At 64.9% G+C, this 55065-nt stretch carries 56 protein-coding genes (2 of these 56 cut by a window edge); 40 read left to right on the forward strand and 16 right to left on the reverse strand.

What is annotated here, in order from left to right:
• The 4 genes from CHB77_RS11170 to CHB77_RS11185 form a co-directional block, all read left to right on the forward strand.
• On the forward strand, window positions 1-6 hold the 3' portion of the coding sequence (locus CHB77_RS11170; protein WP_089388301.1) for a DUF3553 domain-containing protein. The gene continues 174 nt to the left of window position 1, outside the view; 6 of the gene's 180 nt are visible here — the last part of the coding sequence; its start codon lies beyond the left edge, outside the window; the stop codon is at window positions 4-6.
• A 127-nt stretch (window positions 7-133) separates the two neighbouring features.
• The gene (olsB, locus tag CHB77_RS11175) at window positions 134-943 is read left to right on the forward strand and encodes an L-ornithine N(alpha)-acyltransferase (protein WP_423212895.1); all 810 of its coding nucleotides are present in this window, start codon (window positions 134-136) and stop codon (window positions 941-943) included.
• A complete protein-coding gene (gene olsA, locus CHB77_RS11180) occupies window positions 940-1791 on the forward strand; it encodes a lyso-ornithine lipid O-acyltransferase (RefSeq protein WP_089388303.1) in 852 nt (283 codons plus the stop codon). The genes olsB and olsA overlap by 4 nt, the downstream gene beginning before the upstream one ends.
• Window positions 1792-1853: 62 nt before the next feature.
• The gene (locus CHB77_RS11185) at window positions 1854-4118 is read left to right on the forward strand and encodes an adenosylcobalamin-dependent ribonucleoside-diphosphate reductase (RefSeq protein WP_089388304.1); all 2265 of its coding nucleotides are present in this window, start codon (window positions 1854-1856) and stop codon (window positions 4116-4118) included.
• Window positions 4119-4122: 4 nt separating this feature from the next.
• Here CHB77_RS11185 and CHB77_RS11190 read toward each other — a convergent pair whose 3' ends face one another.
• Complete coding sequence (locus CHB77_RS11190) at window positions 4123-4863, reverse strand: N-formylglutamate amidohydrolase (protein ID WP_089388305.1); 741 nt, start codon at window positions 4861-4863, stop codon at window positions 4123-4125.
• Between the two features lie 112 nt (window positions 4864-4975).
• Between CHB77_RS11190 and pyk the strand changes: the two genes are divergently transcribed.
• From pyk to CHB77_RS18065, 8 genes are all read left to right on the forward strand, one after another.
• Complete coding sequence (gene pyk / locus CHB77_RS11195) at window positions 4976-6421, forward strand: pyruvate kinase (RefSeq protein ID WP_089388306.1); 1446 nt, start codon at window positions 4976-4978, stop codon at window positions 6419-6421.
• A gap of 33 nt (window positions 6422-6454) precedes the next feature.
• Window positions 6455-6679 carry a hypothetical protein gene (locus tag CHB77_RS11200; protein ID WP_089388307.1) on the forward strand — a complete coding sequence of 75 codons (225 nt, stop codon included), beginning with the start codon at window positions 6455-6457 and terminating at the stop codon, window positions 6677-6679.
• Window positions 6680-6787: 108 nt separating this feature from the next.
• The gene (gene rpmI, locus CHB77_RS11205; protein ID WP_089388308.1) at window positions 6788-6988 is read left to right on the forward strand and encodes a 50S ribosomal protein L35; all 201 of its coding nucleotides are present in this window, start codon (window positions 6788-6790) and stop codon (window positions 6986-6988) included.
• Between the two features lie 16 nt (window positions 6989-7004).
• Window positions 7005-7364 (forward strand): 50S ribosomal protein L20, encoded by a 360-nt coding sequence (rplT, locus tag CHB77_RS11210; protein ID WP_089388309.1) that lies wholly within the window; start codon window positions 7005-7007, stop codon window positions 7362-7364.
• Window positions 7365-7572: 208 nt separating this feature from the next.
• Window positions 7573-8199 (forward strand): VPLPA-CTERM sorting domain-containing protein, encoded by a 627-nt coding sequence (locus CHB77_RS11215; protein ID WP_089388310.1) that lies wholly within the window; start codon window positions 7573-7575, stop codon window positions 8197-8199.
• Window positions 8200-8345: 146 nt separating this feature from the next.
• Complete coding sequence (locus tag CHB77_RS11220) at window positions 8346-9686, forward strand: cytochrome P450 (RefSeq protein ID WP_089388311.1); 1341 nt, start codon at window positions 8346-8348, stop codon at window positions 9684-9686.
• A 59-nt stretch (window positions 9687-9745) separates the two neighbouring features.
• A complete protein-coding gene (pheS, locus tag CHB77_RS11225) occupies window positions 9746-10828 on the forward strand; it encodes a phenylalanine--tRNA ligase subunit alpha (protein ID WP_089388312.1) in 1083 nt (360 codons plus the stop codon).
• A gap of 88 nt (window positions 10829-10916) precedes the next feature.
• The gene (locus tag CHB77_RS18065; RefSeq protein ID WP_131023354.1) at window positions 10917-11501 is read left to right on the forward strand and encodes a hypothetical protein; all 585 of its coding nucleotides are present in this window, start codon (window positions 10917-10919) and stop codon (window positions 11499-11501) included.
• A 62-nt stretch (window positions 11502-11563) separates the two neighbouring features.
• Here CHB77_RS18065 and CHB77_RS11230 read toward each other — a convergent pair whose 3' ends face one another.
• Entirely contained in the window at window positions 11564-12055 is a 492-nt protein-coding gene (locus tag CHB77_RS11230; protein ID WP_089388313.1) for a hypothetical protein, read from the reverse strand.
• Window positions 12056-12164: 109 nt separating this feature from the next.
• On the opposite strand from CHB77_RS11230, the gene CHB77_RS11235 reads away from it, so the two are divergent.
• Window positions 12165-12575 (forward strand): SufE family protein, encoded by a 411-nt coding sequence (locus CHB77_RS11235; protein ID WP_089388314.1) that lies wholly within the window; start codon window positions 12165-12167, stop codon window positions 12573-12575.
• On the opposite strand, the gene mnmA is transcribed toward CHB77_RS11235, so the two are convergent.
• Complete coding sequence (gene mnmA, locus CHB77_RS11240) at window positions 12547-13701, reverse strand: tRNA 2-thiouridine(34) synthase MnmA (protein ID WP_089388315.1); 1155 nt, start codon at window positions 13699-13701, stop codon at window positions 12547-12549. The two genes, CHB77_RS11235 and mnmA, sit on opposite strands and share 29 nt — an antisense overlap.
• 144 nt (window positions 13702-13845) lie before the next feature.
• Between mnmA and sciP the strand changes: the two genes are divergently transcribed.
• The 4 genes from sciP to recG all read left to right on the forward strand — a co-directional run bounded on the left by sciP (window position 13846) and on the right by recG (window position 19301).
• A complete protein-coding gene (sciP, locus tag CHB77_RS11245) occupies window positions 13846-14121 on the forward strand; it encodes a CtrA inhibitor SciP (RefSeq protein WP_089388316.1) in 276 nt (91 codons plus the stop codon).
• 95 nt (window positions 14122-14216) lie between these two features.
• Window positions 14217-14924 carry a response regulator transcription factor CtrA gene (gene ctrA / locus CHB77_RS11250; protein ID WP_089388317.1) on the forward strand — a complete coding sequence of 236 codons (708 nt, stop codon included), beginning with the start codon at window positions 14217-14219 and terminating at the stop codon, window positions 14922-14924.
• A 94-nt stretch (window positions 14925-15018) separates the two neighbouring features.
• A complete protein-coding gene (gene ligA / locus CHB77_RS11255) occupies window positions 15019-17208 on the forward strand; it encodes an NAD-dependent DNA ligase LigA (RefSeq protein WP_089388318.1) in 2190 nt (729 codons plus the stop codon).
• Window positions 17205-19301, forward strand: coding sequence for an ATP-dependent DNA helicase RecG (gene recG / locus CHB77_RS11260; protein WP_089388319.1), 2097 nt, complete (start codon window positions 17205-17207; stop codon window positions 19299-19301). The genes ligA and recG overlap by 4 nt, the downstream gene beginning before the upstream one ends.
• Before the next feature lie 259 nt (window positions 19302-19560).
• Here recG and CHB77_RS11265 read toward each other — a convergent pair whose 3' ends face one another.
• Window positions 19561-19998 (reverse strand): iron-sulfur cluster assembly scaffold protein, encoded by a 438-nt coding sequence (locus CHB77_RS11265; RefSeq protein ID WP_089388320.1) that lies wholly within the window; start codon window positions 19996-19998, stop codon window positions 19561-19563.
• Between the two features lie 61 nt (window positions 19999-20059).
• On the opposite strand from CHB77_RS11265, the gene hisI reads away from it, so the two are divergent.
• Window positions 20060-20416, forward strand: coding sequence for a phosphoribosyl-AMP cyclohydrolase (gene hisI / locus CHB77_RS11270; protein ID WP_089388321.1), 357 nt, complete (start codon window positions 20060-20062; stop codon window positions 20414-20416).
• On the opposite strand, the gene gluQRS is transcribed toward hisI, so the two are convergent.
• The 5 genes from gluQRS to CHB77_RS11295 form a co-directional block, all read right to left on the reverse strand.
• Entirely contained in the window at window positions 20413-21264 is an 852-nt protein-coding gene (gene gluQRS, locus CHB77_RS11275; protein ID WP_089388322.1) for a tRNA glutamyl-Q(34) synthetase GluQRS, read from the reverse strand. The two genes, hisI and gluQRS, sit on opposite strands and share 4 nt — an antisense overlap.
• Complete coding sequence (gene trmFO, locus CHB77_RS11280; RefSeq protein WP_089388323.1) at window positions 21246-22583, reverse strand: methylenetetrahydrofolate--tRNA-(uracil(54)-C(5))-methyltransferase (FADH(2)-oxidizing) TrmFO; 1338 nt, start codon at window positions 22581-22583, stop codon at window positions 21246-21248. Before trmFO ends, gluQRS begins: the two co-directional genes overlap by 19 nt.
• A gap of 94 nt (window positions 22584-22677) precedes the next feature.
• Window positions 22678-23301, reverse strand: coding sequence for a 50S ribosomal protein L25/general stress protein Ctc (locus CHB77_RS11285; protein WP_089388324.1), 624 nt, complete (start codon window positions 23299-23301; stop codon window positions 22678-22680).
• Between the two features lie 65 nt (window positions 23302-23366).
• Window positions 23367-24575, reverse strand: coding sequence for an alpha-hydroxy acid oxidase (locus tag CHB77_RS11290; RefSeq protein ID WP_089388325.1), 1209 nt, complete (start codon window positions 24573-24575; stop codon window positions 23367-23369).
• Between the two features lie 55 nt (window positions 24576-24630).
• The gene (locus tag CHB77_RS11295) at window positions 24631-24894 is read right to left on the reverse strand and encodes a hypothetical protein (protein ID WP_089388326.1); all 264 of its coding nucleotides are present in this window, start codon (window positions 24892-24894) and stop codon (window positions 24631-24633) included.
• A 75-nt stretch (window positions 24895-24969) separates the two neighbouring features.
• Here CHB77_RS11295 and CHB77_RS11300 point away from each other — a divergent pair, with 75 nt between their 5' ends.
• The 7 genes from CHB77_RS11300 to ribD all read left to right on the forward strand — a co-directional run bounded on the left by CHB77_RS11300 (window position 24970) and on the right by ribD (window position 33284).
• On the forward strand, window positions 24970-25554 hold the full coding sequence (locus tag CHB77_RS11300) for a TetR/AcrR family transcriptional regulator (protein ID WP_089388327.1): 585 nt from the start codon (window positions 24970-24972) through the stop codon (window positions 25552-25554).
• Between the two features lie 32 nt (window positions 25555-25586).
• Complete coding sequence (gene dnaG / locus CHB77_RS11305) at window positions 25587-27482, forward strand: DNA primase (protein WP_089388328.1); 1896 nt, start codon at window positions 25587-25589, stop codon at window positions 27480-27482.
• Between the two features lie 139 nt (window positions 27483-27621).
• The gene (gene rpoD, locus CHB77_RS11310; protein WP_089388329.1) at window positions 27622-29595 is read left to right on the forward strand and encodes an RNA polymerase sigma factor RpoD; all 1974 of its coding nucleotides are present in this window, start codon (window positions 27622-27624) and stop codon (window positions 29593-29595) included.
• Window positions 29596-29728: 133 nt separating this feature from the next.
• Window positions 29729-31267 carry a DNA recombination protein RmuC gene (locus CHB77_RS11315; RefSeq protein WP_242626638.1) on the forward strand — a complete coding sequence of 513 codons (1539 nt, stop codon included), beginning with the start codon at window positions 29729-29731 and terminating at the stop codon, window positions 31265-31267.
• Window positions 31264-31689, forward strand: a complete 426-nt coding sequence (locus tag CHB77_RS11320; protein ID WP_089388330.1) for a secondary thiamine-phosphate synthase enzyme YjbQ — start codon at window positions 31264-31266, stop codon at window positions 31687-31689. Before CHB77_RS11315 ends, CHB77_RS11320 begins: the two co-directional genes overlap by 4 nt.
• 118 nt (window positions 31690-31807) lie before the next feature.
• A complete protein-coding gene (nrdR, locus tag CHB77_RS11325) occupies window positions 31808-32272 on the forward strand; it encodes a transcriptional regulator NrdR (RefSeq protein WP_089388383.1) in 465 nt (154 codons plus the stop codon).
• Window positions 32273-32300: 28 nt separating this feature from the next.
• Window positions 32301-33284, forward strand: coding sequence for a bifunctional diaminohydroxyphosphoribosylaminopyrimidine deaminase/5-amino-6-(5-phosphoribosylamino)uracil reductase RibD (gene ribD, locus CHB77_RS11330; RefSeq protein ID WP_089388384.1), 984 nt, complete (start codon window positions 32301-32303; stop codon window positions 33282-33284).
• On the opposite strand, the gene CHB77_RS11335 is transcribed toward ribD, so the two are convergent.
• Complete coding sequence (locus CHB77_RS11335; RefSeq protein ID WP_089388331.1) at window positions 33281-35704, reverse strand: penicillin acylase family protein; 2424 nt, start codon at window positions 35702-35704, stop codon at window positions 33281-33283. The genes ribD and CHB77_RS11335 overlap by 4 nt on opposite strands.
• Before the next feature lie 154 nt (window positions 35705-35858).
• Between CHB77_RS11335 and CHB77_RS11340 the strand changes: the two genes are divergently transcribed.
• Entirely contained in the window at window positions 35859-36722 is an 864-nt protein-coding gene (locus CHB77_RS11340) for an NAD(P)-dependent oxidoreductase (RefSeq protein ID WP_089388332.1), read from the forward strand.
• Here CHB77_RS11340 and CHB77_RS11345 read toward each other — a convergent pair.
• From CHB77_RS11345 to CHB77_RS11355, 3 genes are read right to left on the reverse strand one after another with little or no spacing between them, the layout of a single operon-like run.
• Window positions 36719-37489, reverse strand: a complete 771-nt coding sequence (locus CHB77_RS11345; RefSeq protein ID WP_089388333.1) for a hypothetical protein — start codon at window positions 37487-37489, stop codon at window positions 36719-36721. The genes CHB77_RS11340 and CHB77_RS11345 overlap by 4 nt on opposite strands.
• Window positions 37489-38889, reverse strand: coding sequence for a dihydrolipoyl dehydrogenase (locus CHB77_RS11350; RefSeq protein ID WP_089388334.1), 1401 nt, complete (start codon window positions 38887-38889; stop codon window positions 37489-37491). Before CHB77_RS11350 ends, CHB77_RS11345 begins: the two co-directional genes overlap by 1 nt.
• Window positions 38890-38946: 57 nt before the next feature.
• The gene (locus tag CHB77_RS11355; protein WP_089388335.1) at window positions 38947-39774 is read right to left on the reverse strand and encodes a 2-dehydro-3-deoxygalactonokinase; all 828 of its coding nucleotides are present in this window, start codon (window positions 39772-39774) and stop codon (window positions 38947-38949) included.
• A 99-nt stretch (window positions 39775-39873) separates the two neighbouring features.
• On the opposite strand from CHB77_RS11355, the gene CHB77_RS11360 reads away from it, so the two are divergent.
• The 5 genes from CHB77_RS11360 (at window position 39874) to CHB77_RS11380 (ending at window position 45009) form a co-directional block, all read left to right on the forward strand.
• A complete protein-coding gene (locus CHB77_RS11360; protein ID WP_089388336.1) occupies window positions 39874-40692 on the forward strand; it encodes a TIGR00282 family metallophosphoesterase in 819 nt (272 codons plus the stop codon).
• Window positions 40693-40780: 88 nt separating this feature from the next.
• Window positions 40781-42559 (forward strand): SLC13 family permease, encoded by a 1779-nt coding sequence (locus tag CHB77_RS11365; RefSeq protein WP_089388385.1) that lies wholly within the window; start codon window positions 40781-40783, stop codon window positions 42557-42559.
• 87 nt (window positions 42560-42646) lie between these two features.
• Window positions 42647-43390: a YebC/PmpR family DNA-binding transcriptional regulator gene (locus CHB77_RS11370; protein WP_089388337.1), complete on the forward strand. Its 744-nt coding sequence runs from the start codon at window positions 42647-42649 to the stop codon at window positions 43388-43390.
• An 86-nt stretch (window positions 43391-43476) separates the two neighbouring features.
• A complete protein-coding gene (locus CHB77_RS11375; protein ID WP_176430337.1) occupies window positions 43477-44070 on the forward strand; it encodes a LysE/ArgO family amino acid transporter in 594 nt (197 codons plus the stop codon).
• A gap of 39 nt (window positions 44071-44109) precedes the next feature.
• Complete coding sequence (locus CHB77_RS11380) at window positions 44110-45009, forward strand: DMT family transporter (protein ID WP_278185020.1); 900 nt, start codon at window positions 44110-44112, stop codon at window positions 45007-45009.
• 48 nt (window positions 45010-45057) lie between these two features.
• On the opposite strand, the gene glyA is transcribed toward CHB77_RS11380, so the two are convergent.
• Window positions 45058-46353, reverse strand: coding sequence for a serine hydroxymethyltransferase (glyA, locus tag CHB77_RS11385; RefSeq protein WP_089388339.1), 1296 nt, complete (start codon window positions 46351-46353; stop codon window positions 45058-45060).
• Between the two features lie 169 nt (window positions 46354-46522).
• On the opposite strand from glyA, the gene CHB77_RS11390 reads away from it, so the two are divergent.
• From CHB77_RS11390 to CHB77_RS11420, 7 genes are all read left to right on the forward strand, one after another.
• Entirely contained in the window at window positions 46523-47284 is a 762-nt protein-coding gene (locus CHB77_RS11390; protein ID WP_089388340.1) for an NAD kinase, read from the forward strand.
• 63 nt (window positions 47285-47347) lie between these two features.
• Window positions 47348-48364 (forward strand): alanine racemase, encoded by a 1017-nt coding sequence (gene alr / locus CHB77_RS11395; protein WP_089388341.1) that lies wholly within the window; start codon window positions 47348-47350, stop codon window positions 48362-48364.
• Entirely contained in the window at window positions 48361-49125 is a 765-nt protein-coding gene (locus tag CHB77_RS11400) for an MlaE family ABC transporter permease (RefSeq protein ID WP_089388342.1), read from the forward strand. The genes alr and CHB77_RS11400 overlap by 4 nt, the downstream gene beginning before the upstream one ends.
• Entirely contained in the window at window positions 49122-49835 is a 714-nt protein-coding gene (locus tag CHB77_RS11405) for an ABC transporter ATP-binding protein (protein ID WP_089388343.1), read from the forward strand. The genes CHB77_RS11400 and CHB77_RS11405 overlap by 4 nt, the downstream gene beginning before the upstream one ends.
• A gap of 60 nt (window positions 49836-49895) precedes the next feature.
• Window positions 49896-50972 carry a PhoH family protein gene (locus CHB77_RS11410; RefSeq protein WP_089388344.1) on the forward strand — a complete coding sequence of 359 codons (1077 nt, stop codon included), beginning with the start codon at window positions 49896-49898 and terminating at the stop codon, window positions 50970-50972.
• The gene (ybeY, locus tag CHB77_RS11415; RefSeq protein WP_089388345.1) at window positions 50965-51447 is read left to right on the forward strand and encodes an rRNA maturation RNase YbeY; all 483 of its coding nucleotides are present in this window, start codon (window positions 50965-50967) and stop codon (window positions 51445-51447) included. Before CHB77_RS11410 ends, ybeY begins: the two co-directional genes overlap by 8 nt.
• Before the next feature lie 29 nt (window positions 51448-51476).
• Entirely contained in the window at window positions 51477-52430 is a 954-nt protein-coding gene (locus tag CHB77_RS11420) for a CBS domain-containing protein (RefSeq protein WP_089388346.1), read from the forward strand.
• On the opposite strand, the gene CHB77_RS11425 is transcribed toward CHB77_RS11420, so the two are convergent.
• Window positions 52427-53386 (reverse strand): alpha/beta fold hydrolase, encoded by a 960-nt coding sequence (locus tag CHB77_RS11425; protein WP_089388347.1) that lies wholly within the window; start codon window positions 53384-53386, stop codon window positions 52427-52429. The genes CHB77_RS11420 and CHB77_RS11425 overlap by 4 nt on opposite strands.
• A gap of 5 nt (window positions 53387-53391) precedes the next feature.
• Window positions 53392-53676 (reverse strand): SCP2 sterol-binding domain-containing protein, encoded by a 285-nt coding sequence (locus CHB77_RS11430; RefSeq protein WP_089388348.1) that lies wholly within the window; start codon window positions 53674-53676, stop codon window positions 53392-53394.
• A 188-nt stretch (window positions 53677-53864) separates the two neighbouring features.
• Here CHB77_RS11430 and CHB77_RS11435 point away from each other — a divergent pair, with 188 nt between their 5' ends.
• Window positions 53865-54332 (forward strand): tetratricopeptide repeat protein, encoded by a 468-nt coding sequence (locus CHB77_RS11435; RefSeq protein ID WP_242626637.1) that lies wholly within the window; start codon window positions 53865-53867, stop codon window positions 54330-54332.
• A gap of 3 nt (window positions 54333-54335) precedes the next feature.
• Window positions 54336-55065 carry the 5' portion of a helicase-related protein gene (locus tag CHB77_RS11440; protein WP_242626636.1) on the forward strand. It continues 2210 nt past the right edge of the window, so the window shows 730 of its 2940 coding nt (coding positions 1-730); it begins with the start codon at window positions 54336-54338; its stop codon lies beyond the right edge, outside the window.

Raw genomic sequence — 55065 nt, forward strand, 5'->3', positions numbered from 1 at the left:
GGCTAGGGCGTTCATGCCGACACATTTGCAACCAATGATTGTTTCATGCAAGATGTGACGCATGGTCATCTGCGCCAAACCCCTGTGGCTGCGGCGCTGTTGCAATGGCGTCCTCGGCCCCCTAGAGAGACGCATGATGCCCCGATCCGCCGCTGCCCGCATGACGACCGACCCGTCCCTTTTCGACATTCGCCTGGCGACGTCGGACCAGGATCTGTTGGCCGCCCAACGCCTGCGCTATCGCGTCTTTGTCGAGGAATTGGGCGGCGACGGTCCTCTGGTGGATCATGATCTGCGTCTGGAACGCGATGAATTCGACGCGGTGGTCGATCATCTGTGCCTGATCGACAATCGTCGGTTTCCGGGCGATCTGGATCATGTTGTCGGCGTCTATCGCCTGTTGCGCGGGGATCGTGCCGCGGACTTCGGCAGGTTCTATTGCGATGCCGAATACGATCTTGAACCCATGCGCCGGTGCGGCAGGCCGGTTCTGGAACTGGGGCGGTCCTGTGTCGATCCCGCGCTTCGCGGCGGGTCCGGGATGTTCCTGTTGTGGAATGCGCTGGCCGATTACGTCTTGGACCACGGGATCGAGATCCTGTTCGGCGTGGCCAGTTTCCACGGCACCGATCCAGCGATGCTGGCGCCGTCGCTGTCCTGGCTGCATCATCACCATCTGGCACCCGACGGCCTGCGGCCCACGGCCTTGCCCGCAGGCTATCAGCGCATGGACCTGATCCCCGCCGACCGGCTGGACCGGCGCGAGGCCTTGATCGGGATGCCCGCGCTGATAAAGGCCTATCTGAGGCTGGGCGGCATGGTGGGCGACGGGGCCTTCATCGACCGCGCCTTCAACACCACGGACGTCTTTTTGCTGATGGACACGGCCGCGATGTCGGATAAGCACCGCCAGTTCTATGAAAGCCGCTGGCAACCGCAATGACCCGTTCCGATCCGGGACGTGCCGAGGCGACCTGGCGCGGCGGGGTTCCGCCCCCGATCGTCCGTCCGGCGGGGTTGCGCGCCTGGTTGCGCGTCCTGCGCCGCGGGGGTGCGGCCGCGCTTGTGCTGTTGATGGGCGTCCTGCTGATCCTGCCGTTGCGCGGGGTCGAACGTGCGATCCACGCCCGGCGGCGCCCATGGACGGGGCCTCATGTGCAGATTGTTTGCCGCCTGATCCTGGCGTGTATGGGCATCCGCTGGCAGCAGCAGGGCGATCCCATGCAGGGCCCCGGCGGCGTTGTCGCCAACCATTCAAGCTGGCTGGACATCCTGGTTTTGAACGCCGCCATGCCGGTGTTCTTCGTCAGCAAGTCCGAAGTCGCGGGCTGGCCCGGCATCAACATCCTGACCCGCGTGACCGATACCCATTTCGTGGTCCGCGATCCCCGGCTGGCACAGGCGCAGGCCGCCGAATTTGCCGCGCGCGTCAAGGCCGGGCACAGGCTGTTGTTCTTTCCCGAAGGCACATCGACCGATGGCCGCCAGGTGTTGCCCTTCAAGCGGACGCTGTTCCAGGGCTTTCTGGACCCGGATCTGCCGCGGGGGCTGGCGATCCAGCCGATCAGCGTTGTGTACCATGCGCCGCCTGGGACCGATCCCCGGTTTTACGGCTGGTGGGGTGACATGGATCTTGGCCCGCATCTGCTGGCGGTTCTGGCGGTTCGGCGGCAGGGACATGTGACGGCAAGGCTGCATCAGCCGATCCCCGTGGCCGGTCAGACGCGGAAAACCGTCTCGCAGGCCTGCGAGGATGCCGTTCGCCGCGGGGTAAGCTGTCAGCTCGCTTGATCGACCGGCGGTATTTCCCATATCTTGTGGCATGCCTATTCCGCTGCCCCAAGGGAACCGCCATGACCCGTTTCGCCGTGCCGATCGCCGAACAGATTTGGGACATGAAATACCGCCTGAAGGACGCTGAAGGCCGCGTCCTGGACGCCACCGTAGAGGATAGCTGGCGCCGCGTCGCCCGCGATCTGGCGCAGGTCGAGACGGATCCCCGACTGTGGGAAGACCGCTTCTATGCCGCGCTCGAGGATTTCCGGTTCCTGCCCGCCGGGCGCATCTTGGCGGGCGCAGGCACCGGGCGGTCCGTGACGCTGTTCAACTGCTTCGTGATGGGCACCATCGCCGACAGCATGGAGGGCATCTTCGACGCATTGAAGGAAGCCGCCCTGACGATGCAGCAAGGGGGCGGCATCGGCTATGATTTCAGCACCATCCGCCCCAGGGGGGCCGAGGTGCGGGGGGTGGCCGCGGACGCCTCGGGGCCGCTGTCGTTCATGGACGTGTGGGATTCGATGTGTCGGACGATCATGTCGGCCGGATCGCGCCGCGGCGCCATGATGGCCACGCTGCGCTGCGACCACCCCGACATCGAGGATTTCATTTCCGCCAAGCAGGACAGCGCCCGGCTGCGCATGTTCAACCTGTCGGTGCTGGTGACGGATGCGTTCATGCAGGCGGTCATGGCCGACGGGCCGTGGGATCTGGTGTTCGGCGGCAAGGTCTATCGCACGCTTCAGGCACGCGACCTGTGGAACCGGATCATGCGCGCGACCTATGATTATGCCGAACCGGGCGTGATCTTCATCGACCGGATCAACCGGCAGAACAACCTTCATTACGCGGAAACCATCGCGGCCACCAACCCGTGCGGCGAGCAGCCCCTGCCACCCTATGGCGCCTGCCTGCTGGGATCGGTGAACCTGGCGCGGCTGGTCAGCGATCCGTTCACGCCGCAGGCGCGGCTGGACATGGCGGCGCTTGACAATCTGGTCCGCGTCGCCGTGCGGATGATGGATAACGTGGTCGATGCGTCGCGCTTTCCCCTGCCGCAGCAGGCGGCCGAGGCGCAGGCCAAGCGCCGCATCGGTCTGGGCGTGACGGGTCTGGCGGACGCGCTGCTGATGCTGGGGCTGCGGTATGGCGCGCCGGACGCCGTGGACCGGACGCGCGTCTGGATGCGCGCCGTCGCCCGGTCGGCCTATTTGGCCAGCGCCGGTCTTGCGCGGGAAAAGGGGGCATTTCCATTGTTCGACCGCGAGGCGTTTCTGGCCTCCGGCTTCATGCAGCGGATGGATGACGACGTGCGCGATGCTGTGGCGACGCATGGCATCCGCAACGCCTTGCTGACCAGCATCGCGCCGACCGGGACCATCAGCCTTTATGCGGGCAATGTCAGTTCCGGGATCGAGCCGGTCTTTGCCAATGCCTATACCCGCAAGGTCTTGCAAAAGGACGGCAGCCGGACCGAGGAGGAGGTCGTCGATTACGCCGTCCAGATGTGGCGCGACCTGCACGGCGACGCGGCCCTGCCCGGCCATTTCGTGAATGCCCAGACCCTGTCCCCCCAGGATCACGTTGCCATGCAGGCAGCCGCGCAGGAATGGGTGGACAGCAGCATTTCCAAGACCATCAACTGCCCCCCCGACATTTCGTTCAAGGATTTCAAGGATGTCTACCTGTCCGCCTGGGATCTGGGCTGCAAGGGCTGCACGACCTATCGCCCCAACGACGTGACGGGCAGCGTGCTGTCGGTCAGCGAAACGGCGGAAACCGTGCCGCAGGCCGATACCGGCGCCGATGTGGTCTATCTGACCGAGCCGCTGGACCGTCCCGCCGCGCTGGAGGGCGCGACCTACAAGCTGAAATGGCCCGGCAGCGAACATGCGATCTATATCACCATCAACGACATCGTGCAGTCCGGCCACCGCCGCCCGTTCGAAATCTTCATCAACTCCAAGAACATGGAACATTTCGCCTGGACCGTTGCCCTGACCCGGATGATTTCGGCGGTGTTCCGGCGCGGCGGCGACGTCAGCTTCGTGGTCGAGGAGTTGAAGGCGGTGTTCGATCCGCGCGGCGGGGCCTGGATCGGCGGACGCTATGTCCCGTCGATCCTGGCGGCCATCGGCGGGGTGATCGAACGCCACATGATCGCCATCGGCTTTCTGGCAGGCGAGGGCCTGGGCTTGAAGGCCGACCCGAAGGTCGAGGCGGCGGCGGTCGGCGAACGCCCCCTTGGTCCCGCCTGCCCGAACTGCGGCCAATACGGAATGCGGATGAACGAAGGCTGCATGACCTGCCCCAGTTGCGGGCATTCCAAATGCGGCTGAGGGGTCAAAGGCCGGTCGCGGCCAGCGTGGCCGCAAGGACCGGGGCCAGACGCGCTGCCCATTCGGCCTGACCCGCCTTGTCCGCGATCAGGTCGTTTCGCAGTTCGATCAGCACATTCGGGCGTCCGTGCCGCAAGGCGTGGCGATCGATCGAATCGCCGTCCAGATGCCCGTCATAAGGCTGATTCTCTCCTGTCACCCAACCCTCGGAACGGCAGGCCTGAACCAGCGGCGGCCCCAGACGCACATCCTGATAGGAGTACAGGATCCCCACCTGCCACGGCCGCATCGGACGGCCGCGCAGCTGCGGGGTAAAGCTGTGGATGGCGCAGATGCAGCGCCGCGGGTGGCCATCGGCCAGCCGCGCCAGCGCCGCGTGATAGGGGCGGTGCAGCCGGTCCAGCCGCCGGGCGCGTTCCGCCGCGTCGGCATCCTTGTTTGCCGGAATGACCGTGCCGTCGTAAAGGCGCATCAGCAGGGTGGGATCATCCTCGCCCCGGTTCGGATCGATGACCAAGCGCGAGAAATCGGAAAAGATCGCCGGCGCATCCATCAGCCTCGCCAGCCGCGACGCCAGACCCGCCGCGCCCACGTCATAGGCGATGTGGCGGGCCATGTCCTGCGGCGCGATGCCCAGATCTCCGCCGCCGACCCAGCCCGGAACCCGGTTTGTGGCATGGTCGCAGGTAATCAGCCAGCGGGACGGGCGGTCGTCTCCTTCGATCCAGAAGGCGCGGTCTGTCATCGGTCGGTCATCCTTCATGTCGCAGGATGTCTATGGCATGGTGTGGCGGGACGCCAGTTGCGGCGGCGGGCAAACTGGATCATAGTTAGCGCAAACAGAGAAGGGCGACAGGATGAGACGGCACCGCAATGTGAAGATCGTGGCAACCCTTGGGCCTGCCTCCAGCGCCAAGGACATGATCCGTGCGCTGTTCGACACCGGCGCCGACGTGTTCCGCCTGAACATGAGCCATGGCAGCCATGACGACCATCGCGCCCGTTACGATGCCATCCGCGCGGTCGAGGCGGAAACCGGCCGTCCCATCGCCATTCTGGCCGATTTGCAGGGGCCGAAACTGCGCGTGGGCCAGTTCGCGGCGGGTGCGCATGATCTGGAGGAAGGCGACCGGTTCCGCTTTGATCTGGACGCGGCGCCGGGCGATTCCCAGCGGGTGCAACTGCCCCATCCCGAGATTTTCGCGGCCCTGGTTCCGGGCAGCAACCTGCTGGTCAACGACGGCAAGATCCGTCTGCGGGTCGAGGATTGCGGCCGCGATTTCGCCAACTGCGTCGTGACCGTCGGCGGCACCATCAGCGACCGCAAGGGCGTGAACGTCCCGGACGTGGTGCTGCCCCTGGCGGCGCTGTCGGGCAAGGACCGCGCGGATCTGGAATTCGCCTGCGAACTGGGCGTCGATTGGCTGGCCCTGTCCTTTGTCCAGCGCGCCGCGGATGTCGAGGAAGCGCGCGCCTTGGCCAAGGGACGGGCCGCGATCCTGTCCAAGATCGAAAAGCCCGCCGCCGTCGATGCCTTCGAGGAAATCCTGGCCGCATCTGACGGGATCATGGTCGCGCGCGGCGATCTGGGCGTCGAACTGCCCATCTATTCGGTCCCGCCCATCCAGAAACGGCTGGTGCGCAAGTGCCGGTCCGCAGCCAAGCCGGTGATCGTTGCGACCCAGATGCTGGAATCCATGATCGACAGTCCGATGCCCACGCGGGCCGAGGTCAGCGACGTGGCCAACGCCATCTACGAAGGCGCCGATGCGGTGATGTTGTCGGCCGAGAGCGCGGCCGGCGCCTATCCCATCGAGGCCGTGCGCACCATGGACAATGTGGCCCGGTCGGTCGAGGCCGACAGCAACTATCGCGCCATCATCGAGGCCTCGCGACAAAACAAGCTGCACAGCGTGGCCGACGCCATCGTGACCGCCGCGCGCGAGATCGCGGAAACGACCGACATCGCCGCCATCTGCGCCTTTAGCCAATCGGGCAAGACCGCCAGCCTGGTCGCGCGCGAACGGCCGCGCGTGCCGATCATCGCGCTGACCCATGTCGAATCGGTTCTGCGCCGTATGTGCCTGACCTGGGGCACGCATTGCGTCATCACCCCGCAGCTGTCGCGCTTCAAGGAAGCGGTGGTCAATGCCACCCGCGCGGCGCGCGAATTCAACTTTGCCGATGAATCCCGGCAGGTCGTCGTGATCGCGGGCGTGCCCTTCAACGTGCCGGGCAGCACCAACATCGTGCGCATCGCGCCTTGCGACGAACGCTTGATCTTCGCGTCCGATCCAGAATAAGCCCGCGGCGGACAAATCATCACGGGGACTTTTATGTCGGATCTTCTGTTGCTGGGCGGCGTGGCCCTGTGTCTGCTGTCGGTCATTGCCGCCGTCGTGCAACTGCTGCGGACCCAGCCCCCACGCGCGGCCGCGATCCTGCTGGTGCTGGGCATCGCGGCGATCTTCGCGGGGGTTTATCTGGCCGATCAGCCTTTTGCCCTTGACCAGATCCCGCAAGCCTGGGATCGGCTGGTCGGTGCCAGCACCACGCCCTGAGGGCTTGCCATCACCACAAGGCGCGCTTATACGGCGCGCTTCCTGCCCGTGCGGCCGGCCACGATGGCATTGCCGAGTCGCACGTTCACTTCGATCAAGGAGATGAAAATGCCGAAGATGAAGACCAAGTCTGCCGCGAAAAAGCGGTTCTCGTTCACGGCCTCTGGCAAGGTCAAGTCCGGCCAGGCCGGCAAGCGCCACGGCATGATCAAGCGCACGACGAAGTTCATTCGCGATGCGCGCGGCACCACCGTCCTTTGCGACGCGGATGCCAAGATCGTCAAGAAATACATGCCCTATAACCGCTGATCGCGAGGACTGAATAATGGCACGAGTTAAATCCGGCAAGGTCACCCACGCCCGCCACAAGAAGGTTCTTGACGCGGCGAAAGGCTACTATGGCAACCGTTCGCGCAACTTCCGCACCGCCACCCAGGCCGTGGACAAGGCGAACCAGTACGCCACCCGCGACCGCAAGACCCGCAAGCGCAATTTCCGCGCCCTTTGGATCCAGCGGATCAACGCCGCCGTCCGTCTGGTGGATGCCGAGATGACCTATTCGCGGTTCATCAACCTGTTGGCGAAAGCCGGGATCGAGGTCGACCGCAAGGTGTTGGCCGACCTGGCCGTGAATGAACCCGAGGCGTTCGGCGCCATCGTCGAAAAGGCCAAGGCAGCCGCCTGATTCGCGGCCAGCCTATTTGTTCAAATAGCCCGCCAACAGGCGGGCTTTTCCACATTTGACAACCACACCAGTGGTTTGCTGCCTTTTTGCCCGGCAATCAAAGATAATTGATGAAAGGGAACCTGTTTGGTGAACTACAGTTCCCGTAAAGCGTTGGCTTTCACGACCAAAATTGGTCGAATTTTCGTATGGGTAAAAAGGGTACGTAATGATCAACCACAACCTCTGCGCAGGCATGCTGACTGCGACCATTGCATTGGGCGCGGGCACAGCACAGGCCGCGACCTATACCGCTAGCCAGGTCATCGAGGATCAGACTGCCTATGGCACCTGTTCCAAACTCTCTCGGAAAGAATGCAAGAAAAGCGAGATCGATTCCCGCAAGGCATTGGGAGAGATGGACGGCGAATTTTATACCTTGGGCCTTGGCGGGCAGCTTACGCTGGCCTTCGATTCCGCCAGGATCGGACCAGGCGCGACGGTGACGGTGCAGGAATACACGTACAACAGGCCCGCCAGCAGCAACCGCCATTACGAAGCGGTGGATGTGTATTCGATCTTTCAGGGCGTGACGACCTTTGTGGACACGGTGTTCAACACGGCCGCATCGACCACCCTGTATCTTGCGCAAGGCTTTGAATACCTGCGCTTCGTGGACGTCACAACGCGCGAATTCGGTTGGACACGCAGCTTCAACGGCTTTGACGTGGATTCGGTTACGGTCGATACCAGCGTGGCCAGCATCGCGCCTGTGCCCTTGCCTGCCGGGGGCGGTCTGCTGCTGGCTGGATTGGGCGCCTTCGGGCTGCTGCGCAAACGCAAGGCTGCCGCCTGAAACCAAGACCGGGCTTGATTGGGAATCGAAGGCCCGCCGGACGATGGCGGGCCTTCCCTTTTCCGCAGGCTGTTGCGGCGGATGCAGAAACTGTCTGACTGCTGCCGGCCCAGTGCCATTGGACCATAGCGTGGAAAGCCCTTGGGATGCCGAGTGAACCGACAAAGGTTGCCCTTGCCCGCCAGCCTCTGGGCATCGTCGGCACTGCGCTGACCGCCCGGCGCAATCTTCTGGAACTCATCCCCGAGATTGCGACCCGTCAGCCGATCGTGTCCGGAAAGACCGGCGTGCGATTTCACATGGTCATGGATCCCGCGACGCTGCGCCACATCCTGAAGGATCGGGTCGAGGATTATCCCAAGTCGAACGTCACCAAGCTGATCCTTGAACCGGCAATCGGCGACAGCCTGTTCGTCGCCGAAGGGGCGCAATGGCGTTGGCAACGCCGCGCCGTGGCCCCCGCCTTTGCGCTTCGCCATGTCCAGGCGCTTGGCCCGATCATGACCGCCGCCGCCCAGGCGTCGTCCCGCCGCCTGGCGGCCGCCCGCAGCCCTGTCGATCTGTTCGAGGAAACGGTGGCCGCCACCTTCGAGGTCATTTCGGACGTGACCCTGTCCGGTGACCGTGCCTTCGATCGCGATGCCGTCCACTATGCCATCGACGGTTATATCGCGCAAACGGCCAAAGTGTCGCTTCTGGACGTGATGGGCCTGCCGGGCTGGATCCCCCGGCCGGGACGGATGTTCTCGCGGCCCGGTCTCAACCGCATGAAGCAGATCGCGGACCGGGCCATCGACAGTCGCGCCGCAAATCCCAAAGCCGACGGTGTGCCCGATCTGCTGGATCTGCTGCTGGATGCCGCCGACCCGGAAACGGGCCGCACGATGACGCGCGACGAACTGCGCGACAACCTGCTGACCTTCATTGTCGCCGGGCATGAAACGACCGCCCTGACCTTGGCCTGGGCGCTGTATCTGTGCGCCTTCGATCCAAACGTTCAGGACGCCGCCGCTGCCGAGGCTGGGGGAGTCCTGGGCGATCAGGCGGCCTTGGCCACGGATCTGCCCCGGCTGCCGCTGATCCAGCGGATTGTCAACGAGGCGTTGCGCCTGTATCCCCCTGCCGCCTTCCTGTCGCGGACGGCGCAGGTTGCCGACCGGCTTTGCGGCCGGGACGTTTTGCCCGGCGATACCGTGATGCTGCCGATCTATGCCCTTCATCGCCACCACCTGTTGTGGGACCGCCCCGACACCTTCGATCCCGATCGCTTCCTGACCATGCCCGACCGCTATGCGTATCTGCCTTTCGGCGCAGGCCCCCGCATCTGCATCGGCGCCAGTTTCGCCCTGCACGAGGCGGTCATCATCCTGGCGACCCTGTTGGCCCGGTTCCGGTTCACCGCCATCCCCGGCCGCGATCCGCAGCCCCGGATGATCCTGACCCTGCGCCCGCACGGCGGGGTCTGGCTGAATGTCGCGCCGCGCTGAGGCTTTTCCCCCGGCGCCGCAGATGCTAACCGCAGCGTGACGACACGCGAGGCATCACGATGGACGATCTGACCCCCCTGCGCCAGCAATGGCTTGACCGCATCAACGGCGCCGCCGATCCGGCCGCGATCGAGGAGGTGCGCCTGGCCGCCCTGGGCAAGAAGGGCGAGATCAGCCTGAAGATGCGCGAACTGGGCCGGATGACGCCCGAGGAACGCCAGACCACCGGCCGCGCGCTGAACGAATTGCGCGACGAACTGGACGCCGCCCTGCGCGCCCGCAAGCTGTCGCTGGACGATGCCGCGTTGGAATCGCGGCTGGCGGGCGAATGGCTGGACGTGACGCTGCCCGGCCGCCCGCGTCCGCGCGGCACGATCCATCCGATCAGCCAGGTGACCGAAGAAGTCACCGCGATCTTTGCCGACATGGGATTTGCCGTCGCCGAAGGCCCTCAGGTCGAATCGGACTGGTACAATTTCGACGCGCTGAACATCGCACCCGAACACCCCGCGCGCCAGGAACACGACACCTTCTTCCTGCACCGCGCGCCCGGCGACACCCGCCCGCCGCATGTCCTGCGCACCCATACCAGCCCGGTGCAGATCCGGGCCATGCAGGACCAGGGCGCGCCGATCCGCGTGATCTGCCCCGGCCGCGTCTATCGCATGGACATGGACCAGACCCACACGCCGATGTTCCACCAGGTCGAGGGTCTGGCCATCGACCGCGACATTTCCATGGCGCAGTTGAAATGGACGCTCGAGGAATTCTGCCGCGCCTTCTTCGAGGTGGGCCAGGTCGAACTGCGCTTTCGCGCCAGCCATTTCCCCTTCACCGAGCCGTCGGCCGAGGTGGACATCCGCTGCGACTGGTCCGGTGGCCAGTTGAAGATCGGCGAGGGGGATTCGTGGCTGGAAATCCTCGGGTCCGGGATGGTGCATCCGAACGTGCTGCGCGCGGGCGGGATCGACCCCGACCAGTGGCAGGGCTTTGCCTTCGGCATGGGCATCGACCGGATCGCGATGCTGAAATACGGGATCCCGGATCTGCGGGCGTTCTTTGAAAGCGACCTGCGCTGGTTGAGGCATTATGGGTTCGCGGCGGGGGATGTGCCGAGTGTGAGCGGGGGGTTGAGTAGATAGATCACAATCGAACTGAGTTTAATTACTACCTTGTTGACCCACGTCGGCTGGTCTGGTGAAGTGTAGACAAAAGCCGCATGAGACTGTCATGAACTGGATTTCTTTGTTTGCAGTAGTTACTCTCGCAACTCCAGTAGCATCACATGCTTGGGAATTCGAACTTATTGAAGGTCGCGGCGCAGGAACGATAAGGGCTTGTGCGGCCACAAGAGCTTATAGAAACGGTTTCTTCACTGTCCGTCTATATGGAGAGCAGATGGACTTTGTTATGGCTAACGACGAACTAGCATTGCCTTATGGACAAATGTTAGGGCCTATTGCAATAGTAATTGGCCCAGAAAATTATGTTGGTGTTGCATATTCCTTTGATAAAGACGCTGCTGATGCAGCACCGACTACAAGTGTCCTTCAGATTGTTCCGATTAGAGAAGAATACGAGAAAATCTTTGATGGTTTGCGCTTTGGTAGTGAGGCTACTGTGATTTTCCCCAATGGCGATAATTATGCCATTGATCTTGTTGGAAGTTCTCAAGCATTAGGTTTGGCTTCAGAATGTTGGCGCCAGACGAAAACAGGGCCAAACAACAAGAACCCATTTGAGGTTCCAGAAGGGGGTAATCCCTTCGAGGCAACTCCTCGGGAGAATAAAAACCCGTTTGAAAAGCCTGCTTGATGTAAAGCGAGCATGTGTTCGCACGGGTTAATACCATAGAAGGGTGTGTCAAATCTCGCACCCTAACGCCCTAACCTTACCACATTCCCCGCGCTCGTGATCTCCACCGCCGCGATCCGCGCCAGTTGCACCGAAGAAATCGCCATCGCCGTCCTGATCTCATCGACGCCGGGGCGGGCGGGCAGGGCGGCGGCGCTGCCCGGCGCCGGGGGCACACCCACCAGCCGCAGACGCAGCACTCCGTCCGCATCCGGCGCCAGACGGCCGCCCGGCTGGGGCTGGGCCGTCACAAGCGCGACCGAGGAATAGCCGCGCACCGGCGCAAAGCCCTCGACCACTAGCAGGCGGCCTTCGTTCAGCGGCTCCCACCGGGCGGCGATGATCTGGGGGATCAGGGGGCGGGTGTCGGAGGTCTGGGCATAGCCGCCTTCGGGTTCCAGCGTCCGGACCGGCGCGGACCCCCAGGACAGCGGGTTCCAGCGGCTGTCGCCAAGACGCCCGCAACCGACAAGAGCCATGGTGGCGATCAGCAGGGGCGCGGTCAATTTCATCATGTCACCATCCCTCGGGCGTTTTCGATCTGTTAGGCGAAATCGGCGCGCGGATAAAGGCACTTTGACCTTGGCGCCGGGACGCATTACCTAAGGCCGAAAGGATCCCGCCATGGCAACCCAAGCCTTCGAAGACATCGCCGAGACCTTCGACTTCCTCGACGACTGGGAAGATCGCTATCGCCACGTGATCGAGCTTGGCCGCGCCATGCCGCCCATGGACCCGGCCTTGCAAGTCCCCGCCACCAAGGTCGAGGGTTGCGCCAGCCAGGTCTGGATCATGCCGAGGATAGAAAAAGGCCGCTTCGATTTCCAGGGCGACAGCGACGCGATGATCGTGCGCGGGTTGATCGCGGTGCTGCACGCGCTGTATTCCGGGGTGCCGGTGGGGCAGGTGAGCCGGATCGACGCGCAGGCAGAACTGGCACGGCTGGGCTTGGATGAACACCTGTCGTCGCAACGGTCGAACGGGCTGCGGGCGATGGTGCAGCGGATCAGGCAGCTTTCCGACGCCGCAGCGTGATCCAGCCCCCGCCCAGCACGCGGCTGCCGCCTGGTTCGTAGAACACGCATGCCTGTCCAGGGCTGACGCCTTCCTCGGGATCCAGCAGCTCGACCTCGGCGCGGGTGGCATCGACGGGCCGCAGGATCGCGGGACGCGGGGGTCGGGTGGACCGGATGCGCACCATGACCGGTATTTCTCCGGCAAAGGGCTGATCGCCCAGCCAGTTCACCTCGCTGATCGGCACGATGGTCGTGGCCAGCGCCGATTTCGGCCCGACGACGACGCGTCGCGCGTCGGGATCCAGCCGCACGACATACAGCGGATCGCCCAGGCCCCCGATGCCAAGCCCGCGCCGCTGACCGATGGTGTAGTGGATCACGCCGCGATGCCGGCCCAGGACAGTGCCGTCCATGTCCACGATCTCTCCCGGCTTGCCCGCGTCGGGGCGCAGCTTCTCGATAACGGCGGCATAATTGCCGTTCGGCACGAAGCAGATGTCCTGACTGTCGGGCTTGTCCGCCACCGCCAGGCCGTATTCGGCCGCCAAGGCGCGCGTGTCCGCCTTGCTGGCCAGATGACCCAGGGGAAAGCGCAGGAAATCGAGTTGGTCCTGAGTCGTGGAAAACAGAAAATAGCTCTGGTCGCGATTCGGATCGGCGGCCATGTGCAGTTCGGCCCGCCCCGCGCCGCCCTTGCGCTGGATATAATGCCCGGTCGCCATGCAATCGGCATCCAGATCGCGCGCGGTTTCCAGCAGGTCGCGGAACTTGACGCGTTCGTTGCAGCGGATGCAGGGTACCGGGGTCGCGCCCGCCAGATAGGCGTCGGCGAACTCGTCGATCACCGATTCGCGGAACTTGTTCTCGTAATCCAGGACGTAATGGGGAAATCCCATCCGCTCGGCCACCCGGCGCGCGTCCTGAATGTCCTGGCCCGCGCAACAGGCGCCCTTTTTCGCCAGTGCCGCGCCATGATCGTAAAGCTGCAAGGTCACGCCGATGACGTCATAGCCTTCGGATTTCAGCTTGGCCGCCACGACGGAACTGTCCACGCCGCCGGACATCGCCACCACCACCCGCGTATCCGCGGGGGATTTGGCAAAGCCCAGGCTGTTCAGCGCGGGGGCGCGGTGATGAAGCGTCATGGCGGTTCCCGGATGATGATTGCTTCGAAATATAGGCAAATGCTGTCTATTCTCAACCCGTCAAGCGGACGGAAACCTGCGATCCTCAACCTCGTCTTAAGGGGGGTGGGGCAATGTCACGCCATGCGACATAGGACAGGTGGGATGTTCTTGAAAAAAACCGACGCTCCTCGCACGGTGGTGCTGCCCGACGGCAGGATCCTGAGCGTGGCCGATCTGCCGCCCGAAGATACCCGCTGGGTGGCCAGCCGCAAGGAAACCGTGGTCAACGCCGTCAGCCACGGCCTCATCAGAAAGGATGAGGCCCTGCGCCGATGGGGCCTGTCCGAGGAGGAACTGGATGGCTGGGCGATCGCCGTTCAGAAACATGGCCGTGCCGCCCTGAAAGTGACGGCCATCCAGCGTTTTCGACAACCTTAGGTTGCGTTTTCCCGATTTAACCACCATAGGTAACGACATGTTAACCTTATGGGCCGATGGTGGGACCAGCTTAGACAAGAATCGGGGCGACTTTCATGCGAATTCTGTTGGTTGAGGATGATCCCAGCACGGCGCGGGCAATCGAATTGATGCTGACCGCTGCCAGCTATAATGTCTTTCGGACGGACATGGGCGAGGAAGGGATCGATCTTGCAAAGCTTTACGACTATGATCTGATCCTTCTGGATCTGGACCTTCCCGACATGCACGGGATGGAGGTTCTGCGTCATCTGCGCCTGGCGCGGGTCGATACGCCGATCCTGATCCTGACCGGATCGGACGATACCGAAAGCAAGCTGCGCGGCTTTGGCTTCGGCGCCGACGATTACATGACCAAGCCGTTCAACCGAGAGGAATTGCAGGCCCGTATCCAGGCGATCATCCGCCGGTCCAAGGGCCACAGCCAGGCGATCATCAAGACGGGCGAGATCGTGGTGAATCTGGATGCCCGTTCGGTGCAGGTCAAGGGCAAGGCCGTGAACCTGACCGGCAAGGAATACCAGATCCTGGAACTGCTCAGCCTGCGCAAGGGCACGACGCTGACCAAGGAAATGTTCCTCAATCATCTTTACGGCGGCATGGATGAGCCGGAACTGAAGATCATCGATGTCTTCATCTGCAAATTGCGCAAGAAACTGTCCGAGGCGATTGGCGGCGACAGCCATATCGAAACGGTCTGGGGCAGGGGCTATGTTCTGCGCGAACCCACGCCCAATGCGGAACGGCTGGCCATCGGCGCCTGATCCCAGGCGGCTGTGGCCTTGATGGCGCCGCGGCCTATGGGAAATTCCTTGCCTGCCGTCGTATAGAATGGACGACGACAGGCAGGAGGCGGCGATGACCGAACAGCGACAGGACGAGGGCGCACAGGCTCTGGCGGATATCGCCAGCCTGGATGAAAAGCGCGCGGGCGAAGAAATCGCCGACCTGTCGGCTCGAATCGCCCAGGCCAACGACGACTATCATCGTCATGACGCCCCGGTGCTGTCCGATGCGGAATATGACGCCCTGAAACAGCGGCTGCTGGCGTTGGAGGCGGCCTTTCCCCGCCTTGCCCGACAGGACAGTCCATCCCGCAAAGTTGGCGCGGCGCCGGCCGAAGGGTTCGGCAAGATCCTTCACGCGCAGCGCATGATGTCGTTGGAAAATGGCTTCAGCGCCGAGGACGTGCATGACTTCGTGGCCCGGATCCGCAGTTTCCTGGGTCTGAGCGACGGTCGGCTGGCCTTTACGGCGGAACCCAAGATCGACGGCCTGTCCCTCTCGCTGCGCTATGAGGATGGGGCTTTGGTCCAGGCGGCCACACGCGGGGACGGCGCGGTTGGCGAAAACGTCACCGCCAATGCCCGAACGATCGCTGACATTCCGCACCGGTTGGCAGGCGCCGCCCCCGCCGTGCTCGAGGTGCGGGGCGAAGTGTACATGAGCCATGCCGATTTCGAACGGCTGAATGCCGCGGATGGCGGCAAGGTGTTCGCCAACCCGCGCAACGCCGCCGCCGGCTCGTTGCGCCAGATCGACGCGGCCGTCACCGCTTTGCGCCCCCTGCGATTCTTCGCCTATGGCTGGGGAGAGGTCGGCGAACCCCTGGCCGCGACGCAAATGGCCGCGGTCGAGCGGCTGGCGCGGCTTAGTTTCCAGACAAATCCCCTGATGCGGCTGTGCGACAACGCGGACCAGATGATTGCCGTCTGGACCGATATTGAACAGCAGCGCGCAACGCTGGGCTATGACATCGACGGGGTTGTGTACAAGGTCGATGACCTTGGCTATCAGGCACGGCTTGGATTTCGGTCGACCACGCCCCGCTGGGCGTTGGCACACAAGTTTCCGGCCGAAACGGCGTGGACCCGCCTTGACCGCATCGACATCCAGGTCGGCCGCACCGGCGCGCTGTCCCCGATCGCACGTCTGGAGCCTGTCACCGTCGGCGGCGTCGTCGTATCGAACGCGACGCTGCACAACGAGGATTACATTGCCGGGCGCGACAGCACCGGCGTGCCAATCCGCGACGGGCGCGACATCCGGCCGGGCGATTGGGTCAAGGTGTATCGCGCGGGCGATGTGATCCCCAAGATCGCCGATGTCGATGTCTCGCGCCGGGCGGACGGCAGCCAGCCCTATGTCTTTCCGCGAACCTGTCCGCAATGCGGGTCGGATGCAATCCGAGAGCCGGGCGATTCGGTGCGCCGCTGCACCGGCGGCATGGTCTGCCCCGCCCAGGCGGTCGAGAAGCTGAAGCACTTTGTCAGCCGCGCGGCCTTCGACATCGACGGGCTTGGCGCCAAGCAGATCGAGATGTTCTTTTCCGACCCGACCCTGCCGATCCGGGAACCCGCCGACATCTTCACCCTGGCCGAACGTGATTCCCGCAACATCGCCAGGCTGAAGAACCGCGACGGCTTCGGCGCGCGGTCGGTCGAAAAACTGTTTGCAGCAATCGAGGACAAGCGCAGCATTCCTCTGGAAAGGTTGATCTTTGCCCTTGGCATACGCCATGTCGGCGAAGTCGCGGCCGGCATTCTGGCCCGGCATTTCGGCACATGGGACAGGCTGATCGCCGCAGTGGACGCGGCGGCGCGCGAACCGGCCTTCGTTGCGGATGATGCCTCGCGCCGGGCGGCCATGGCCAACAGCCCGAACTGGACCGAACTGACCGCCATCAACGGCATGGGTGCGATCCTGGTCCAATCGCTTGTCACCACCCTGACCCAGGGCGCCGAACGGCGCGGCATCGACCGGCTGCTGGACCGGATCGAGGTGATCCCGGCCACGGTCCGTCAGGCGCGCACGACCGAAATCACCGGCAAGACGCTGGTGTTCACCGGCACGCTGGAACGGATGACACGGGCCGAGGCCAAGGCGCGGGCCGAGGCGATGGGCGCCAAGGTTGCGGGTTCCGTCAGCGCCAGGACCGATATGCTGATTGCCGGGCCGGGTGCCGGCTCCAAGGCTGCGAAAGCAGCCGGATTGGGAGTCAGGGTCATCGACGAGGATGAATGGCTGCGGATCGCGGGCCGCTCATGACGCAGCCCAAGGGCCGTCCACCGGCGTTGTTCCCGTTGTTTTCGGATGTGGATACCTTGCCCGGCATCGGCCCGAAAGGCCGTGCCGCGCTGGCGCAGATGGGGATCGAACGGCCGCGTGACCTGATCCTCACCTTGCCCGCAAGTGGTGTCATCCGTCGCCGGATCGCCCGCATCGGCGATGCCCGCCCGCCCGAGATCGTCACGCTGGCCGTGACCGTCGGCCGGCATTTCCCGCCGCCGTCGCGTGGTCGCCCGTGGCGTGTGCAATGCGGTGATGGGGCAGGCGACATGACCCTTGTGTTCTTTCATCCCCGCAAGGAGTGGATCGAAAGCCAGCTGCCGACGGGGGCGCGCCGCATCGTCAGCGGCAGGATCGAATTGTTCGACGGTTTGGCCCAGATGGTTCATCCCGACCATATCCAGAAAGAGGACGAGCCTTTGCCGCCAGAGTTCGAGGCGGTCTATCCCCTGTCTGCCGGATTGACGCAGAGAGCGATGACAAAGGCGATCGCGGCGGCGCTGACCCGGTTGCCGCCCGTTCACGAATGGATCGACCCCCAGCTTGTGGCCCAGCGCGGCTGGCCCGATCTGGCGGTCGCGCTGCGCCAGGCCCATGATCCGCAGTCGATGCACGATCTGTCCCCGGATGCCCCGGCGCGGGCTCGGCTTGCCTATGACGAATTCCTGGCCCATCAGATGACCTTGGCCCTTGTTCGCCGCGAAAGACGGCGGCTGAAGGGCCGTCCGAGCCGGGGCGCCGGGACGCTGCGGCGCGCGGTTCTGGACGGCCTGCCATGGCCGCCCACGGGCGCGCAACGCCGTGCCGTTGACGAAATTGCCGCCGACATGGCCAGCGACCAGCGCATGAACCGGCTGTTGCAAGGCGATGTGGGATCGGGAAAGACGCTGGTGGCGATGCTGGCCGCCCTGATCGCCGTCGAGGCTGGCGGGCAGGCCGTTCTGATGGCGCCGACCGAAATCTTGGCCCGTCAGCACGCCCGTGCGTTGGAGCCTTTGGCAAGGGCTGCCGGTATCCGGTTGGCCGCCCTGACCGGGCGTGACAAGGGGGACTTGCGCGCGCAACTGCTGGAGGATCTGGCGCTGGGGCGGATCGATGTTCTGGTCGGCACCCACGCCGTTTTCCAGAAAGACGTTCATTTCCATGACCTGCGACTGGCGATCATCGATGAACAGCATCGATTCGGCGTGGCCCAACGGTTGGAACTGTCGGCCAAGGGTCAGGTGCCGCCCGACATGCTGATTATGACCGCGACCCCGATCCCCCGATCATTGGCGTTGACGCAATATGGCGATCTGGACATCTCGGTTCTGGACGAAAAGCCGCCGGGGCGCCAGCCGATTACCACGGTGATGATAAGCGATCAGCGCCTGGACGAGGTGACGGCGCGGTTGCGCCGCGTGCTGGACCAAGGCGCGCGGGCTTACTGGGTCTGTCCCCTGGTCGATGAAAGCGAGGTCAGCGACCTGACTGCGGCCGAGGCCCGGTTTCAATCGCTGCGGGCGCACTTCGGCGATGCCGTGCGTCTGGTCCATGGCCAGATGCCCCCCGATCAGCGCGATGCGGCGATGGCCGATTTCGCCAGCGGGCGGGCGCAACTGTTGGTCGCAACCACGGTGATCGAGGTGGGGGTGGACGTGCCCCAGGCGACGATCATGGTGATCGAACGGGCCGAAAGCTTTGGGTTGGCGCAGTTGCATCAGCTTCGCGGCCGGGTCGGGCGGGGGCAGGGCGCCTCGACCTGTCTTCTGATGTATCATCCGCCGCTGAACGACAGTGGGGCGCAGCGCCTGACCACCCTGCGTGATACCGATGACGGATTCCGAATTGCCGAAGTCGATCTGACCATGCGTGGCGCGGGCGATGTCATCGGCACGGCCCAGTCCGGCCTGCCGCGATTCCGAATCGCCGACTTGGAACATCAGGCAGGATTGATGGCGGTCGCGCGGCAGGATGCGCGCACGCTGCTGGACCGGGATCCGGGGCTGGAAAGCCAGCGGGGACAGGCAATCAGACTGCTCATGTGGTTGATGAGCCAGGACGAAGCCATTCGGCTGATTTCGGTCGGATAGCAAAGTTCCTAAAATGTTCTTTACAGAACGTCGTTAATATGGGAACAAAGAGGCAACAAACCGGAGTTTCCCATGTCCCGTGAATTCGCTTCCGATCTGCTCGGCGTCACGTCCCTGGCCGTCACGACGGTGATCGTCCTGTGGCTTCCCGCCATCCTGCAAGCTTGAACTCTGCCCCGCGTTGCTGTGACGACGCCCCGCCTGTGCGTTCGTCAGGTTCCTGCACGCGCAACTGCCGGCCCCTTGCGGGCCGGTTTTTTCATGCTCCGGCTTGGGCGATCGCGTCCAGGGTCGCATCCCAGGCCAGCAGGATCGAGGCATGGCGGTTGGGGTATTCGCGCGCGGGCCACAAGGCTTCGAGATCGGCGAAAGGCGCGGCCGGGGGCGCGCCGTCCAGGGTCAGCATGGCGCGCAGCGCGTCACGGGTATCCGCGATCTCGGCCCGGCTGCGGCCGATGACGGCCTGGCCCAGAACCGCGGCCGACGCCTGCCCAAGCGCGCAGGCCCGAACCTCTTGCGCGAAATCGGCGACCCGGTCCCCGTCCATCGCGACATAGGCCGTGACCGAGGATCCGCACTGGGGCGACCGGCGCATGGCCTTGCCGTCGAAGTCCGCAAGCACCCCCAGATGCGGAATAGCGGTCGTCAGCGCAAGGATCCGGCGTGAATAAAGCTGCATCAGGTCGCTGTCGGCCATCGGTCTTTTCCTTGCGCTGCCTCTGGCCTAGATAAGGACGCGCCCCTTGAAAGGAAACCCGATGTTCGACCCCGCCAGCCTGAAATACGATGCGAACGGCCTTATCCCGGCCATCGCCCAGGATGCGGACAGCGGCGATGTTCTGATGATGGCTTGGATGAACGCCGAAAGCGTGGCCCGCACCCTGCAAACCGGGCGCGTCACCTATTGGTCCCGATCCCGCCGGTCGTTCTGGATCAAGGGCGAAACGTCGGGGCATATGCAGGAACTGGTGGAACTGCGGATCGATTGCGACCGCGACTGCGTGCTGGCCATGGTGCGCCAGACCGGTCCCGCCTGCCACACCAACCGGAGAAGCTGCTTTTACACCGCGATCCGCAATGATGCCGAGGTCGAGGTCATGGCACCGATGGCCTAGAATCCGATGAGGCGGCGGATGTCCTGCGGGGTCGCGCCGTCGTCGCGGTAATGGCGGATGGCGCGGCCATCGTCGCGTTTCGCCAGCCGCTTGCCGGCGTCGTCGCGGATCAATCGATGGTGATGGTAAAGCGGCGTTGGCAAATCCAGCAGCCGTTGCAAAAGAACGTGGACCCAGGTTGCATCGAACAGATCCTTTCCGCGCGTGACGACAGTTATGTCCTGCGCCGCGTCGTCCACCACGACCGCAAGGTGATAGGACGTGCCCATGCCGCGCCGCGAAAGGATCACATCGCCGATGCCATTCAGGAACTGATCGCGGAACAGGGCATGGTTCTGGCCGGGCAGGATCGCCTGATCCCGGAAGGCGACGTGGTCCCGGCCCAAGGCATCAAAGGCGCGCGCGGCATCCAGCCGGATTACGTCGCCGGGTTCGGCGTCGGACAGGCGGCGTACCCGGCAGGTGCCGGGATAGACCAGCCCGTCGGGACCGGCGGGCAGGGCGCCTTCCTGCGGCGCCGACAGCGCCGCGCGGATGTCGCCGCGACGACATCGGCACGGATACGTCAGCGGAGCCAGCCGTGCCAATGCATCGCGATAGGCCGCCATCCGGTCCGACTGCCGCATCACCGGCTGCTGCCATGTCAGACCCAGCCAAGCCAGATCCGCGTAAATCGCGGCTTCGTATTCGGGACGACAACGGTCGCGGTCGATATCCTCGATACGCAACAGGAACTGTCCGGGATCGGCTGAATGCTGTGCCACAAGCGCCGCATAGGCATGGCCAAGATGCAGCAGCCCCGTGGGCGAGGGCGCAAAGCGCGTGCGTCTTACTGGGGCGCCAGCCATGCGGAAAAGTCGTCCTTGGCCCGCTGCGTATAGGCCGGGTATCGGTCCTTGCGGCCCTTCCGGCCGCTGCGCATCTCCTCCAGCGGCGGAAACAGCCCGAAGTTGACGTTCATCGGCTGGAACGTCTTGGCCTCGGCTCCGCCGGTGATGTGGTGGACCAGGGCGCCCGTGGCCGTGGTCGCCGGGGGTGGGGGCAGGTCGCGTCCCCGCGCCTGCGCCGCCGCCATCCGGCCCGCCAGCAATCCCATGGCGGCGCTTTCGACATAGCCTTCGACCCCCGTGACCTGTCCGGCAAAGCGCAGGTTCGGGCGCAGCCGCAAGCGCATCCGATCGTCCAGCAATGTGGGCGAATTCAGAAACGAATTGCGATGGATGCCGCCAAGCCGGGCGAACCCGGCATTCTCCAGGCCGGGTATCATGCGAAAGACCTCGGTCTGTGCCCCGTATTTCATCTTGGTCTGAAAGCCGACGATATTGTAAAGCGTTCCCAGCGCATTATCCCGGCGAAGTTGAACCACCGCGTAAGGTTTTTCATCCGGCTTGTGGGCGTTTGTCAGCCCGACCGGCTTCATCGGACCGTGGCGCAGGGTTTCGCGCCCGCGTTCGGCCATCACCTCGATCGGCAGGCAGCCGTCGAAATAGCCTGCGGTCTCACCCTCGTGAAACTCGGTCTTTTCGGCGGCCAGAAGCGCGTCGATGAATGCCTCGTATCGGGCGCGGTCCATCGGGCAGTTGATATAGGCGCGGCGTTCGGCCTCGGTTTCGCCCTTGTCATAGCGGCTTTGTTCCCAGGCCACGGACATGTCGATGGTGTCGGCATGGACGATGGGTGCGATGGCGTCGAAAAAGGCCAGGGCGTCGGTGCCTGTCACGGACCGGATCGCCTGCGCCAAGGTGTCCGACGTCAGCGGTCCCGTGGCCACGATCCAGTTTCCATCGGCGGGCAAGTCGGCAATTTCGCCTGGAACGATCCGGATCAGCGGCTCGGCGTGCAATGCCTGGGTTACGGCGGCGGAAAACGCCTCTCGATCCACGGCCAAGGCGCCTCCGGCGGGCAGCTTGTGGCGGTCGGCCATTGCCATGATAAGCCCATCGGCCGCGCGCATTTCCCAGTGCAACTGGCCCACCGCATTCATCACGTCATCGTCGGACCGGAAGCTGTTGGAACAGACCATTTCCGCGCAGTCCCCGGTCTTGTGGGCGAAGGTGCCCTTGGCGGGGCGCATTTCATGCAGGACCACGGGCACGCCCGCGCGGGCGATCTGCCACGCGGCCTCGGATCCGGCAAGGCCCGCACCGACGATATGGATTGGTTCCATGTGACCTCCTGCACACGGGCTAGCAAAGCGGCCCGCAAATAGAAAGGGGCGGCGCCAGCGGCGCCGCCCCGATGATCGTGCAACCCGGAAAGGATCACTCCTCGGCTGCGGCGGCCTCGGCAGGCTCGTCGTCGCCGCCGGACCGCAGGGCGGACGGCGCAGCGATGTTGGCGATCACGAAGTTGCGGTCGATGGTCGCCTTCGCGCCTTCGGGCAATGCCACGTCGTTGATGTGGATCGTGTCGCCGACGTTCAGACCTTCCAGATCGACGGTGATATGGTCGGGGATGTCGCCCGCCGTCACCATCAGTTCCACCTCGGGACGCACGGTCACCAGCGTGCCGCCGCGCTTGAGGCCGGGGCATTTTTCGTGATTGATGAAATCGACGTGGATGAACAGGTTCACCTTGGACGTGCGGCGCAGGCGCATGAAGTCGATGTGGATCGGCAGATCCTTGACCACGTCCTTTTGCACGCCGCGGCAGATGACGCGCACGTCCTCCTGCCCATCGACCTTGAGGTTGAACAGCGTGGACATGAACCGGCCGGCGCGCAGTTGCGTCAGCAGCTTGTTGAAGTCGAACTGGACGTTGACGGGATCCTTGTGGTCTCCGTAAACGACGCCCGGCACCTTGCCGTCGCGGCGAGCTTGGCGGGCGGCCCCCTTGCCTGACCCCGCGCGCGGCTCGGCCACCAGATCAGGGATCTCTTTGGCCATGATATATCTTCCTATCGGTTATGAACGCCGCCATCCTCCAAGGGTGCATGGCGACAGGTCGCGCCCTATACGGCAACGGGCGCGATTTGTGAAGTCCCCATCGGCGCCTGGACGTCGTATTCATCCAGAAAGCCCTTGGGGATCATCACATGCTGCGGGCCGATGTCCTTGATGTTGCGTTCCCCGCACAGCGCCATGCTGACATCCAGTTCCTTGCCGATGATTTCCAGCGCCTTTGTGACGCCCGCCTCGCCCATCGCGCCAAGGCCATGGATCCAGGCCCGGCCGATCCAGGTCGAATGCGCCCCCAGGGCCAGGGCCTTCAGCACGTCCTGGCCGGACCGGATGCCGCTGTCCAGATGGATCTCCACGCGGTTCCCCACGGCCTTGACGATATGCGGCAACATGCGGATCGACGACATCGCCCCGTCCAGTTGCCGGCCGCCGTGGTTGCTGACGATGATCGCATCGGCGCCGAAGTCGGCGGCAAGGCGCGCGTCGTCGGGATCGAGGATCCCTTTCAGGATCAGCTTACCGCCCCACATGTCGCGGATGCGCGCGATCTTGTCCCAGTCCAGCCGTTCGTCGAACTGTTCGGCCGTCCAGCTGCTGAGCGATCGTGTATCCCCGACGCCCTTGGCGTGACCCACGATGTTGCCGAACCCGCGCCGCCGGGTTTGCAGCATCCCCATGCCCCACCGCCAGCGGAACGCCAGATCCAGCATCGTCGGCAGCGTCAGCTTGGGCGGGGCGGACAGGCCGTTCTTCAGATCCTTGTGGCGCTGCCCCAGGATTTGCAGATCCAGCGTCAGCACCAGGGCACTGCATCCGGCCTGTTTCGCGCGCTCGATGATGGCGGCCAGGAAATCCTGGTCCTTCATCACATACAGCTGGAACATGAAGGGCTTGGTCGTGTTTTCCGCGACATCCTCGATGGAACAGATCGACATCGTGGACAGGCAGAACGGCACGCCGAACTTTTCGGCCGCGCGGGCGGCATGGATTTCGCCGTCGGCGTGCTGCATCCCGGTCAGGCCCACCGGCGCAAGGGCCACCGGCATCGTGGCGGGCAATCCGGCGATGTCGGATGCGATGCTGCGGTTGGACATGTCCACCGCCACCTTCTGGCGCAGCTTCAACCGGGCGAAATCGGTCGTGTTCTCGCGAAAGGTCTGTTCGGTATAGCTGCCCGATTCGGCATAGTCGTAGAACATCTTCGGGGCGCGGGCGCGATGCATCCGCTTCAGATCTTCGATCGAGGTGACGACGGGCATGAAACTCTCCGCAAGTTGGTAAAATTTTTTTACCAAATTGGTTGCATGTTGGCAATCAATCGCTTTGGATGCGCGCCAGGGCATCCGGTTCGATCACTGGACCCCGCAGCGCATCGGCCCGCCGCCGCAGGGCTGCGGCGCGCGCCTCGGCCTGGGCATCGACGACCGCTGGCGATGTCGCCGCAGCGGGGGCGTGATCGGGCAGGGTCGGTTCCGCCAGGATCTGGTCGGTCGGCAGCAGGCGGGGATAGGCTTCGGGGCTGGCGTCGCAGCCTGGCACAAGGGCGACGCAGGCGCACAGGATCAGGGCATGTTTCATGGGACAAAGCCTAGGCCTTGCCTGACGAGGGGGCAACGGGCTTTCCCGCGGCCTTGCCGCGCGCTAGAACACCGCATGGCCCGCACCCAAGGTTCCCGCGCCGATGTCACCGGCCCCCTGATCCGCGACCAGGCCCGCCGCCTGTTCGCGCGCCAAGGCTATGCGGCCGTATCGATGCGCCAGATCGCGTCGGCCGTGGGGGTGCAGGCCGGGGCGCTTTATGCCTATACGCCCGACAAGCAGGCGCTGTTGCTGGACCTGCTGGAAAGCCACATGCGGAATCTTCTGGCGGCCTGGACGGACATTCCGGGCGATCCTCTGGCGCGGCTGGAACATTTCGTCCGCTTTCACATCGACACCAGCCTGGATCATCCCGATGCAGTGTTCCTGTCCTATATGGAGCTGCGCAACCTGACGCCCCAGAACTTTGCCCGGATCGCCGATTTGCGCAGCCGTTACGAGGCCGCGCTGGAAACGATCCTGCGCGACGGCATGGCCGCCGGGGTCATGCGCATCGACGACCCGCGATTGGCGACGATGGCGTTGATCGCGATGCTGACGGGCGTGACGAACTGGTACCGCGAAGGCGGTCGGCTGGACCGGCGCCGCATCGGCGACATCTATTGGGGTCTTGTCCGGGGGGCCGTCGGCGCGGATTGACGCTGACGCCCGCCAAGCCCGATAATCGCCCCATGACCTTGCCCCCTGGCTTTCTTGACGAGATTCGCAACCGCGTTCCGATCAGCCGCGTGATCGGAAAGAAGGTCGTCTGGGATCTGCGCAAGTCGAACCAGGCGCGCGGCGACTGGTGGGCGCCATGCCCGTTCCACCAGGAAAAATCCGCCAGTTTTCATTGCGATGACCAAAAGGGGTATTATTACTGCTTTGGCTGCCAGGCCAAGGGCGACGCCATCAGGTTCCTGCGCGAGGCCGACGGGATGGAATTCATCGAAGCCGTCACGCTGCTGGCTGCCGAGGCGGGGTTGCAGATGCCCCAGCCCGATCCCCGCGCCCGCGAACGCAGCGATCGCCGCACCCGCCTGCTGGACGTGACCGAGGCCGCCTGCCGCTGGTTCCGCCTGCAATTGCAGACAGGCGCAGCCGCCGAGGCGCGCGATTATCTGGCCCGTCGCGGCCTTGACGCCGATGCCCTGGAACGGTTCGAAATCGGCTTTGCGCCAGACAGCCGAACGGCCCTGACCGCTGCGCTGCGGGACAAGGGTTTCAACGAGACGCTGATCGTCGAATCGGGCATGGCGGTCAAGCCCGACGGCGGCGGCGCGGCTTATGACCGCTTTCGGGGCCGCATCATCTTTCCGATCCGTGACGGGCAGGGCCGTTGCATCGGTTTCGGCGGGCGGGCGATGGATCCGGACGCGCGGGCCAAATACCTCAACAGTCCGGAAACCCCGCTGTTTGACAAGGGGCGCAATCTTTACAACCTCGGACCCGCCCGCGCGGCGATTGCCAAGGGGCAGCGGCTGGTCGTGGCCGAAGGTTACATGGACGTGATCGCGTTGGCGCGCGCGGGCTTCGAGGGCGCTGTGGCCCCCCTTGGCACCGCGATAACCGAGGACCAGTTGCGCCTGATGTGGCGGATTTCGCCCGAACCCGTGATCGCGCTTGACGGCGACGCCGCCGGCCAGCGGGCGGCCCGGCGGCTGATCGACCTTGCGTTGCCGATAACCGGGCCGGGCCAGGCCCTGCGCTTTGTCGTTCTGCCCGCAGGCCAGGATCCCGACGATCTCATCAAGGCCGCCGGACCCGCCGCCATGGGCGCGCTGCTGGATGGGGCACGCCCGCTTGTCGATCTGCTGTGGTCACGCGAAACCGAAGGACAGGTCTTCGACAGCCCCGAACGCAAGGCCGCCTTGGACAAGCGGCTGAAGGACGCAATCGCCAGAATTCCCGACGACCTGACCCGCAACCACTATGCCGAGGAGTTGCGCCGAAAGCGATGGGATCTGTTCGGCGGATCGTCCCGACGTGGCGAAACGCGTGCGGATCGCCGCAAGCCTGTCCGGCAAAACGGGACGCAGGTTCCCCGCAGCCCCTTGCCGGTTCCGGCGGCGATGGATCCGCAGGCGGCCGCCGCCCTGCTGGAGGGGGCGAGCCTGCTGATCTGCGCTCTGCATCCCGACCTTGTTCCGCAGGTGGAAACGCGGCTGGAACGTCTGACCCCGCAGGATCCCGACCGCGCGGCGCTTCTGTTCGACCTGCTCAGCCACACCGAGAGCGCGTCCGGCCGTCGCGGCCTTGAAACCCTGCGCGTCGATCCCAATCTGGTTCCGATGCAGATCGCCGACAAGACATCGCTCGCGGCCGCCGCCGACCTGCGCGAGGCCCTGGACCGTCTTGAGGCAAGGACGATTTCGGAACGGGAAATCTGGCGGGCGGAGAACGAGATTACAGGCGAGGCGGACGAAGGACTGACATGGCGGTTCCGCCAGACCGGGCAGGTCCGCCACAGGATCGAACGGTTCGAGGATGACGACACCAAGGATCTGGACGAGGATCATGGCGCCTTGTCCGACCAGTTGTCGCAATTCCTGAATGGTCAGGTCTGGCGCAAGCCGCCGCGCCGCTGACCTTTTCCGGTGATTCGTCCGCGGTCGAATCGCTTTGCCGGCCCGCCCTTTGATTCGGTGGCCCGGCGCGCTAGTTATGTGACGGATTTTCGGTGATTCGCCGCTGCTTGCGAATCACTACCTACAAAGGGAACCCTTGATGGCCACCAAGGACGACGATCACGACAAGACCGACAAGGACGACAATGCCCACACCCTGGACATGAGCCAGGCTGCCGTTAAACGCATGATCGCCGATGCGCGCGAACGGGGCTATATCACCTACGACCAGCTGAATGCCGCCTTGCCGCCCGAACATGCGTCCTCGGAGCAGATCGAGGATGTCATGTCGATGCTGTCCGAAATGGGCATCAACGTGATCGAGGACGAGGACGGCAACGAGGAACCCGAAGGCGGCGCGGTCGCCGTTGTCGGATCGAATTCGCGCGAGATCGCCGTTTCGTCGTCCGAAACCGAGAAGCTGGACCGGACCGACGATCCGGTAAGGATGTACCTGCGCGAGATGGGTTCGGTCGAGCTGCTGTCGCGCGAAGGCGAGATCGCCATTGCCAAGCGGATCGAGGCCGGCCGCAACACCATGATCGCCGGCCTGTGCGAAAGCCCGCTGACCTTCAAGGCCATCACCATGTGGCGCGAGGAGCTTCTGGACGAGGAGATCCTGCTGCGCGACGTGATCGACCTGGAAACCACCTTCGGCCAGTCGCTGGACGACGAGGAAGGGGTCGAGGAAGACCTGTCCGACAGCGCCGCCCCCAGCGACAGCGGCCAGAAGCGGGAAGAACTGGATGCGGACGGCAACCCGATCCTGGTCGAGGAAGACGAGGACGAGGACGACGGTGCCAGCCTGTCCCTGGCCGCGATGGAAGCCAGCCTCAAGCCCAAGGTCCTGGAAACCCTGGAGCTGATCGCCAACGACTACGAAGCTCTGGCGGCAATGCAGGACCAGCGGATGTCGGCCACCCTGAACGAGGATAACAGCTTTTCCGCCAGCGCCGAATCGGACTATCAGGTGCTGCGGTCGCGCATCGTCGGGCTGGTGAACGAACTGCATCTGAACAGCAGCCGGATCGAGGCCCTGGTCGATCAGCTTTACGGCATCAACCGCCGGATCGTCACCATCGACAGCGGCATGGTCAAGCTGGCCGACGCGGCGCGCATCAACCGCCGCGAATTCATCGATGCCTATCGCGGCACCGAACTGGATCCGGCCTGGGTTGATCGCATGTCCCAGCAGTCGGGCCGCGGCTGGCAGGCCCTGTTCGACCGGTCCCGCGACAAGGTCGAGGATCTGCGCAACGAAATGGCGCAGGTCGGTCAATACGTCGGCGTCGATATCGAGGAATTCCGCCGTATCGTGTCCCAGGTCCAGCGGGGTGAGAGGGAAGCCCGTCAGGCCAAGAAGGAAATGGTCGAGGCGAACTTGCGGCTGGTCATCTCGATCGCCAAGAAATACACGAACCGTGGCCTGCAATTCCTTGATCTCATTCAGGAAGGAAATATCGGTCTGATGAAGGCCGTGGACAAGTTCGAGTATCGGCGCGGCTACAAGTTCAGCACCTATGCGACATGGTGGATCCGGCAGGCGATCACCCGGTCCATCGCCGATCAGGCGCGCACCATCCGTATTCCGGTCCACATGATCGAAACGATCAACAAACTGGTGCGCACGGGCCGTCAGATGCTGCACGAAATCGGCCGCGAACCGACGCCCGAGGAACTGGCCGAAAAACTGCAAATGCCGTTGGAAAAGGTTCGCAAGGTGATGAAGATTGCCAAGGAGCCGATCAGTCTCGAAACCCCCATCGGGGACGAGGAGGACAGCCAGCTTGGCGATTTCATCGAGGACAAGAACGCCGTCCTGCCCCTGGACAGCGCGATTCAGGAAAACCTCAAGGAAACCACCACGCGCGTCTTGGCCAGCCTGACCCCGCGCGAGGAACGGGTTTTGCGGATGCGGTTCGGCATCGGCATGAACACCGACCACACGCTGGAGGAGGTCGGCCAGCAGTTCAGCGTGACCCGCGAACGCATCCGCCAGATCGAGGCCAAGGCGCTGCGCAAGCTGAAGCACCCGTCGCGCAGCCGCAAGCTGCGGTCGTTCCTGGATCAATGACAAGCACCGCCTTCGGGCGGTTCTTCCACCCTTTTGGCATGGCCCGAACCTCGTGCGCCGCCTGGGGGGGATCGGCGCTTGCAATCCAGGGGTAAATCGTGAACGCTGTCAGGATGCTTCACGAGGTTCGTTCATGCCCTCCGACGCGATCCTGATCGTCGCCTGCGCCTTTCTGGCAGCGGTCGTTCTGCTGTTGTTGTTTCAGCGCCGTGCCGCGCAATCCGAGGGCGGAGAGCAGCGGCTGCGCCTGGGGCGTCTTGAGGCGCAGGCCGAGCATTTGGAGGCGCGTCTGGCCGATATGGGGCGCGAACGCAACGGTCTGGCCAATTCCCTTCAAACCGAACGCCGGGATATCGCGCGGCTAGAAGGCGACCTGGCCCAGGCCAGGCTGGCTGCCGAAAAGGATCTGGCTGCCGAACGCCGAGAGGTCGCACGGCTGCACGAACTGCGCGACCAGATCGCCGAAGGGGTGTCCCGGCTGACTCTGGAACGCGACGGTTTGAACGAAACCCTGCGCACCGAACGCCAGACCATCGCCCGGCTGGAACGCGAGTTGTCCGATAGCCGTCTGGCGGCGCAAAAGGATCGGGAAGCCGCGCAGCGCGACATTGCCGTTCTGAAAGAATTGCGCGATGAAATGACCAATCATTTCAGGGTTTTATCCAGCGAAACCATCAAGACTCAGGGCGCGGAGATTCAGCGCGTGCAGGGCGATCAATTGAATGCCCTGCTGATGCCGTTTCGCGATCAGGTGCATCGGTTCCAGAACGAACTCCAGGCGCGCAACAAGGCCACGGACGAGGAACGCGCCCGGCTGCGCGAACAGATCGACGGCCTTTATCGCCGGTCCGAGGCGATCTCGCGCGAAGCGGTCAACCTGACCCGCGCCCTGAAGGGCGACAGCCAGAAACGCGGCGCCTGGGGCGAGATGATTCTTGAGCGGATCCTCGAGGATTCGGGATTGTTGTCGGGCACTCACTACACCACCCAGACCAGCCATCGCGGCGACGACGGCAAGACTTGGCGCCCCGATGTCATCATCAGGATGCCGCAGAAAAAGATGCTGGTCGTGGACAGCAAGGTATCGCTGGTCGCCTATGAGGAGGCGGTCAGTTCCGAGGATCCGGTGATCTGCGACATGGCGCTGCGCCGGCATGTCGCCGCGATCCGGCAGCATATCGCGTCGCTTTCGGGCAAGGGTTATCACACGCTGGACGAGGGATCGGTCGATTACGTCCTGATGTTCATTCCGGTCGAGGGCGCGTTTTCCGAGGCGCTGCGCATCGATCCGGATCTGACCCGGCACGCCATGGAAAACCGGGTCGGGCTGGCGACGCCGACCACCCTGATGCTGACGCTGCGTACCGTCGATCACATCTGGACGGTCGAACGGCGCGAATCGAACGCGGCGAACATCGCGGACCGCGCGGGCAAGCTTTATGACAAGCTGCACGGGTTCGTGTCGGCGATGGATGAGGTCGGGGTGGCCCTGGACCGGGCCCATAAAAGCCATGCCACCGCCATGGACCGCCTGTCGCGCGGATCGGGCAACGTGATCCGGCAGGCCGAACTGCTGCGACAGCTTGGCGCGCGCAATCAGAAGCAGTTGGCGATCCGCCATGACGGCGACGACGAACCGCCGTTGCTGGACAGCGCCGAGGCCGCCGAATGATCCGGAACCTGACGGTCGAAACCCATGGTCCCGCCTGCCATGACGTCACCGGCAGGGTTTCAGACTGGCTGAGAGAGATCGGCGCCAGAGATGGGATCGTCACATTGATGATCCGGCACACATCCTGTTCACTGCTGATTACGGAAAACGCCGATCCCGATGTCCAGAGGGATCTTCTGGAATGGCTGGATCGGATTGCGCCGCCCGCCGACTATCCCGCGATGTCGTGGTTGCGCCATCGCGACGAAGGACCGGACGACATGCCCGCGCATCTGAAAGCCGCGGTCCTGCCGGTCAGCCTGCAAATCCCGGTATCAGGGGGGCGAATGATGTTGGGAACCTGGCAAGGAATTCATCTTGTCGAACACCGCCGCGCACCGCATTCCCGCCAGATTGCGGCGGCTTTCCACAGCCTGGGATAGGCGCGGTCCTTGATTCAGGACGAGCAAGCAAACATCTTGTGCCTTGGGGATAATACTACCCAAGCCCTGCCCATGGGCATATACTGGTATGGATTCAGTGGCTTTGGGGGACAACCGGATGCGCTGCCCGTTTTGCGGAAACGTCGATACGCAGGTCAAGGATTCCCGCCCTGCCGAAGACAATGTGGCCATCCGCCGCCGCCGCTTCTGTCCGTCCTGCGGAGGACGTTTCACCACATATGAACGGGTTCAGCTGCGCGACCTCGTGGTCGTCAAGACCAGTGGACGCCGAGAGGATTTCGACCGCGACAAGATGGCCCGGTCCATCCGCATCGCCATGCAGAAACGCCAGGTCGATCCCGAGCGGATCGAACAGATGATAAGCGGCATCGTTCGCAGGCTGGAAAGCACGGGCGAAACCGACATTTCGTCCAAGATGATCGGAGAGATCGTGATGGAGTCCCTGTCACGCATCGACAACGTGGCCTATGTGCGGTTCGCCAGCGTTTACAAGAACTTCCAGGACGCGGACGACTTTGACAAATTCGTGTCCGAATTGCGGCCCGGCGCCGCCAGCGATTGACGTGCCCGATCCGGACGACCTGCGCCACATGGACCATGCTTTGCGGCTGGCCGGACGGGGGTTGGGAAATGTCTGGCCCAATCCCGCTGTCGGCTGCGTCATCCTGAATGGCGGGCGCATCGTCGGACGCGGCTGGACCCAGCCCGGCGGGCGCCCCCATGCCGAACGAATGGCGCTTGACGCGGCAGGCGCCTTGTCGAGAGGTGCGACCGCCTATGTCACGCTGGAACCCTGTGCCCATCATGGACGGACCCCTCCCTGCGCCGAAGCCTTGATCGACGCCGGAATAGCCCGGGTCGTATCGGCCATGACCGATCCCGATCCGCGCGTCGCGGGAAGGGGGCACCGGCTTCTACGCGACGCCGGAATTGCCGTGACCGAAGGCATTCGTCAGACCGAAGCCTTCGGCGTGCAGGCCGGGTTCGTGCTGCGTATCCTGCGGGGGCGTCCGTTCGTGACGCTGAAGCTGGCAACCAGTTTCGACGGCCGCATCGCCACAGCCCGCGGCGAAAGCCGGTGGATCACCGGCCCTGCCGCGCGACGGCATGTCCATGCCATGCGGATGATCCATGATGCGGTCATGGTGGGCGGAAACACCGCCCACGCGGACCGCCCGTCGCTGAACGTCCGGGGCCTGTCCACCCCGCGCCAACCGGTCCGGGTCGTCCTGTCGTCGCGGCCCCTGCCGTCCGACCTGCCCCCCGAGGGGCCGTCGCACGGGCCTCTGTGGCGCCTCGATGCCCCGCCAGCCGAGGCCTTGGCGCACCTTGCGCAGCAGGGCATCACCCGCGTCTTTTGCGAAGGAGGAGGGGGGCTGGCGGCATCGCTGCTGTCGGCGGGGCTTGTCGATCAGATCGTCGGCTATACCGCAGGGATGACGCTGGGCGGGGACGGGCGCCCGGCCGTGGGACCGATGGGCCTTGGCCACCTGGCAGACGCGCCGCGCTTTCGACTGGCGGATACGCGGGCCATCGGCACCGATCTGTTCCATCGCTGGCTGAGGTTGCCCTAGCGGTCGGCCGCCGGCACAAGGGTCGTGACCCCCGCGGCGGCGGCGCGGGCCAGTTGCGGATCCAGCGACATGCCGATGTATTCGCCGCGCCGCCACAAACCGGCAAGGTCGTCGTAGAAACGCGACAAGGGATGACCCGACTGCCCGGTCGACAGGATAAAGACCGAACTGTCGGGATCGGCCAGGTCATAGACGCCCCGGTATCCTGGGCCGGTCGCAGCCTGGAAAGCATCCGGTCCGGTTCCCAGAAGGCCGGTGTTCGAGACCGTGAATGAACCGCCCGAGACCGCCTGAGTCAGATTTACGATCCAGCCAAGCGCCGCGATCCGGCCTAGGCCGGGATGAACGTGGCGGGCCTGATGGGCGTCCCCCCATCGCCAGCTCGTGACGTCGGATCCGTATCGTTCCGTCAGATCAAGGATCGCACGGTCCAAGGCCTGCCGGGCGATGGTCGTGCAGTCCTCGACCGGGGCGCTTTGCACGATGTCGCACCAGACGCTCGCGCCATTGCGGTTGCGAAACACGGAATCGATAAAACCCGGATAAAGGGTGCGGATGTCGTCGGTCAGAGGTCCAAGCTCGTCACGGACCAGGCGGTCTTGCAGGGCGCCCATCCAGGCCGAATAGATCAACGGTTCTGGCAGATGCTCGCTCATGGCGCCGTCCCATTCGGCCAGCAGGTTCAGCGCGTCCTGCCGCTGGCGTTCGGGGGTGCCGGGCGCGGCCGCATCGTCCGTGAACCACAGGTCGGCGCCGACCAACGGCAGCAGGGCGCGCGCCGCCGGGCTGACGATGTCCAGTTGCGCGGCGATGAAGCTGTCGCGGGAATGGACTTCGCGGTCGTTCAGCAGATGCGCCAGCCGGGTGCGCCGCAGGGCAAGCGGGCCGCGCTCCTCGGTCGCGAAGGTCATGGTGTCGGGCGGCGTCGGATCCTCCTGGGCCGCCGGAATCACGCCGGTCCACTCCCCCTGGGGCAGCCAGCCGGGCACGGGCATTTCCCCGCCCGTCGGGTGGTTCTGCGCGCGTTGCGGCAGCGCCCCCACCGTCACTTGCCGGATGGCGTCGCCGTCGGCCAGCGTCACGGTCATCGCGGGCGCCACGACGCGCCCAAGCGCGGTTGCCGCGCTGTCGGCATCGGTGGCGCGCATCATGCCGATCAGCGCGGACATGGTCGTGTCGGTGTCCGAGAACCCGGTCCATCGCAGGGCGGCCACATGGCCGATGGGGGTGACATCCGCCAGGCCCGCATCCAGCGTCGGCACCAGCGGGCCGTTGCGGCTGCTGCGCAGGGTCACGGACCGGTTGGGTTCGTCCAGAACGCGGATCACCTCGCGCCGCGTGGTCAGTTCCGTCCAGCCGTCCACGCCGCGATAGCGGTCGGCGCGGCCGGGCTGTATCTCCTCGATGGCGATGTCGGCATCATCCACCGCGGCAGGGATTGTACCCCAGGCCAGCTGGGGACTGCGACCCGAAAACACCACCGGCATTCCGGGAACGGTCGCGCCGATCACCCCGCCCGAGGTCAGTTCCAGCCGGGCCAGATAATACAGCGAGGGTGCCAGCAAGGACGCCTGAGGATCGTTCGCCAGCAACGCCCCGCCCGCCGCAGTCCGGTTCGCCGGGGCGGCAAAGCTGTTGCCGCCCAGTCCTGAATTGGGGCGCAGGACATCGGCGGCATCGCGATCGGGTGCGCGCCCCAGCCGCGCCTGTGTCGGGGACAGCCGGGCATCGGGAAAAAGATCGGCGTAACGGGGCAGCGCAGAGGCGTTTCCCTGGCCCAGCAGCAGTTCGGGTCCGCGATCCGGCCACGTCAGCGAGAGACGGGCGCGCAGGATTTCTTCGGCCGCGGAATTGCTGGTCGCGGCGGCCAGCAGCTTCAGGATCGCCAGCGAATCGGCGGGCTGCCAGAACGCGATATCCTGCGGCAGCACAAAGAATTCGGGCGCCCCCCGGCCAAGAGCGCCCCGATTGACTTGACCGATCCATTCGTTCACGCCGTTGGCATAGGCGCGCAACGCAGCCTGCGTCGGCTGGTCCTGCGCCTCGACCGAGGCGGCAGCATTGCGATAGAGTTCCAGCCGCCGGGCCAGGTCGTCGGCGGCAAAGGCGCCCGCGCCATAAACCTCGGACAGGCGGCCCTGGGCCGCGCGCCGCAGCAGCGTCATCTGGAACAGCCTGTCCTGGGCGTGGGCCAGGCCAAGGGCGAAGAACGAGTCTTCGTCCGTCTGGCCAAAGATATGGGGAACGTTTTCGGTGGATCGCACGATCTCGACCGGGGCCGAGATGCCCTGGACCCGCAGCGTCGCGTCATAGTCGGGCAGCGACCGGACCGCGAAATACCAGGCCAGGATCGCCCCCAGGACCAGCAGCACGATCAGGCCGATGGTTAGGCGCAGAAGCCAGCGAAAAAGGGTCAGCATGTCGGAAGATGATCCATGGGCCGGTCCGCCACCTGTCCTTCTGGGGCCGACGTGCTTGACCATCGCGCGCCGGAATGTTGGGGTGCTGCATAATTCAGGTGCGCCGCCAGTTCAACGCAACGCGGGCCGTGCCGGTCAGGCGAATGGAGGAATCATGGCAAAGCTGGCTTTTCTGGGGATGGGCGTGATGGGCGCGCCGATGGCAGGGCATCTGAAGGCGGCCGGGCATGACGTGACCGTCTTCAACCGCACCGCCGCCAAGGCGCAGGCTTGGGCGGACCGGCATGGCGGCGCCTGGGCCGACACCCCGCGCCAGGCCGCGGCGGGCGCCGAATTCGTCATGGCCTGCGTGGGCAACGACGATGATCTGCGGCAGGTCTGCCTTGGCCCCGAGGGCGCCTTTGCGGGGATGTCCCCAAAGGCGGTGTTTGTCGATCACACGACGGTTTCCGCCGCCGTGACCCGTGAACTGGCCCAAACGGCGCAGGCTGCGGGCGTGGGCTATGTGGACGCCCCCATCTCGGGCGGGCAGGCGGGGGCCGAGAACGGCCAGCTTTCGGTGATGTGCGGCGGCACGGCAGAGGATTTCGGCCGTGTGGCCCCGGTCATCGATGCCTATGCCAAAATCTGCCGCCTCCTGGGCGATGTGGGGGCGGGCCAGATCACCAAGATGTGCAACCAGATCGCCATCGCCGGACTGGTCCAGGCTTTGTCCGAATCGCTGGCCTTTGCAAAGAAATCGGGGCTGGACATCGCAAACGTGGTCGAGGTCATCAGCCAGGGTGCGGCCGGAAGCTGGCAGATGAACAACCGCCACAAGACCATGGACCAAGGCCATTTCGAACACGGTTTCGCAGTTGACTGGATGCGCAAGGATCTGGCGATCTGCCTGGCCGCCGCGGACGAAGTCGGGGCATCGCTGCCCGTGACCGCGCTGATCGACCAGTTCTACAAGGATGTGCAGCGGATGGGCGGGGGGCGGTGGGACACCTCGTCCCTGATCGCCCGGCTGGTCTAGCAGCCGGCATGTTCAGCCCGGCGCAAGGCGGGTTCGACGCGGGCCAACGCTTTGCGGATATGGTCGGGAAAACTGCCCGGACGGATCGCGAGGGTAGAGGAATGGGCAGCGCAGATCGTCCGGACGTCGCGCCAGTCATCGGCGATCCGCAAGGCCCAGTCACGGAAATCGCTGGCCGCGCCGCGCCGATTCGTCAAGGCCATGGCCAAGGTGGGGTGGAAGGCGATCCGGGGCAGGCCGATCAGGCGCCTGACCGGTCCGGGAATCGAAAGGATGTTCAGCGTATCATCGACATGCAGGCTGCCGCTGGCAGGATGGCAGGCCAGCAACGATCCCGCATGGACGCGTTCGTTCTGGCAGATGTAGTCAATGCCGTCGGGCAGCGAAAAGCGCAGGTCGGGAAACATCCCCGCAACAGCGGGCGATTCGACCGGATCGGCCTGCCAGGGAAGACCGGGCCATTTGCGTCGGTGTCTGTCCGATCCGAACAGCATCACCTGCGGAAACATCCGATGCATCGTCTCGCAATGCAGGGTGTGAAACGGATGCAGGTTCAGGATCGCCTGAACAGCCTGTCCCTTGTCCGTCAGCCCCATGACCCGATCTGCGATGCCTGTCCCGAAGCCATAGGAATCCAGAAACACGAACCGGCCGGACGACAGGCGCACCAGGGAACAATGCGTGCCGACATTCACCAGCCCCGCGATCCGCAAGGTGCCGCGAATGTTCCAGAAGCCCTGGCCAAGGTCGATCAAGCGTTCGCCCATCACCCACCCGCCGGGACGGCAATGTCCGGATGATCCAGATCCGCCGCCCGGCAGATGGCGCGCAGGGCGGGCTTCAAACCTTCCTCCAGGGTCGGATGATAGAACGGCATCCTCAGCAGGTCGGGCGCGCGGTGGCTCTGCATGATCGCCCACGTCAGCAGATGCGCCATGTGATCGCCGCCCGGCACCGCCAGATCGGCACCCGTCAGGCGCCCGGTCTGGTCCGCACCAAGGCGAAGCATCCCCTCGGCCCGCGCCTCGACCCGCGCGCGGCCCTGCGACCGGTAATCCGCATGGCCATTGATCGGGCAATCGTCGGGCGAATCGCCGATCGCAGCGACCGGCGGATCGGTAAAGGTGATGGTGAACAGCGGCGGGCGGTCATGCGGGACGACAACCGGATGGCTGGCCGCATTGGCCCCCGCGATCATGCCGTCAAGCGATGCCTCGTGCAGCACCGGCGCATCGGCATCCGCATCCCCGGCGATGAAGATGGATGTCTTGCCGCATTGCATGGTCTTGCGATCAAAGACCGGCACGCCGTGGTCGTCCAACGCCAGTTCCGCCGCGCCCAGATTCAGATCGTCCAGGACAGGCGCACGACCGGTTGCCACCAGCACATGACCAAAATCCTCGTGCCGGCCATTCCAGGCAAGGCGGATCGCCGTGCCATGCGACGTGGGATGGGGCGCGCAGCCTAGATGCAGTGCGACATCCCTGGCAAAGATCGTCCTGAGCGCGTCGTGAACCTTGTTGCATCGAATCCTGGCCAGCCGGTCGCCTTCGTCGAACAGCGCCACCCGCACCCCCAGCCGCGCCATGGCCTGTGCCAGTTCGGCCCCCAACGGCCCGGCGCCGATCACGGCAAGGCTTTCCGGCAGATCGTCCAGTTCGAACAGCGTGTCGCTGGTCAGGACATGCGTTCCCAGATCGCGATAGGGTTCCGGGATTACCGGCGCGGATCCCGTGGCGATGACCACCGACCGCGCGGACACCCTTCGGCCGTCATCCAGTTCCAGACAGTCCGCCGCCACGAACCGGGCGCGGGCGTCGATGCAGGTTCCATCGGGCAGCTCGTCATAGCTGGCCTTGGTGGCCTGGACGAAATGGTCCCGCTCGGCCCTCAGCCGATCCATGACGCGCACTCCGTCCACGCGGGCCGCGGGAATGTCGATTCCCATCAGCCGGGCCTTGTCCAGATCGGCATGGGCGCGTGCGGCCGCGATCAGCAACTTGGACGGCATGCAGCCGGAATTGGCACACAGCGTTCCCTTGAAACCGTCGTCGATCAGCAAGGTCCGGGCACCGGCCTTGCGGGCGCTTCGTTCCGCCGCCAGACCGGCGGTGCCGCCCCCGATGATGGCCACGTCACAGGACAGGTCGGTTTGGTGGCCGGTCATCGCATCCCCTTGCGCCGTAATGGTGCAATCGAACGGCGGAACGCGGGGCGGGTTCCGCTAGGACGCAGGATAGGCGGCGCAAAGGCCATCCAGCACGGCGCGGGCCGGATCGCCCTGATCTGGGGCGACGCCTTGTCCGGCCAGGGCGCGAAGATAGCAATCCGCCAGCCATCCCTGGCCGATCACCGTCACGGGCTGGCCCAGCCACCATGGACGTGCGGCAGCCAGTTCGGCCCCGATCAGCAGCCCCGCCATCCGCGCAAGCGCACCCGCCGGTTCCAGCCGGCCTGCCGCCGACAGCGCCCGGACCGATGACAGGTCTGCGGCAAGGCCCGCGGGACGGGACATGGCCTGGTGCACGGCATCGCCAAAGCCGTCCTGACCCGGTTCGACGGGGCCTGCATCGGTGGGCGCCACGGCGGCCAACAGTTCGGCCGTCAGAAAACTGCGAAAGCTGACGATCTCGCCCGCGCTGAGATGCGCCCACACCGTCGGATCGCCGGGAATGCACACCACGCCGTCACAGTCGGGATGACGAAACAGGTGCCCGGCGATGGCAAGGGGGTTTGCGATTAGGTCGGCCGGACGGTCCTGCGAAAGCCCCGGCAGCGGATGCAGGGCGATCTGCGGGTCGATGGCCCGACCGCCGAGGGGCACGGGCGGCCGGCACGGAACCGGGACAGGGATGACATCCGGCCAGCCTGCCGCAATGACGGATATCGCTTGCCCTGGCGCCAGCAGCGGCCTCAGCAGCGCTTGCAACGCTGCGACGGGATCGCCCCCGGCAGCGGCCTCGCGCATGGCGATTTCGACCTTGCCCTTCATCAGCCACAGGCGCAGCGTGCCCTTTGCCAGTTCCACCCCGGCCCAGTCGTCTGTCCGCATTGCCGCCCCTTTGCCGATCCGCCGGCAGGATGATGGGTCGCGCCGGCCCTGTCCAGAGACGGCTTGAAGCCCGGCGGGGTTGGGCGTAACGACCCTTTCATGCGGATCTTGTTTCTTGGCGATGTGATGGGCCGGGCCGGACGGCGGGGGATTGCGGAACGGCTTGCCTTGCTGCGGGGGCGGCTGAAGGCCGATCTGGCGGTCGTGAACGCCGAAAACGCCAGCGGCGGACGCGGCTGCACGGCGGGCCACGCGCAACTGTTGCTGGAATCGGGCGCCGACTGCCTGACGCTGGGCGATCATGCCTTCGATCAAAAGGACATGCTGGCCTTCATCGACCGCGAACCCCGGATTGTGCGCCCGCTGAATTTCGCCAAAGAGGCGCCGGGCCGGGGCAGCACCATCGTCAGCGACGCGCGCGGGCGCAAGCTGCTGGTGACGCAGGCTTTGGGGCAGGTGTTCATGTCGCGGCCCTATGACGATCCGTTCTCGGCCCTCGACGCGGTGCTGCGCGCCCACCCACCGGGAGGTATGGTGCAGGCATCCCTGGTCGATTTTCATGCCGAGGCGACCAGCGAAAAGATGGCCGCAGGTCATTTCTGCGACGGCCGCGCCAGTGCCGTGGTCGGCACCCACACGCACGTTCCCACGGCCGACGCGCAGATTCTGCCGCGCGGCACGGGGTATCAGTCCGACGCGGGAATGTGCGGTGATTACGACAGCGTCATCGGCATGGAGAAGACCGAGCCGCTGCGCAGGTTCATCACCGGGATGACCCGCGACCGCTTCTCGCCCGCGGAAGGCGAGGCCACGCTGGCGGGCGTGCTGATCGTCACCGACGACCGCACCGGCAAGGCGATCGGAATCGACATGGTGCGCGATGGCGGGCGCCTGTTTCCCACGCATCCCGACGCCTGACCACAACGGCTTTCGCTTGCGGTGGCCAAGAAAAGAATTCTATCACCCTGTCACCCGCCGGTGATCGGCGCTGATCGACAGAGGCATGATGCTTGGATTTGACCTGACCGGAACGAACGCGTCGATCGCCATGCTGGTCATCGTGACCGTCACCTTTGTCCAGTTCATCCGCGAAAAGCACCCGCCCGAGGTTATCGCCATTGGCTCTGCCGCCACCATGCTGGCGTTGGGCCTGTTGCCCGCCGACGCCGCGGCAGAGGTGCTGTCGAATTCGGCGCCGTGGACCATCGCCTTCATGTTCCTGATTATGGGGGGGCTTTTGAGGACCGGCGCGTTGGAGATGATGTCGCGCATCGTGACCGCCCGCGCCACCACCCAGCCGGTCGTCACGGTCTGCGCGCTGCTGGGTTTCGTCATCGTTGCATCGGCCGTGATGAACAATACGCCCGTTGTCGCGGTAATGATCCCGATCTGCATCCAGTTAGCTTCACGGCTTCGAATTTCGCCATCCAAGCTGCTGATTCCGTTAAGTTATTTTACGATCATGGGCGGGATGATAACCCTGATCGGAACCTCCACCAATCTGCTGGTGGACGGCGTTGCGCGCGAACAGGGCATGGTCCCCTTTACCATTTTCGAGATTGCGCCCGTCGGCATTGCGATCACCTTGGCCGGGATCGCCTATTTCGCGCTGGTGGGGCGGCACCTGCTGCCGCACCGCACGTCGCTGGCCGGGTTTCTGGGCACCCGCAAGGGCATGAAGTATTTCACCGAACTGGCCATCCCCGAAAAATCGAGCCTGGTCGGCCAGAAGGCGGTCGAGGTCGCCTTGTTCAAACGCGAGGCGGTCCGCCTGATCGACGTTCTTCGCGGCGATGCCTCGCTGCGGCGCAACCTGGCCGAAGTCGTGCTGGAGCCGGGCGACCGGGTGGTCCTGCGTTCCGAAATGGCCGACCTGCTGGAATTCCTGGACAACAAGAACCTTCAGGTCGTGGACAAGCTCAGTTCGGTCGCGACGGAAACGGTTGAGGTTCTGATCTCGCCCGGCGCGCAACTGATCGGGCGGCGCCTGGGCGACATGCGCCTGCGCAGGCGGTACGGCGTCTATGTCCTTGCGGCGCATCGGCGCGATCAGAACCTGGGCCGGCAACTGGACGATCTGGTGGTCCGCGTCGGCGATACGCTGCTGGTGGAAGGCGCCCCCGCGGACATTGCCCGCCTGGCCGCCGACATGGGGCTGGTCGATGTGTCGCGGCCATCGATCCGCGCCTATCGTCGGGAACGCGCGCCCATCGCCATCCTGTGCCTGCTGTCGGTGGTAACGCTGGCCGCATTCGACGTGGCCCCCATCATGGTGCTGGCCTTTCTGGCGACGGCGGTCATTCTGCTGACCCGCTGCATCGATGCCGAGGAGGCTTTCTCGTTCGTCGATGGTCGGCTGATGGCGATGATCTTTGCCATGCTGGCGGTGGGCAAGGCGTTGGAATATACCGGCACCGTCACGCTGATCGTCGATTTCGTCACCCCCCTGCTGCGGGGTCTGCCGCCCTTCGCCACCCTGATCGCGATCTATTTCCTGGGGCTGGTGATGACAGAGATCCTGTCGAACAACGCGGTCGCCGTCCTGCTAACGCCCATCGCCATCGCCTTGGCCCAGTCGCTTGGGCACGATCCCCGTCCCTATGTGGTCGCCGTCATGTTTTCGGCCACCGTGGCCTTTGCGACGCCCATCGGTTATCAGACGCACATGATGGTCTATGGTCCCGGCGGCTATCGGTTCAGCGATTTCGTCCGCGTGGGCATTCCCCTGGACATCATCTGCGGCATCGTGGCCTGCCTGGTCATTCCACTGTTGTGGCCGCTCTGATCGGTCGCCAGTTGCTTGCGATCCGTGGCCGGGCTGGATTAAAAGCGCCCGAATCCGATTTCAGTGAATTTCGAAGGACGACCGATCATGGCAGGCCATTCCAAATGGGCCAATATCCAGCATCGCAAGGGCCGGCAGGACAAGATCCGGGCGAAGCTGTTTTCCAAGCTGTCAAAGGAAATCACCGTTGCCGCCAAGATGGGCGATCCCGACCCCGACAAGAACCCGCGCCTGCGCCTGGCCGTCAAGGAAGCCAAGTCGAATTCGGTCCCCAAGGACGTGATCGACCGCGCCATCAAAAAGGCCGTGGGCGGCGATGCCGAGAACTACGAGGAAATCCGTTACGAAGGCTATGGCCCGAACGGCATCGCCCTGGTGGTCGAGGCAATGACCGACAACCGCAACCGGACCGCATCGAACGTGCGCAGCTATTTCACCAAGTCGGGCGGCGACATGGGGCAGACCGGATCGGTCAGCTTCATGTTCGACCGGGTGGGCGAGATCATGTATCCGCTGTCGGCGGGCGATGCCGATACGGTGATGCTGGCCGCGATCGAGGCGGGCGCCGACGATGTGGACACGGACGAGGAAGGCCACTGGATCTATTGCGCCGATACCGCCCTGAACGAGGTGTCGTCCGCGTTGGAATCCAGTCTTGGCGAATCCCAGACGGCCAAGCTGATCTGGCGGCCCCAGTCCCCGACCGAGATCGCCGATCTTGAAACGGCGCAAAAGCTGATGAAACTGATCGAAACGCTGGAAGACGACGACGACGTGCAGACCGTCACCGGCAACTTCGACCTGTCCGACACGGTGGTCGATCAGCTGTAAGCTGGTCGGTGCATGCGCGGCATGTGGCCAGATCGATTCCACCGCCCGATTTTGCGGCAACCACAGGGCCGCCGGGGGTGCCGCCGATGATGTCGTATCTTGCCGGGCTTGGAACCGGGCTGTCGTTGATCGTTGCCATCGGCGCGCAGAACGCCTTTGTCCTGAAACAGGGGCTGATCCGGCAGCATGTGTTCTGGATCTGCCTTTTCTGCGCCGTGTCCGATGCGGCCCTGATTCTGCTGGGCGTGACCGGGATGGCGCGCATCGGCTTGGCCGCGCCTTGGCTGGTTCAGGGGATGCGATGGGCGGGCGTGGCGTTTCTGATCTGGTATGGCGCCCGATCCTTTCGTGCGGCCTGGCGCGGAGAAAAGGCGCTGCGGCCGGGCAGCGAGGGCGCGAGCCTGGCCAAGGCCCTTGCGATGATCGCGGCGCTGACCTGGCTGAACCCGCATGTCTGGCTGGATACCGTGGTTCTGGTGGGGGCGATTTCGGCACAGTGGCCGCAGCCGGGGGCGTTCGGTCTGGGCGCGATGACCGGATCGTTCGTGTTCTTCTTTGCCTTGGGCTATGGCGCGCGGCTGCTGGCGCCTGTCTTTGCCCGCCCCCGCGCCTGGCAGGTGCTGGAGGTTCTGATCGGCGTCGTGATGTGGACCATCGCGGTCACGCTGATCGCGGAATGACCCTTGCGCTGTGACGGTGAAGCGGTGCAACTGCACGACATGCAAATCGACACGCAGACGCGCCGCGACATGGCGGGAATCGGATGGATGCTGGCGACGGGTCTGTGCTTCGTCGCGGTCAACGGGATTGTCCGTTGGCTGGGTGGCGCCCTGCCTGCGCCTCAGGCGGCCTTTATCCGCTTTGTCTTCGGGCTGATCTTTCTGGGGCCGGTGCTGGTTCCCGCCCTGAGGTCAGGTTTCGCGCCCCGGACTTGGCGGCTGTTCGCCCTGCGCGGCGTCTTGCATGTCGTGGCGGTGATCGCCTGGTTCTATGCGATGTCCCGGATCCCGGTGGCGGATGCCACGGCGGTTGGTTTCCTGAATCCCATCGTCGTGACAGTCGGCGCCGCGATGTTCATGGGCGAACGGCTGGCGCTGCGGCGCGTCGCGGCGGTGGGGGTGGCCCTGCTGGGTGCCCTGGTGGTCCTGCGGCCGGGGCTGAGGGAACTGGATCCGGGGCATCTGTCGCAGATCGTGGCGTCGTTGGCATTCGGCGCGTCCTATCTTGTTGCCAAGCGGATCGCCGAATATGTTCCCGCGGCCATCGTCGTGGCCGTGATGTCGCTGACCGTGTCCATCGGGCTGGCGCCGCTGGCCTGGGCCGTATGGGTGCCGCCAAGCTGGAGCCAGATCGGCTGGCTGGGTCTAGTCGCGGTCTTTGCCACCGCTGGCCATTACACGATGACGCGGGCCTTTGCCGCCGCGCCGCTGACCGTTACCCAGCCGGTGACGTTCCTGCAACTGATCTGGGCCAGCCTGTTAGGCGTTTTCGTGTTCCACGAACCGCTGGACGGGTGGGTGATCCTGGGCGGCGGCATGATGATCGGCGCCATCACCTATATCACCTGGAGAGAGGCGCGGCAGCGCGCCGTCTCTGCGGCCGGGGCGCCCGCCCAATAGGAAACCCCGCCGCGACTGGCGCGGCGGGGTCTTTTTTGGATCAGCCGATCACATCCCCGAATACAGCGGGAAACGGGCGCAAAGGTCCGATACTTCGGACTTTACCCTGGTCTCGATTTCCGCATTGCCCTCGTCGCCATTCGCGGCCAGCCCGTCCACGACCTCGACGATCCAGCGGGCGATCTGGCGGAACTCCTCCTCGCCGAAACCGCGCGTGGTGCCCGCCGGGGCGCCCAGGCGGATCCCCGAGGTGACGAAGGGCTTTTCCGGGTCGAACGGGACGCCGTTCTTGTTGCAGGTGATGTGGGCACGGCCCAGCGCGGCCTCGGTCGCCTTGCCGGTGACGCCTTTGGGGCGCAGATCGGCCAGGCACAGGTGGTTGTCGGTGCCGCCCGACACGATGTCGATGCCGCCCTTCATCAGTTCGTCGGCCATCGCCTGCGCGTTCTTCACGACCTGCGCGGCATAAGCCTTGAACGACGGCTGCAACGCCTCTCCGAGGGCGACGGCCTTGGCGGCGATCACATGCATCAGCGGGCCGCCTTGCAGGCCGGGGAACACCGCCGAATTGATCTTCTTGGCGATGTCGGCGTCGTTGGTCAGCACCATGCCGCCGCGCGGGCCGCGCAGGGACTTGTGCGTGGTGGTGGTCACGACATGCGCATGGGGCAGGGGCGAGGGATGCTGGCCGCCCGCGACCAGACCCGCGATATGGGCCATGTCCACCATCAGGTATGCGCCCACCTCGTCCGCGATCTTGCGAAAGGCGGCCCAGTCCCACACGCGGCTGTATGCGGTGCCGCCCGCCACGATCAGCTTGGGCTTGTTTTCCAAGGCCTTCCGGCGTACTTCCTCCAAATCCAGCAACTGATCCTGCTGGCGCACGCCGTAACTGACGACGTTGAACCACTTGCCCGACATGTTGACCGGCGATCCGTGCGTCAGGTGGCCGCCCGAATTCAGATCCAGCCCCATGAAGGTGTCGCCCGGCTTCAACAGCGCCAGGAACACCGCCTGGTTCATCTGCGAACCGCTGTTCGGCTGGACGTTGGCGAATTCGCAGTCGAACAGTTTCTTTGCCCGCTCGATGGCCAGGTTTTCGGCAATATCGACGTATTGGCAGCCGCCATAGTAACGCTTGCCCGGATAGCCTTCGGCGTATTTGTTGGTCAGCACGGACCCCTGCGCCTCCAGCACGGCCTTGGACACGATGTTTTCGGACGCGATTAGTTCGATCTCGTCGCGCTGACGACCAAGTTCCTGGGTGATGGCCTTGGCAATCTCGGGGTCGCTGCTGGCCAGCGTTTCGGTGAAGAATCCGGTTTCGCGGGTGGGGGCGTTCATGGTGTCGCGTCCTTATCGTTGGGCCAAGGGGCGGGGGCTGGCGCCCTCATAACCCAGGGTTGACGGTGCGGAAAGTCACAAAAGCGACGAAGCGGGGGCCGGAGGCGACGGGGGTTGCATTGCCTGACAGCCCGGCGGATGCTGCCCGCGCCACGGGTCAGGGGTGAACATGACGGCAGGGCTTCATTTTACCGCCAGCGAGGCCGGGATCGCGCAACAGGCCTTGGCAACGCTGTCGGACCGTTATGGCACGGTGGCACTGGATCAGGCAGAGGTGGTCGTGGCGCTTGGCGGCGACGGCTTCATGCTGCAAACGTTGCACGCGATCCAAGACCGAAACCTGCCGGTCTATGGCATGAACCGGGGCACGGTGGGGTTCCTGATGAACGCCTATTCCGAATCCGGGCTGCTGGACCGTCTGGCCGCAGCCGAGGAAACGGTTATCAACCCGTTGCAAATGCGTGCGTTCCGCGCTGACGGGTCTGTCCACGATGCGCTTGCCATCAACGAGGTCAGCCTGCTGCGCGAGGGACCGCAGGCCGCCAAGCTGCGCATCCATGTGGACGGCAAGATGCGGATGGAGGAACTGGTTTGCGATGGCGCGCTGATCGCCACGCCCGCAGGCTCGACAGCTTATAACTATTCCGCGCATGGCCCTATCCTGCCTATCAATTCCGAGGTTCTTGCCCTCACCGCCATTGCCCCGTTCCGCCCCCGCCGGTGGCGCGGCGCGCTGCTGCCCAAGGCGGCGCGGGTCGAAATCGAGGTGCTGAACCCCGAACGTCGCCCGGTGATGGCCGACGCGGATTCCCGGTCGGTCCGCCATGTGGTGCGCGTTGGGATCCGCAGCGCCCAGGATGTGCGCCACCGCCTGCTGTTCGACCGCGGCCACGGGCTGGAGGAACGGTTGCTGCGCGAACAGTTCGTGTGATCCGGGCTGGCAGCGCGGGGCGATTTCTGGTTGAAGGTTGCCGACCGTTACAGGACCGCTGCCATGACCTTGCATATCGATCTGCACGCCATCGTCGCCAACTGGCAGGCGCTTTCCGCCAAGGCGCCCGGTGCCCGTGCCGCCGCCGTGGTCAAGGCCGACGCCTATGGCCTGGGCGCAGCAACGGTCGCGCCGGCGCTGTATCAGGCGGGCGCGCGGGATTTCTTTGTGGCGCTTGCCATCGAAGGCCAGGCATTGCGCCCGCACCTGCCGGACGACGCCCGCATCAACGTGCTGTCCGGCCATATGGAGGGCGCCGACCTGACTGGCCTCGTCCCGGTCCTGAACAGTCCCGAACAGTTCTTCCGCGACCGCGCCATGCGCCCCGGCAAGCCCTTCGCCATCCAATTGGACACCGGCATGAACCGTCTGGGGATGGAGGCCGCCGAATGGTCCGTCATCCGGGCCGAGGCCCTGGCCGCGATGCCCGATTTCATCATGTCGCATCTGGCCTGCGCGGATGAGCCCGACCATCCCGCCAATGCCATGCAGCTTGCCGCCTTCCACGCGATGACCAAGGGCTGCGACGTGCCGCGGTCGCTGGCGGCGACCGGGGGCATCCTGCTGGGGCCGGATTACCACTTCGATCTGGTCCGCCCCGGCATCGGGCTTTACGGCGCGCTGCCTTTTGCGGATGCCCGGCCGGTGCTGCGCCTGTCCTTGCCGGTGATCCAGACTCGCCTGGTCCAGCCGGGTGAATTTGTCGGCTACGGCGCGACCTGGACGGCGGATGCCCCGCGTCGCATCGCCACGGTCGCGGCAGGCTATGCCGACGGGATCCTGCGGTCCATTTCATCGAAAGGCGCCAGCCTTTATGCGGCGGGCACGGCCTGCCCCCTGGTGGGCCGCGTGTCGATGGACCTGATGACCGTCGATGTGACCGACCTTGCGGATGTCCCGCCCGAACTGGACCTGATCTGCCCGGCGCAGCCCGTGGATCGGCTGGCCGAACTGGCCGGAACGATCGGATATGAAATCCTGACCTCTCTGGGTCATCGCTATCACCGGACCTGGCGGTGAACCCAGTCCGCCTGACCGGCCGCGCCGCGCTGTCCCTGACTCGCGGCATCGGTGCCGTCGCCCTGTTCGCGGGGCGCGGGCTGTTCCGGCTGCGACCCTTTTACGGGCGCGCCTTTGCCGGGCAACTTGTCCAGATCGGCTGGCTGTCGCTGCCCGTCGTGGGCCTGACCGCGCTGTTCACCGGTGCGGCGCTTGCCTTGCAGATCCATTCGGGCGGCGCGCGGTTTCAGGCCAGCGACGTGGTGCCCGCCATTGTCGCCATCGGCATGGCGCGCGAACTCGGCCCGGTCCTGGGGGGGCTGATGGTGGCGGCGCGGGTGGCAAGCTCCATCGCTGCGGAAATCGGCACCATGAAGGTGACGGAACAGATCGATGCGCTTGTCACCTTGTCCACCGATCCGATGCGATGGCTGGTCACGCCGCGCCTGTGGGCGGCGGTGGTGACGGTCCCCGTCTTGGTCGGGGTGGGCGACATCATCGGCATCCTGGGCGGATGGATGGTCGGCACCCAGTCGCTGGGCTTCAACTCGGCGGCCTATCTGGAGAACACCAAAGCGTATCTGGAGACCTGGGACGTGATGTCGGGCCTGCTGAAGGGCGCGGTGTTCGGCCTGATCGTCGCGGTCTGCGGCTGCTGGTTCGGCATCCATTCCGGGCGCGGTGCCGCAGGCGTGGGGCGGGCCACCAAATCGGCCGTGGTTGCCGCCGCGGTGGGAATCCTGGCTGCGAATTTCGTGCTGACCGGGCTGTTCTTCGAATGATCCAGATTGCCGGACTGCGCAAATCCTTTGGCGGCAAGCCTGTGCTAGCAGGCGTCGATCTGGGGGTGGAGCGGGGCGAAAGCCTGTGCGTCATCGGCCAGTCAGGGACCGGGAAATCGGTGCTGCTGAAATGCATCCTGGGTCTGACCGCGCCGGATGCCGGACGTATCCTGTGGCGGGGCAGGCCCCTGGATGCTGCATCCCGGCCCGATTTCATGTCGGGCTTTGGGATGCTGTTCCAGGGCGCCGCGCTGTTCGACAGCCTGACCGTCTGGCAGAATGTCGCCTTTCGGCTGCGCCAGCGGATGCCCGACCCCCAGGCCCGCGCCATTGCCGTGGAAAAGCTGGCCCGTGTCGGCCTGGGGCCGGACACCGCTGACCTGATGCCCGCCGAACTGTCGGGCGGCATGGCCAAGCGTGCGGGGCTGGCCCGCGCCATCGCCGACGACCCCCAGGTGATCTTTTTCGACGAGCCGACCACGGGCCTTGATCCGATCCGCGCGCGTCGCATCAACGGCCTGATCCGGGGCATCGTGACGGAAACCGGCGCCACCGCCATCACCATCACGCACGACATGGATTCCGTCCGGGCCATCGGCGACCGGGTGGCACTGTTGCAGGATGGGCAGATCGCCTGGGACGGCCCGGTTTCGCGTATGGATCACGCCCAGCCATTGGCAGGGTTTCTTGGCAACACCCCGCTACTATGACCTTGTGCGAATCCCCTTGGATTGCCACCATAATGCCAAGACCCGTTTGAGGAGAGAGATTTGGGCCTTACGCCTACGCCCCCCGTCGCGACCCCTTCGACCGAAACCTTGCTGGAATTTCCCGACAACCGGCTGTTGATCGACCTGTGCGGCGCGAACGACCGGCACCTTGCGCGGATCGAGGAAGCCCTGGGCGTGCACATCCTGCGGCGCGGCAACCAGATCGCCGTGGTGGGCGGACCCGAGGCGCAGGCCGAGGCTGCGCTGCTGCTGCGCGGGCTTTACGCCCGTCTGGAACAGGGCCGCCCGGTTTCCCTGGCCGAGGTCGAGGCCGCGTTGCGCATGGGCGTGGACGACGCCGCGCCCGCGACGCCTGCCGAACAGATGGAGATGTTCGCGGCGGGCGATTACGAGTTGCGCACCCGCAAGAAATCGGTCGAACCGCGCACGGACGCGCAAAAGGCCTATGTGCGGTCGCTGTTCCAGAACGAACTGGCCTTCGGCATCGGGCCTGCGGGCACCGGCAAGACCTATCTGGCCGTCGCGGTCGGCGTGACCATGCTGATCGGCGGGCATGTCGACAAGATCATCCTGTCGCGCCCGGCGGTCGAGGCCGGAGAACGCCTTGGTTTCCTTCCCGGCGACATGAAGGAAAAGGTCGATCCCTACATGCAGCCGCTTTATGACGCGCTGAACGATTTCCTGCCCGCCAAGCAGATGCAGAAGCTGATGGAGGAGAAGCGCATCGAGATCGCGCCCCTGGCCTTCATGCGCGGCCGCACGCTGTCCAATGCCTTTGTCGTGCTGGACGAGGCGCAGAACGCCACGTCGATGCAGATGAAGATGTTCCTGACGCGTCTGGGCGAAGGATCGCGCATGGTCGTCACCGGCGACCGCACCCAGATCGACCTGCCGCGCGGGATTCAGTCGGGCCTTGTCGATGCCGAACGCATCCTGGACGGGGTCAAGGGGATCAGCTTCAGCTATTTCACTGCCAAGGACGTCGTGCGCCACCCGCTTGTCGCGCGCATCATCACGGCGTATGACGCCGAGGATGCCGCCGCCCTGGCGCGCGGCGAATCAGAGGGACCGCGCGGACAATACGCACCCCGCCGGGCAATGCGAGGCGATGCCTGACGACATATCCACCGATTGCGTCATCGAGGATGACCGATGGGAACGCCTGGGGCTTGAAGTCTTGGCTGACCGCGCCGTGGCAGCCGTGCTGTCATGGCACGGCATCGGCGGAGAAGTCTGCGTCATGGGATGCGACGATATGCGCATTGCGGCGCTGAATGCCGATTTCCGGGGCAAGCCTCGTGCGACGAACGTGCTGTCCTGGCCTTCGGCCGAACATGTGGCGCACGAACCGGGCGCCAGACCGGAATTGCCGGATACGGACGAGCTGGGTGACATCGCCATTGCCTATGACACCTGCCTGGCCGAAGCGCAGGCGCAGGGCAAGCCGGTCGCCGACCATGTCGCCCATCTGCTTGTCCACGCAACCCTGCATCTGCTTGGCTATGACCACCAGACCGACGCCGATGCGGAAACCATGGAAGCGGCCGAACGTTCGATCCTGTCGCGCCTGAACGTCCCCGATCCCTATTGATAGCCCGATCCTTGCCAAGAGAAAGTCTGATGAACTCCGAGTCTCGATTACCCGCCCCGCCCCTTGGTGCCGATGCCGCCTCCGAGGCGGATGGTGTCGGAGGGGAGGGTCGGGATCTTCCCAATGCGCGCGGGTTCCTGGGCCGCTTCTTCGATGCCTTGACCGGCGGAGACGACGAACCCCATGATCCCGTCGAACGGACCGCGCAGATTGCCCCCGGCATGGTCAACCTGCGGCGGATGCGGGTGGACGATGTGGCGGTGCCCAAGGCCCAGATGGTCGCGGCCCCCGAGACGAGCAGCCTGGACGATCTGGTTAACCTGTTCCGCGAACACGGATTTTCGCGTTTGCCGATCTATGATGAGTCGCTGGACAGTCCCTTGGGGATGGTCCATCTCAAGGATCTGGCGCTGAAACACGGGTTTGGCGCGACGGGCGAATTCCAGCTGCGCCCCATGCTGCGTCCCTTGCTGTATGTGCCGCCGTCCATGTCCATCGGCGTGCTGTTGCAGCAGATGCAGCAGAAACGCATCCACATGGCCCTGGTGATCGACGAATACGGCGGTGTGGACGGGCTGCTGACCATCGAAGATCTGATCGAGCAGGTCATCGGCGAGATCGAGGACGAGCATGACGAGGCCGAAAGCGCCCTGTGGGTCCAGGAACGTCCGGGACAATGGCTTATCCAGGCCCATGCCCCCCTGAGCGATGTCGAGGCCGTGACAGGCCTGATCCTGACAAATGAGGAGTATGACGAGGATCTGGATACGCTGGGCGGTCTGGTCTTCATGCTGGCCGGCCACATTCCGGTGGTGGGCGAGGTGATACCCCACGCGACGGGCGCAGAGATCGAGGTCGTCGAAGTCGATCCCCGGCGCATCAGGCGGGTCCGTCTGCGTCTTCCTGCGGCGGCGGCGGCCGGTCCGCAGGCGGCGGGGCATGATCCGCAGCCAGGGGCTGCGCCCGACCGTTCCGATCGTTAGGGCGCCTCTTTCGCGGCGCGATCGTACAGGGCCAACGCTTCTGACAGAAATGCGGCGCGATGATCCGGTACACCCATCATGATCTCATGGCGGGCCTCGGCGAATTCCAGCAAGGTGGCGCCCGGCCACCGTGCCATCCGATCCCTGATTGCCGCGGGCGACACGACCTTTTCCTGGCCGCCAAGACCAGCAAGCGCGGGCAGGGCGGGCGATTCCAGCCGTGACAATCGCAGGCATTCGTTCAACGCCTTGCCCACCCAGTCGAAACTTGCCCCGCCGAGGGTCAGGTCGGGCCAAGCCGCAGCCTCGCGCACCAGGCGGCACCATTCGTCGGCATCGGCGGTCAACAGGTTGGCGCTGAAGCTTTCGTCCAGAACATAGGTTCCCATGGCCCCGCTGCCCGGCGCCGGGCGGCCGCCCCGGCCAAGCCGCCCTGCCAGATAGGCCATTCCGACCGCCACGCCATGAGGCATCTGTCGCAGGTTGATGCCCCACATCGGCGCCGAAAATACAGCCGATGTGACGGGCAGGCCTCCGTGCAGCGCCGCCAGCCCGATGCAGCCGCCCATCGAATGGGCCAGCAGGTGCCAGGGGCGCGGCAGGCCCATGTCCGTCGCGGCGACCACAATCTCGACCACGTCGCGCTGGTAATCCGAAAACTGCGCAACATGACCCAGCCGGACATCGGGCAGAAGACGCCCCGACAGACCCTGTCCCCGCCAGTCGACCGCCAGCACATCGTATCCGGCATCGTTCAACGATCCGGCAATGCCGGCGTATTTTTCGATATATTCGGTGCGGCCGGGAAACAGCAGGACGCTGCCCCGGCTGTCTGACGAGGCCTGCCAATGCGCCATGCGCAATCGCACGCCATCGTCGGCCCGCGTCCAGAAGGCCCGTGCAGGGCGGGACGGATTGTCCGGCAGTTGCCGGAACGGGGCCGGATCACCGCCCATCGCGATCAGGACAGCGCCTGGCCCAGCTGCATGGCGACGCCCATCGATCCGTCGATCTTCAGCTTGCCCATCATGAAGGCGGTCGCCGGATTGACGCTGCCATTCAGGATTCCTTCGAACGTGTCGCGGCTGGCAAACAGCGTTACCTCGGCCTCCTCGTCGCCCGCGCGAACGCCGTTCTCGTCGATCATGATCGCGCCTTCATCCTCGATCACGAATTTCGCGGTCGAGCCGAAGCTGTCAATCTTCTCGCTCAGCTTCTCGACGGCGGCGTTCACAACATTGCTCATTTTCGGTTCTTTCCCTTCGGATGGGCTGGCGCCCGGCGACCGGGCTGACTAAGATCCACGATATGCGCCCGGACCGCCACATTTTCCACAATGTCGTCGCGGCAATCCGCCACAGAGTGCATCGCTTTTTCCTTATCTGTGTCGCAATCCTATTTGCAACCTCGGCGGGCGCGCAGGATCGCCCGGACATGGAGGATCTTTTCCGCCGCTTGGCCGATCCCGACGGCGAGGGCTGGCGCATCGCCGAATCGGACATCCTGCGGGAATGGTCCAAATCCGGGTCCGCCGCGATGGACCTGCTGTTGCAACGCGGAGAGGAGGCACTGGATCAGGGCGACGCCCCTGCGGCCATCGGCCACCTGACCGCGCTGACCGATCATGCCCTCGATTTCGCGGCCGGATTCCAGGCCCGCGCCGCCGCCTATGCAAGCGTCGGGCAATTCGGCCCTGCCTTGCGGGATCTGGCCCGCGCGCTTCAACTGGAACCCCGCTATTTTCCGGCACTGACCCAGCTGGCCGTCATGCTGGAGGAAACAGGCGACACCGAACGCGCGCTTGCCGCCTATCGCCAGAGCCTGGAAATCCACCCGAACCAGCAGGAAGCGATCGACGGTGTCGCCCGTCTGGAACGGCAGCTTGACGGCACCGATATCTAGCCCATGACCATTCATGAACGCGGCCGGATCACGGCCATCCTTGGCCCGACCAACACCGGGAAAACGCATTACGCCATCGAACGGATGCTAGCGCACCGCACCGGGGTCATCGGCCTGCCGCTGCGGCTGCTGGCGCGCGAGGTCTATGACCGAATCGTCAAGGCGCGCGGTCCGTCCGTGGTGGCCCTTGTCACGGGCGAGGAACGGATCGTTCCCGATCGTGTCCAATACTGGGTCGCCACGACCGAGGCGATGCCCGACATCGCCGCCGATTTCGTGGCCATCGACGAGATCCAGCTGTGCGCCGATCCCGAACGCGGCCATGTCTTCACCGACCGACTGTTGAAGATGCGCGGCCTGCACGAGACGTTGTTTCTGGGCAGCGATACCATGCGCCCGGCCATCGCGGCGCTGATCCCCGGCGTCCAGTTCAAGCGGCGGGACCGGTTGTCCACCTTGTCATGGTCGGGATCCAAGAAACTGTCGCGGATGCCCGCCCGGTCGGCGATCGTCGGGTTTTCCGTCGATGACGTTTATGCCATGGCCGAACTGATCCGCCGGCAAAAGGGTGGCTGCGCCGTCGTCATGGGCGCGCTGTCGCCCCGCACCCGCAACGCCCAGGTCGCGATGTATCAGGCAGGCGAGGTCGATTACCTGGTCGCCACCGACGCCATCGGCATGGGGCTGAACCTGGACATCCGCCATGTCGCCTTTTCCGCGACCCACAAGTTCG

The sequence above is a fragment of the Paracoccus sediminis genome (genome assembly GCF_900188295.1).
Taxonomy (GTDB): Bacteria; Pseudomonadota; Alphaproteobacteria; order Rhodobacterales; family Rhodobacteraceae; genus Paracoccus; species Paracoccus sediminis.

What these genes read in the sequence shown, in the direction of transcription:
- olsB (WP_423212895.1), top strand. Translation starts at nt 134, where the DNA reads ATGATGCCCCGATCCGCCGCTGCCCGCATGACGACCGACCCGTCCCTT.
- olsA (WP_089388303.1), top strand. Translation starts at nt 940, where the DNA reads ATGACCCGTTCCGATCCGGGACGTGCCGAGGCGACCTGGCGCGGCGGG.
- CHB77_RS11185 (WP_089388304.1), top strand. Translation starts at nt 1,854, where the DNA reads ATGACCCGTTTCGCCGTGCCGATCGCCGAACAGATTTGGGACATGAAA.
- CHB77_RS11190 (WP_089388305.1), bottom strand. Translation starts at nt 4,863, where the DNA reads ATGACAGACCGCGCCTTCTGGATCGAAGGAGACGACCGCCCGTCCCGC.
- pyk (WP_089388306.1), top strand. Translation starts at nt 4,976, where the DNA reads ATGAGACGGCACCGCAATGTGAAGATCGTGGCAACCCTTGGGCCTGCC.
- CHB77_RS11200 (WP_089388307.1), top strand. Translation starts at nt 6,455, where the DNA reads ATGTCGGATCTTCTGTTGCTGGGCGGCGTGGCCCTGTGTCTGCTGTCG.
- rpmI (WP_089388308.1), top strand. Translation starts at nt 6,788, where the DNA reads ATGCCGAAGATGAAGACCAAGTCTGCCGCGAAAAAGCGGTTCTCGTTC.
- rplT (WP_089388309.1), top strand. Translation starts at nt 7,005, where the DNA reads ATGGCACGAGTTAAATCCGGCAAGGTCACCCACGCCCGCCACAAGAAG.
- CHB77_RS11215 (WP_089388310.1), top strand. Translation starts at nt 7,573, where the DNA reads ATGATCAACCACAACCTCTGCGCAGGCATGCTGACTGCGACCATTGCA.
- CHB77_RS11220 (WP_089388311.1), top strand. Translation starts at nt 8,346, where the DNA reads ATGCCGAGTGAACCGACAAAGGTTGCCCTTGCCCGCCAGCCTCTGGGC.
- pheS (WP_089388312.1), top strand. Translation starts at nt 9,746, where the DNA reads ATGGACGATCTGACCCCCCTGCGCCAGCAATGGCTTGACCGCATCAAC.
- CHB77_RS18065 (WP_131023354.1), top strand. Translation starts at nt 10,917, where the DNA reads ATGAACTGGATTTCTTTGTTTGCAGTAGTTACTCTCGCAACTCCAGTA.
- CHB77_RS11230 (WP_089388313.1), bottom strand. Translation starts at nt 12,055, where the DNA reads ATGATGAAATTGACCGCGCCCCTGCTGATCGCCACCATGGCTCTTGTC.
- CHB77_RS11235 (WP_089388314.1), top strand. Translation starts at nt 12,165, where the DNA reads ATGGCAACCCAAGCCTTCGAAGACATCGCCGAGACCTTCGACTTCCTC.
- mnmA (WP_089388315.1), bottom strand. Translation starts at nt 13,701, where the DNA reads ATGACGCTTCATCACCGCGCCCCCGCGCTGAACAGCCTGGGCTTTGCC.
- sciP (WP_089388316.1), top strand. Translation starts at nt 13,846, where the DNA reads ATGTTCTTGAAAAAAACCGACGCTCCTCGCACGGTGGTGCTGCCCGAC.
- ctrA (WP_089388317.1), top strand. Translation starts at nt 14,217, where the DNA reads ATGCGAATTCTGTTGGTTGAGGATGATCCCAGCACGGCGCGGGCAATC.
- ligA (WP_089388318.1), top strand. Translation starts at nt 15,019, where the DNA reads ATGACCGAACAGCGACAGGACGAGGGCGCACAGGCTCTGGCGGATATC.
- recG (WP_089388319.1), top strand. Translation starts at nt 17,205, where the DNA reads ATGACGCAGCCCAAGGGCCGTCCACCGGCGTTGTTCCCGTTGTTTTCG.
- CHB77_RS11265 (WP_089388320.1), bottom strand. Translation starts at nt 19,998, where the DNA reads ATGGCCGACAGCGACCTGATGCAGCTTTATTCACGCCGGATCCTTGCG.
- hisI (WP_089388321.1), top strand. Translation starts at nt 20,060, where the DNA reads ATGTTCGACCCCGCCAGCCTGAAATACGATGCGAACGGCCTTATCCCG.
- gluQRS (WP_089388322.1), bottom strand. Translation starts at nt 21,264, where the DNA reads ATGGCTGGCGCCCCAGTAAGACGCACGCGCTTTGCGCCCTCGCCCACG.
- trmFO (WP_089388323.1), bottom strand. Translation starts at nt 22,583, where the DNA reads ATGGAACCAATCCATATCGTCGGTGCGGGCCTTGCCGGATCCGAGGCC.
- CHB77_RS11285 (WP_089388324.1), bottom strand. Translation starts at nt 23,301, where the DNA reads ATGGCCAAAGAGATCCCTGATCTGGTGGCCGAGCCGCGCGCGGGGTCA.
- CHB77_RS11290 (WP_089388325.1), bottom strand. Translation starts at nt 24,575, where the DNA reads ATGCCCGTCGTCACCTCGATCGAAGATCTGAAGCGGATGCATCGCGCC.
- CHB77_RS11295 (WP_089388326.1), bottom strand. Translation starts at nt 24,894, where the DNA reads ATGAAACATGCCCTGATCCTGTGCGCCTGCGTCGCCCTTGTGCCAGGC.
- CHB77_RS11300 (WP_089388327.1), top strand. Translation starts at nt 24,970, where the DNA reads ATGGCCCGCACCCAAGGTTCCCGCGCCGATGTCACCGGCCCCCTGATC.
- dnaG (WP_089388328.1), top strand. Translation starts at nt 25,587, where the DNA reads ATGACCTTGCCCCCTGGCTTTCTTGACGAGATTCGCAACCGCGTTCCG.
- rpoD (WP_089388329.1), top strand. Translation starts at nt 27,622, where the DNA reads ATGGCCACCAAGGACGACGATCACGACAAGACCGACAAGGACGACAAT.
- CHB77_RS11315 (WP_242626638.1), top strand. Translation starts at nt 29,729, where the DNA reads ATGCCCTCCGACGCGATCCTGATCGTCGCCTGCGCCTTTCTGGCAGCG.
- CHB77_RS11320 (WP_089388330.1), top strand. Translation starts at nt 31,264, where the DNA reads ATGATCCGGAACCTGACGGTCGAAACCCATGGTCCCGCCTGCCATGAC.
- nrdR (WP_089388383.1), top strand. Translation starts at nt 31,808, where the DNA reads ATGCGCTGCCCGTTTTGCGGAAACGTCGATACGCAGGTCAAGGATTCC.
- ribD (WP_089388384.1), top strand. Translation starts at nt 32,301, where the DNA reads ATGGACCATGCTTTGCGGCTGGCCGGACGGGGGTTGGGAAATGTCTGG.
- CHB77_RS11335 (WP_089388331.1), bottom strand. Translation starts at nt 35,704, where the DNA reads ATGCTGACCCTTTTTCGCTGGCTTCTGCGCCTAACCATCGGCCTGATC.
- CHB77_RS11340 (WP_089388332.1), top strand. Translation starts at nt 35,859, where the DNA reads ATGGCAAAGCTGGCTTTTCTGGGGATGGGCGTGATGGGCGCGCCGATG.
- CHB77_RS11345 (WP_089388333.1), bottom strand. Translation starts at nt 37,489, where the DNA reads ATGGGCGAACGCTTGATCGACCTTGGCCAGGGCTTCTGGAACATTCGC.
- CHB77_RS11350 (WP_089388334.1), bottom strand. Translation starts at nt 38,889, where the DNA reads ATGACCGGCCACCAAACCGACCTGTCCTGTGACGTGGCCATCATCGGG.
- CHB77_RS11355 (WP_089388335.1), bottom strand. Translation starts at nt 39,774, where the DNA reads ATGCGGACAGACGACTGGGCCGGGGTGGAACTGGCAAAGGGCACGCTG.
- CHB77_RS11360 (WP_089388336.1), top strand. Translation starts at nt 39,874, where the DNA reads ATGCGGATCTTGTTTCTTGGCGATGTGATGGGCCGGGCCGGACGGCGG.
- CHB77_RS11365 (WP_089388385.1), top strand. Translation starts at nt 40,781, where the DNA reads ATGCTTGGATTTGACCTGACCGGAACGAACGCGTCGATCGCCATGCTG.
- CHB77_RS11370 (WP_089388337.1), top strand. Translation starts at nt 42,647, where the DNA reads ATGGCAGGCCATTCCAAATGGGCCAATATCCAGCATCGCAAGGGCCGG.
- CHB77_RS11375 (WP_176430337.1), top strand. Translation starts at nt 43,477, where the DNA reads ATGATGTCGTATCTTGCCGGGCTTGGAACCGGGCTGTCGTTGATCGTT.
- CHB77_RS11380 (WP_278185020.1), top strand. Translation starts at nt 44,110, where the DNA reads ATGCAAATCGACACGCAGACGCGCCGCGACATGGCGGGAATCGGATGG.
- glyA (WP_089388339.1), bottom strand. Translation starts at nt 46,353, where the DNA reads ATGAACGCCCCCACCCGCGAAACCGGATTCTTCACCGAAACGCTGGCC.
- CHB77_RS11390 (WP_089388340.1), top strand. Translation starts at nt 46,523, where the DNA reads ATGACGGCAGGGCTTCATTTTACCGCCAGCGAGGCCGGGATCGCGCAA.
- alr (WP_089388341.1), top strand. Translation starts at nt 47,348, where the DNA reads ATGACCTTGCATATCGATCTGCACGCCATCGTCGCCAACTGGCAGGCG.
- CHB77_RS11405 (WP_089388343.1), top strand. Translation starts at nt 49,122, where the DNA reads ATGATCCAGATTGCCGGACTGCGCAAATCCTTTGGCGGCAAGCCTGTG.
- ybeY (WP_089388345.1), top strand. Translation starts at nt 50,965, where the DNA reads ATGCCTGACGACATATCCACCGATTGCGTCATCGAGGATGACCGATGG.
- CHB77_RS11420 (WP_089388346.1), top strand. Translation starts at nt 51,477, where the DNA reads ATGAACTCCGAGTCTCGATTACCCGCCCCGCCCCTTGGTGCCGATGCC.
- CHB77_RS11425 (WP_089388347.1), bottom strand. Translation starts at nt 53,386, where the DNA reads ATGGGCGGTGATCCGGCCCCGTTCCGGCAACTGCCGGACAATCCGTCC.
- CHB77_RS11430 (WP_089388348.1), bottom strand. Translation starts at nt 53,676, where the DNA reads ATGAGCAATGTTGTGAACGCCGCCGTCGAGAAGCTGAGCGAGAAGATT.
- CHB77_RS11435 (WP_242626637.1), top strand. Translation starts at nt 53,865, where the DNA reads ATGGAGGATCTTTTCCGCCGCTTGGCCGATCCCGACGGCGAGGGCTGG.